General features: G+C 44.1%; 44 protein-coding genes. 9 read left to right on the top strand and 35 right to left on the bottom strand.

Translation table 11 applies throughout. The features are described 5' to 3' along the window. The first annotated feature begins 98 nt into the window (after positions 1–98). The 5 genes from pstS to LGT40_RS06990 all read left to right on the top strand — a co-directional run bounded on the left by pstS (position 99) and on the right by LGT40_RS06990 (position 4,418). A complete protein-coding gene (gene pstS, locus LGT40_RS07010; RefSeq protein WP_226343181.1) occupies positions 99–830 on the top strand; it encodes a phosphate ABC transporter substrate-binding protein PstS in 732 nt (243 codons plus the stop codon). Positions 831–959: 129 nt separating this feature from the next. Further along, entirely contained in the window at positions 960–1,937 is a 978-nt protein-coding gene (pstC, locus tag LGT40_RS07005) for a phosphate ABC transporter permease subunit PstC (protein ID WP_226073671.1), read from the top strand. After that, positions 1,934–2,839: a phosphate ABC transporter permease PstA gene (gene pstA / locus LGT40_RS07000; RefSeq protein ID WP_226073673.1), complete on the top strand. Its 906-nt coding sequence runs from the start codon at positions 1,934–1,936 to the stop codon at positions 2,837–2,839. Before pstC ends, pstA begins: the two co-directional genes overlap by 4 nt. 12 nt (positions 2,840–2,851) lie before the next feature. Further along, positions 2,852–3,679, top strand: a complete 828-nt coding sequence (pstB, locus tag LGT40_RS06995) for a phosphate ABC transporter ATP-binding protein PstB (protein WP_226073675.1) — start codon at positions 2,852–2,854, stop codon at positions 3,677–3,679. Between the two features lie 73 nt (positions 3,680–3,752). Continuing rightward, a complete protein-coding gene (locus LGT40_RS06990; protein WP_226073677.1) occupies positions 3,753–4,418 on the top strand; it encodes a hypothetical protein in 666 nt (221 codons plus the stop codon). Between the two features lies 1 nt (position 4,419). On the opposite strand, the gene LGT40_RS06985 is transcribed toward LGT40_RS06990, so the two are convergent. The 5 genes from LGT40_RS06985 to LGT40_RS06965 form a co-directional block, all read right to left on the bottom strand. After that, positions 4,420–4,719, bottom strand: coding sequence for a hypothetical protein (locus tag LGT40_RS06985; protein ID WP_226073679.1), 300 nt, complete (start codon positions 4,717–4,719; stop codon positions 4,420–4,422). A 448-nt stretch (positions 4,720–5,167) separates the two neighbouring features. After that, the gene (gene amt / locus LGT40_RS06980; RefSeq protein WP_226073681.1) at positions 5,168–6,421 is read right to left on the bottom strand and encodes an ammonium transporter; all 1,254 of its coding nucleotides are present in this window, start codon (positions 6,419–6,421) and stop codon (positions 5,168–5,170) included. 11 nt (positions 6,422–6,432) lie between these two features. After that, positions 6,433–6,771, bottom strand: a complete 339-nt coding sequence (locus LGT40_RS06975; RefSeq protein ID WP_226073683.1) for a P-II family nitrogen regulator — start codon at positions 6,769–6,771, stop codon at positions 6,433–6,435. A 253-nt stretch (positions 6,772–7,024) separates the two neighbouring features. Continuing rightward, positions 7,025–7,684: a two-component system response regulator NarL gene (narL, locus tag LGT40_RS06970; RefSeq protein WP_226073685.1), complete on the bottom strand. Its 660-nt coding sequence runs from the start codon at positions 7,682–7,684 to the stop codon at positions 7,025–7,027. Between the two features lie 4 nt (positions 7,685–7,688). Next, the gene (locus tag LGT40_RS06965; RefSeq protein ID WP_226343180.1) at positions 7,689–9,227 is read right to left on the bottom strand and encodes a histidine kinase; all 1,539 of its coding nucleotides are present in this window, start codon (positions 9,225–9,227) and stop codon (positions 7,689–7,691) included. A 136-nt stretch (positions 9,228–9,363) separates the two neighbouring features. On the opposite strand from LGT40_RS06965, the gene LGT40_RS06960 reads away from it, so the two are divergent. Beyond that, positions 9,364–10,782 carry a PAS domain-containing protein gene (locus tag LGT40_RS06960; protein WP_226073688.1) on the top strand — a complete coding sequence of 473 codons (1,419 nt, stop codon included), beginning with the start codon at positions 9,364–9,366 and terminating at the stop codon, positions 10,780–10,782. On the opposite strand, the gene LGT40_RS06955 is transcribed toward LGT40_RS06960, so the two are convergent. The 12 genes from LGT40_RS06955 to LGT40_RS06900 all read right to left on the bottom strand — a co-directional run bounded on the left by LGT40_RS06955 (position 10,783) and on the right by LGT40_RS06900 (position 24,312). After that, positions 10,783–11,823, bottom strand: coding sequence for a heme-dependent oxidative N-demethylase family protein (locus LGT40_RS06955; RefSeq protein WP_226073690.1), 1,041 nt, complete (start codon positions 11,821–11,823; stop codon positions 10,783–10,785). 11 nt (positions 11,824–11,834) lie between these two features. Next, on the bottom strand, positions 11,835–12,788 hold the full coding sequence (locus LGT40_RS06950; protein WP_226073699.1) for a PDR/VanB family oxidoreductase: 954 nt from the start codon (positions 12,786–12,788) through the stop codon (positions 11,835–11,837). Next, entirely contained in the window at positions 12,785–13,387 is a 603-nt protein-coding gene (locus tag LGT40_RS06945) for a dimethylamine monooxygenase subunit DmmA family protein (RefSeq protein WP_226073701.1), read from the bottom strand. Before LGT40_RS06945 ends, LGT40_RS06950 begins: the two co-directional genes overlap by 4 nt. A 27-nt stretch (positions 13,388–13,414) precedes the next feature. Beyond that, positions 13,415–14,524 (bottom strand): aminomethyl transferase family protein, encoded by a 1,110-nt coding sequence (locus LGT40_RS06940; RefSeq protein ID WP_226073703.1) that lies wholly within the window; start codon positions 14,522–14,524, stop codon positions 13,415–13,417. Between the two features lie 324 nt (positions 14,525–14,848). Then, positions 14,849–16,180, bottom strand: a complete 1,332-nt coding sequence (locus tag LGT40_RS06935) for an FMN-binding glutamate synthase family protein (protein WP_226073704.1) — start codon at positions 16,178–16,180, stop codon at positions 14,849–14,851. Positions 16,181–16,204: 24 nt separating this feature from the next. After that, positions 16,205–16,888, bottom strand: a complete 684-nt coding sequence (locus LGT40_RS06930; protein WP_226073706.1) for a GltB/FmdC/FwdC-like GXGXG domain-containing protein — start codon at positions 16,886–16,888, stop codon at positions 16,205–16,207. A 24-nt stretch (positions 16,889–16,912) separates the two neighbouring features. Continuing rightward, positions 16,913–17,818 carry a class II glutamine amidotransferase gene (locus tag LGT40_RS06925; protein WP_226073708.1) on the bottom strand — a complete coding sequence of 302 codons (906 nt, stop codon included), beginning with the start codon at positions 17,816–17,818 and terminating at the stop codon, positions 16,913–16,915. Between the two features lie 37 nt (positions 17,819–17,855). Then, positions 17,856–19,193 carry a type III glutamate--ammonia ligase gene (glnT, locus tag LGT40_RS06920; protein WP_226073710.1) on the bottom strand — a complete coding sequence of 446 codons (1,338 nt, stop codon included), beginning with the start codon at positions 19,191–19,193 and terminating at the stop codon, positions 17,856–17,858. 33 nt (positions 19,194–19,226) lie between these two features. Continuing rightward, a complete protein-coding gene (locus tag LGT40_RS06915; RefSeq protein WP_226073712.1) occupies positions 19,227–19,886 on the bottom strand; it encodes a sarcosine oxidase subunit gamma in 660 nt (219 codons plus the stop codon). Between the two features lie 12 nt (positions 19,887–19,898). Then, positions 19,899–22,793 carry an FAD-dependent oxidoreductase gene (locus LGT40_RS06910; protein WP_226073714.1) on the bottom strand — a complete coding sequence of 965 codons (2,895 nt, stop codon included), beginning with the start codon at positions 22,791–22,793 and terminating at the stop codon, positions 19,899–19,901. Further along, complete coding sequence (locus LGT40_RS06905; protein WP_226073717.1) at positions 22,790–23,056, bottom strand: sarcosine oxidase subunit delta; 267 nt, start codon at positions 23,054–23,056, stop codon at positions 22,790–22,792. Before LGT40_RS06905 ends, LGT40_RS06910 begins: the two co-directional genes overlap by 4 nt. Before the next feature lie 14 nt (positions 23,057–23,070). Beyond that, positions 23,071–24,312 carry an FAD-dependent oxidoreductase gene (locus LGT40_RS06900; RefSeq protein WP_226073719.1) on the bottom strand — a complete coding sequence of 414 codons (1,242 nt, stop codon included), beginning with the start codon at positions 24,310–24,312 and terminating at the stop codon, positions 23,071–23,073. Between the two features lie 235 nt (positions 24,313–24,547). Here LGT40_RS06900 and LGT40_RS06895 point away from each other — a divergent pair, with 235 nt between their 5' ends. After that, a complete protein-coding gene (locus tag LGT40_RS06895) occupies positions 24,548–25,183 on the top strand; it encodes a helix-turn-helix domain-containing protein (protein WP_226073720.1) in 636 nt (211 codons plus the stop codon). Between the two features lie 52 nt (positions 25,184–25,235). On the opposite strand, the gene oadA is transcribed toward LGT40_RS06895, so the two are convergent. Together oadA and LGT40_RS06885 are read right to left on the bottom strand one after the other, a co-directional pair. After that, entirely contained in the window at positions 25,236–27,026 is a 1,791-nt protein-coding gene (oadA, locus tag LGT40_RS06890) for a sodium-extruding oxaloacetate decarboxylase subunit alpha (RefSeq protein ID WP_226073722.1), read from the bottom strand. A gap of 23 nt (positions 27,027–27,049) precedes the next feature. After that, a complete protein-coding gene (locus LGT40_RS06885; RefSeq protein ID WP_226073724.1) occupies positions 27,050–28,465 on the bottom strand; it encodes an acetyl-CoA carboxylase biotin carboxylase subunit in 1,416 nt (471 codons plus the stop codon). Positions 28,466–28,584: 119 nt separating this feature from the next. On the opposite strand from LGT40_RS06885, the gene LGT40_RS06880 reads away from it, so the two are divergent. Then, on the top strand, positions 28,585–29,526 hold the full coding sequence (locus LGT40_RS06880) for a LysR family transcriptional regulator (protein WP_226073726.1): 942 nt from the start codon (positions 28,585–28,587) through the stop codon (positions 29,524–29,526). Positions 29,527–29,648: 122 nt separating this feature from the next. After that, positions 29,649–30,176, top strand: coding sequence for a cytochrome b (locus LGT40_RS06875; RefSeq protein ID WP_226073728.1), 528 nt, complete (start codon positions 29,649–29,651; stop codon positions 30,174–30,176). A gap of 73 nt (positions 30,177–30,249) precedes the next feature. On the opposite strand, the gene LGT40_RS06870 is transcribed toward LGT40_RS06875, so the two are convergent. From LGT40_RS06870 to LGT40_RS06795, 16 genes are all read right to left on the bottom strand, one after another. Next, positions 30,250–31,209: a DHH family phosphoesterase gene (locus tag LGT40_RS06870; protein WP_226073730.1), complete on the bottom strand. Its 960-nt coding sequence runs from the start codon at positions 31,207–31,209 to the stop codon at positions 30,250–30,252. 7 nt (positions 31,210–31,216) lie between these two features. After that, positions 31,217–31,819 (bottom strand): adenylyl-sulfate kinase, encoded by a 603-nt coding sequence (cysC, locus tag LGT40_RS06865; protein WP_226073732.1) that lies wholly within the window; start codon positions 31,817–31,819, stop codon positions 31,217–31,219. Positions 31,820–32,100: 281 nt separating this feature from the next. Then, positions 32,101–34,479: a tetratricopeptide repeat protein gene (locus LGT40_RS06860; protein ID WP_226073734.1), complete on the bottom strand. Its 2,379-nt coding sequence runs from the start codon at positions 34,477–34,479 to the stop codon at positions 32,101–32,103. A 15-nt stretch (positions 34,480–34,494) separates the two neighbouring features. Continuing rightward, positions 34,495–36,021, bottom strand: coding sequence for a VPLPA-CTERM-specific exosortase XrtD (gene xrtD, locus LGT40_RS06855; RefSeq protein ID WP_226073735.1), 1,527 nt, complete (start codon positions 36,019–36,021; stop codon positions 34,495–34,497). 40 nt (positions 36,022–36,061) lie between these two features. Further along, positions 36,062–37,168 (bottom strand): WecB/TagA/CpsF family glycosyltransferase, encoded by a 1,107-nt coding sequence (locus tag LGT40_RS06850; protein ID WP_226073737.1) that lies wholly within the window; start codon positions 37,166–37,168, stop codon positions 36,062–36,064. Further along, the gene (locus LGT40_RS06845) at positions 37,158–38,429 is read right to left on the bottom strand and encodes a glycosyltransferase family 4 protein (protein ID WP_226073739.1); all 1,272 of its coding nucleotides are present in this window, start codon (positions 38,427–38,429) and stop codon (positions 37,158–37,160) included. Before LGT40_RS06845 ends, LGT40_RS06850 begins: the two co-directional genes overlap by 11 nt. A 30-nt stretch (positions 38,430–38,459) precedes the next feature. Further along, positions 38,460–39,707, bottom strand: a complete 1,248-nt coding sequence (locus tag LGT40_RS06840) for a glycosyltransferase family 4 protein (RefSeq protein ID WP_226073741.1) — start codon at positions 39,705–39,707, stop codon at positions 38,460–38,462. Continuing rightward, positions 39,700–40,623, bottom strand: a complete 924-nt coding sequence (locus LGT40_RS06835) for a glycosyltransferase family 2 protein (protein ID WP_226073743.1) — start codon at positions 40,621–40,623, stop codon at positions 39,700–39,702. The genes LGT40_RS06840 and LGT40_RS06835 overlap by 8 nt, the downstream gene beginning before the upstream one ends. 30 nt (positions 40,624–40,653) lie before the next feature. Then, complete coding sequence (locus LGT40_RS06830; RefSeq protein WP_226073745.1) at positions 40,654–41,730, bottom strand: acyltransferase family protein; 1,077 nt, start codon at positions 41,728–41,730, stop codon at positions 40,654–40,656. A gap of 112 nt (positions 41,731–41,842) precedes the next feature. After that, complete coding sequence (locus LGT40_RS06825; protein WP_226073746.1) at positions 41,843–42,853, bottom strand: glycosyltransferase family 2 protein; 1,011 nt, start codon at positions 42,851–42,853, stop codon at positions 41,843–41,845. Continuing rightward, positions 42,846–43,364 carry a serine O-acetyltransferase gene (locus LGT40_RS06820; protein WP_226073748.1) on the bottom strand — a complete coding sequence of 173 codons (519 nt, stop codon included), beginning with the start codon at positions 43,362–43,364 and terminating at the stop codon, positions 42,846–42,848. The genes LGT40_RS06825 and LGT40_RS06820 overlap by 8 nt, the downstream gene beginning before the upstream one ends. Next, a complete protein-coding gene (locus tag LGT40_RS06815; RefSeq protein ID WP_264177839.1) occupies positions 43,361–44,221 on the bottom strand; it encodes a sulfotransferase domain-containing protein in 861 nt (286 codons plus the stop codon). Before LGT40_RS06815 ends, LGT40_RS06820 begins: the two co-directional genes overlap by 4 nt. Positions 44,222–44,240: 19 nt before the next feature. Next, complete coding sequence (locus LGT40_RS06810) at positions 44,241–45,215, bottom strand: glycosyltransferase family 2 protein (RefSeq protein WP_226073752.1); 975 nt, start codon at positions 45,213–45,215, stop codon at positions 44,241–44,243. Further along, complete coding sequence (locus LGT40_RS06805; protein WP_226073754.1) at positions 45,208–46,395, bottom strand: glycosyltransferase; 1,188 nt, start codon at positions 46,393–46,395, stop codon at positions 45,208–45,210. The genes LGT40_RS06810 and LGT40_RS06805 overlap by 8 nt, the downstream gene beginning before the upstream one ends. Then, the gene (locus LGT40_RS06800) at positions 46,396–47,421 is read right to left on the bottom strand and encodes a polysaccharide pyruvyl transferase family protein (RefSeq protein WP_226073756.1); all 1,026 of its coding nucleotides are present in this window, start codon (positions 47,419–47,421) and stop codon (positions 46,396–46,398) included. 8 nt (positions 47,422–47,429) lie between these two features. Next, a complete protein-coding gene (locus LGT40_RS06795) occupies positions 47,430–48,500 on the bottom strand; it encodes a glycosyltransferase family 4 protein (RefSeq protein WP_226343179.1) in 1,071 nt (356 codons plus the stop codon). Positions 48,501–48,607: the final 107 nt, after the last annotated feature.

The raw sequence follows: 48,607 nt of genomic DNA, 5'->3' as shown, positions 1-48,607 counted from the left end.
TCCATAATCCTCGCATGAGAAGACGAGTCGCAAGAAGCGATATGACGTTTTCAACCGTTTTTAAACCGTCCGTAGAAACGGGGTAGAACCCTGGTGAGATTGTTATCTCTTATAACCTCGATGGCGTAACAGAACTGAAATTACCTCGTGATGTTTACCCGGAAATCTTTTTGGGCAACATTACTAACTGGAACGACCCTAAAATTCAGGCCGCTAATCCAGGTGTGAAACTTCCGGATCAAAAGATTACTGTCGTTGTTCGTTCTGATTCAAGTGGTACCAGCTATGTGTTCACACACCACCTGGCAGCAATCAGTGACAACTTCAAAGAAACCGTTGGTGGCTCCAAAGCACCTAACTGGCCGAGTGCAGGCACAATCGTTAAAGCACCTAAAAATGATGGTGTTACCGCGACCATTAAACAAACACCTGGTGCAATTGGCTACATTGAATACGGTTTTGCCAAATTAACCAAAATGCCTACGGCTATCCTGGAAAACCAAAAAGGCAGCTTTGTTAAAGCAGGTGGCGAAACCGGTGCAGCCGCTTTAGCGAGTACGCCATTCCCGGAGAATAACCTGCCAGGTGGTGATGTGCCAGATTTACGTGCTTGGGCAACAGATCCTGCTGGTGAAAATGCCTACCCTATCGCAACGTTTACTTGGTTGTTGGTCTACAAAGAACAAGAAGACGACAAGGCAAAAGCATTACGTGACTTGATTGAATATATGGTAACAACAGGCCAGGAGTCAGCTGAGGAAATGGGTTATATCCCATTGCCTGAAAATGTTATTGAAAAAGTTCGTAACGCAGCACAAATGATTCAGTAACCCCGTTGGTTATCAGATAGAAATGATGCTGCAAGTGTTTTGAACACTTGCAGCATTTATCTGTTCAGGTACCGCTAAATATGAAGTTGGATCAGCTTACGACCATATTCTCACTTGATAGGAGCACGAATGGTTCACAATCCTTTTAAAGATGCAGCGAGTGGCAAAACCCTCTCTGCAGCGCCTACTCCCAGTGATTATTTAAAAGATTCTATATTTCGGTCTTTTGCTTATTTCTGCGCCCTATCAATTATTCTGTTAGTGGCCTATATCGTTTTCGAACTTGGCTCTCAGGCGCTTCCTGCTATCAAAGCCCATGGCCTGGGGTTTATCACCGGTACAACCTGGGATACCAACAAAGGTGAATTTGGTGTTTTACCAGAAATCTGGGGAACACTTTACAGTTCTCTGCTGGCACTGCTCATTGGGGGCGTTTTAGGAGTAGCTATCGCGATCTTCCTGACACAAGGGTTTGTGCACGCCAAAATTGAAGTCATTTTCAGAACTATTATTGAACTGTTAGCCGCTATCCCCTCCGTTGTTTACGGCTTGTGGGGTATTTACGTACTGATTCCATTGCTCCGTCCTGTCGCCCTCTGGCTACATGAAAATCTGGGATGGTTTCCATTATTCAGCACCGAATTGAGTGGTCCTGGCTTAGCCCCTGCTGCTTTAGTGCTGGCCATTATGATTCTTCCTACTGTAGCGGCAATATCAGCCGACGCTTTTCGTCGAATTCCATATAAAGTGAAAGAAGCCGCTTATGGTATGGGAGCAACCAAATGGGAAGTGATTCTTAAGGTTATGCTGCCCACCGCATCGTCTGGCATTCTTGCCGGTTTAGTGTTGGGCTTTGGTCGTGCCCTTGGGGAAACCATGGCTCTGGCTATGTTGATTGGTAATATGAATGACATCAGTATTTCACTGTTTGCCCCGGCCAATACACTTGCTTCATTACTGGCTTCAACATTCCCCGAAGCCGGCCAAATTGAAATTCAAGCATTGATGTATGCTTCGCTGGTACTACTGGTCATTACCTTCATCGTGAATGTCGCCGGTCTGGCTGTTCAGCAATACACCATGCGTAAATTTGAGGGTAAAAAATGAACCAAACTAACGAACAGGTTCAGGTGCTTCCTCCCAGATTAGAGTTACCTGGCCTTGAAAAAAATGTGTTTGAACTTCGTGCATTAAAAAACTTTTTCTTAACCGGGTTAGTTTGGGGATTGGCTATTTTAGCCAGCGTTCCACTGATTTCTGTTATTTACATGTTAATTGTCGAGGGTGGTTCTCGACTGGATTTAGAAGCTGTCACAGCGCTTCCACCAGCAGGTTTTGAAACGGGTGGCGGGTTTGGTAATGCCATCCTTGGTACGCTGACTATGGTGGGGATCGCCTCGGCGTTAAGCATTCCCATTGGCATCATGGCAGCTTTGTACTTGTCTATTCTCAACCCCAACAGCAAAATCGCAACGACCTCCAGATTTTTAGCCAAAGTGCTGACGGGATTTCCGTCGATTCTGGCCGGTGTATTTGTCTACGCTGTAATCGTTATCACCACAGGCACTTACTCTGCCTGGGCTGGTGGTGTTGCCTTAGCGGTATTAATGCTACCGACAGTCACACTGGCGGCTGAAGAAGCGATGAAACAGGTACCACAAAAGATGAAAGATGCAGCCTTTGGTATGGGGTGCACCCGTACACAGGTCATCTTTAAAGTCGTGTTACCCACCGCTTTGCCCGGAATTATGACCGGTGTCATTCTGGCGGTAGCGGGTGCCGCAGGTGAATCAGCCCCCTTGTTGTTCACCGCGCTATTCAGTAATTACTACATGTCTGAACTGGCTGAGCCAACCGCATCCTTATCTATCCTGATTTATAACTTTTCCGGTATGCCTTTTGAGAATCAGATTGAACTGGCTTGGACAGCTTCTCTGGTACTGGTCATGCTGGTACTTTTTTTCAATATCATGGCACGTGTCGTTGGCAGAACGAAATTTAGAGAATAATCGAGGAATATTATGAATATGCAATCTGAAATGGGTGAGTTTATTGCCAAAAAATATGAGCCGAAAGGTCCTGTAGTTTTAGACTGCCACGTCAAAAATATTTACTACGGGGATTTCAGAGCGGTTAGAGACACAACTATCCCGATTGAAAAAAACAAAGTTACCGGTTTTATCGGTCCTTCTGGCTGCGGTAAGAGTACTGTTCTCAGAAGCATGAACCGAATGAACGATCTGATTGAGTCTTTCCGTTTTGAAGGACACATTCAGTACCATAATCACGATATCTACAGTAAAAAGGTGGATGCGGTTATTGTGAGACGGTATATCGGTATGGTTTTCCAGCTTCCCAATCCCTTCTCGATGAGTATCTATGACAACGTAGCCTTTGGTTTGCGACTCAATGGTTTCAAAGGTGACGAAGAAGAAATGGTCGTTAAAGCCCTGAAAAGAGCCGCCATTTGGAACGATGTGAAAGATAAACTCAAAAACAGTGGTCTTTCATTATCAGGGGGTCAGCAGCAGCGTCTTTGTATTGCCAGAGCAATCGCCACTGAGCCTGATGTCTTGTTGATGGATGAACCCTGCTCTGCTTTGGATCCAATTGCCACACGTCAAATTGAAGAACTGATGGTGGAGTTAAAGCAACATTACAGTGTGGCGCTGGTCACGCATAACATGCAACAAGCTACTCGCGTAGCCGATGTTACAGCTTTCCTCGGGGTGGACATTTCTAATGGTGGACGTACCGGCTATCTGGTGGAAATGGATGACACAAAGAAAATTTTTGAAGATCCACAACAGTTACTCACCAAACAATATGTCCGGGGCGAGTTCAGTTAATTCTGGCTGATCGCTATTTTCACGGATAACGGATTTTTGCTGAACTATATGATGAACGATCAGGCTTGATTTGATGGACAATATTGCAAGGCTTGATATTGAAGCCATCAGATCGTGCCTGATTGATACACAGCATAATTTTAAAAAAATTAATGCCTCGCTCAAGGTGAAACGCACACCGCCAAGTGATACGGTGATCGATAATCTGGTTGCGGGTTATACCAAAATTGACGAGCATTTGCTCAATGGCACCGATTTATTTGCCTATGGTAATTCGGGTTTGCTGCTCGAACTCAACTATATCGTGCTCTATCAACATTCAACCAATTCAGCTATCGAAAAACACTCCCAGTTTGAAGCCACGCAGGCCCATTTCTATGACGTCAGGGATGGCGGGACTGGTCAATTAATGGACTGGCTGGCATTAAATCAAAACACCAATATCTGGAAACGCAGTGCCGGCTTATTCACTAACATTCTTAGTCAGCCCCAACTGTTCTTAGAAGGAAATCACCGCACGGGTTCATTGATAATGAGCTATATGCTGATGCGGGAGGGTTATTCACCTTTTGTTTTATCTTATGAAAATGCAAAACATTTTTTTGAACCGGCCGAGCTGACTAAAAAACGGCGTAAAAGATCGCTGGTCGATGACTTTATTTACCTGCCCAAACAGACCCGTAAATTTGCCAAACTGCTCAAAAATGAACAAAGCAAGAGACGGTTTTTATTGCGTTAACTCAGTGATAACCGCCAGTAGTATTTTTATCTCTTAATTCACCACGATTGGATTGCAGAATTTTTTGAAACTGTTCCGGGTCATTTTTGAGAATATCCATATATTCGGCCACCAGATTATGCCAATCAGCGCCTCCATAAAGTGAAAACTTTTCCAGTGACACCATCAATAATTTTGCTGCAACCCGTAGCTCTTTTTGCTCCGCATCACCATACCAGGCGGTCAAATCGGTATAGAGCGCTTCGATTTTTTCTAATGGCGTAAAATCTACAACCATATCCTGATCTGTCTTTTTACTCATATCGACTCTCATATACTGCGATGGGAATTAGCGAAGCTTTTTTCACTGAGAAAGTGTCTTCGGCATCAGACTGCATGAGGAATGACAGTCCTGAAATAGTTTATATTTATCGTACGCTTGAATGGCATTTGGTGAAATGTGGCTTGAAAATCTTCCTTTCAAAGACTGCTGATAATTCCACTCAGCCAGTACTAAGGCCAATAAATTCTGTTAATTCACTGATTGGGGACTAATCTACCATAAGCGGAAATCTCACCCGCTTGTCGTGGTATTGCCTGGCTTCAAATCATCTTCTAAAGAACCGAATCCTTTTGTGCCAATAGTGACATCCGGTACTGCATTTTTCAATCTCGAATTCCATTCAAAAAATATGCAATTGAGGGAATTAATGTAATAAAAAACGCCGGCTGACAAGCCGGCGTTTTTGTTTGACCAATTGAAAGTCCCGTTATTTATCTGAGGTAAACTCGGGATAGGCAGACATACCACATTCACTGATATCCATACCTTCCATTTCTTCCTCTTCATCCACCCGTAGCTTGGCAAATTTATTGATAATCGTCAGTACGATGTATGAAGCAATAAACATCCAGGCAAAGGTCACCACTGTACCGATCAGCTGTCCGGCAAAAGTGGCATCGGGATTACTGAACAGCACCGCGAAGATGCCCCAGATCCCGGCTGAACCATGAACTGAAATAGCGCCAACAGGATCATCAAGCTGCATTTTATCCAGAAAAAGAACTGAGAACACCAACACGATACCACCTACCGCACCGACAATCAGTGCCAGACCGGGACTTGGCATCAGCGGTTCGGCAGTAATCGCTACCAGACCAGCCAAAGCACCACTGATGGTCATGGTTAAGTCGGTTTTGCCGAACAGGAATCTTGCCAGCAATGAAGCTGCTACCATACCTGCAGCTGCCGCCATATTGGTGTTCACAAAGATTTTGGCAACCGCGTTCGCTTCTTCAATGTTGGCGATTTTTAATTCAGAACCACCATTAAAGCCGAACCAGCCAAACCACAGAATAAACATACCTAATGTGGCCATCGGTAAGTTGGCACCTGGAATCGCGTGTACTTCACCGTTTTTGCCGTATTTGCCTTTACGCGGCCCGATAATGATAACGGCTGCTAATGCAGCGGCTGCACCGGCCAGATGTACGACGACTGAACCGGCAAAATCCTGGAAGCCCAGTTGATCCAGGAAGCCACCACCCCATTTCCAGTAACCTTCTACCGGATAGATAAAGCCGACCATAAATACGGCAAACACCAGAAAAGGCCACAAACGCATACGTTCTGCTACGGCACCTGAAACAATTGACATGGTTGCTGCCGCAAATACGGCCTGAAAGATAAAATCAGCCATCGCCGAGTAATATGGCGCACCGTCACCACCCGCTAAGACCGATTCAACACTGTTGTCTTCACCGAGGAAGAAATCAATGCCCGGAATCCAGGAGTTGATGGGATCTGCCGGGTACATAATGTTGTAACCCACTACAAAATACACCAGACAGGCGATACCATATAACAACACATTTTTATTAAGGATTTCGACGGTATTTTTACTCCGTACCAAACCCGATTCCAACATGGCAAACCCTGCTGCCATTAACATAACAATCGCTGTACACATCAGAAAATAGAATGTGTCGAGCGCATAACTGACTTCTATTGCAAGCGTATCCATTCTGCTCTCCTTTAAATTGCGTCTTCGCCAGTCTCACCCGTTCTGATACGAACGATTGATTCCAGTGGTGAAACGAAAATTTTGCCATCGCCAATCTTGCCCGTATTGGCCGTGGTCGAAATGACATTGATCGTCTTTTCAACATCGTCATCACCCACCACTAATTCCAGTTTGATTTTGGGTTGAAAATTGACGGTATATTCAGCACCCCGATAGATTTCGCTGTGACCTTTTTGCCGGCCATAGCCTTTTACCTCGGTCACGGTGAGACCAGCCACGCCGATCTCATGAATGGCTTCTCGCACCAGCTCGAGAGCATGTGGGCGAATAATCGCCGTAATCATCTTCATTTCTCGCTCCTGTTAATTCCAATGAAATATTTTTTACCCCGGCGAAACAATGAAATTTCTGTGCCAAGAGAATTAACCTAATGAAAACAGTAGGTTAAAATTTTCAAACTGAGAAGCAGGTTAAATTTATGTTGATTGCTGCACTTTCTCGGATCAAATGCACCGATATAGTTCATTTAAACAACAAAAAAGGAATCAGATAGCAAAAGGTGAGCTACCGTGCGGTTAAAGAGCAGAGTGTTTGCTGAAAGATTTAGTGAGAATTATTTCGCTGAAATTTCCAAACCGCAGCTTCCAGCCGGCTGGTGAGGTTAAGTTTTCGCAGAAGGTTTTTAATATGCACTTTTACCGTGGAATCGGTAATACCCAACTCACGGGCAATGGTTTTATTATTCATACCTGCAGCGATGCAATCGAGAATCTGGTTTTCACGCTCGGTCAAAATAGCCGTATCGGGTGTATTTTTGCTCTCTGGAAATAAGGCCGCCCGAGTCAAAATGTCGGTCAATCGGTCTTGAATGATCGTGACCCCTTTGGTCGCTTTAAGCAGGCTTTCCCGTAATTGTTCGGGCTCCATATCCTTAAGCAGATAGCCATCCGCACCGGCCCGAAGCGCCTCCAGCAGGTCCTCCTCCGCATCCGAGACAGTCAACATGACACAACTGGCCTGTATCTCTGAGGCTTTGAGCCGGCGCAGTGTTTCCAAACCATCCATGCCTTTCATATGCAAATCGAGCAAGATTACATCGGGTAATAATTGATGCGCCATGGCAATGCCCTGCTCACCGGAATCGGCCTCGCCCACAACTTCAAAACCTGGATCGTCAGAAATCATCTGCCCTACACCTTTGCGGAACAGCGGATGATCGTCAATCAACAAAACACGAATTGTAGAGATATGCTTATCTTCCATCAGATTATTGTGCCAGTTTAGGTTTAAATAACAGTTGTACTCGCGTGCCACCCCAGCGTCGGCTCATCACTTCAATCCTGCCCCCCAGGTTTTGGGCGCGTTCTTTCATAATCGTCTGACCATGATGGTCATATGTCGATTCTCCAGAGCTGAAGCCAACTCCATCATCGTCCAACGTCAGTTCAATCTCTCCGTTGTCTCGCAATGTGAGCAAAATACTGACATTGTCTGCACCAGCATGACGCACGATATTAGAAAGCGCTTCTCTTAATACGTGCAACACATGAAACTCTTCATTCACCGTCAGACGGCAGTTTACCAGTCGATTATCCAGTTTTATCTGTAGTGATGAGCGCTGAATAAATTCATCAATCGTTGCTTGTATTGCATAACCCAGGCCACGTAGGTCCATATGCGCACGAAAGGTCGACAATAGTTCGCGTAATTCGCGATAGGCATTATCCAAACCTTCCCGCAGTTCTTTGATAACAGCTGCCTGTTTTTGTTGATCATCAGTAGATTGCAGGCGTGAAACCTGAATTTTCATAAAAGAAAGTGATTGAGCCAATGAGTCATGTAACTCGCGTGCTATGGCAGCACGCTCTTCCAGAATTGCCAGCCGACGGCCCTCAGCATCGTAATTCTGATAACGATAACTGATAGCTAACAAACCGGTTAAGGTTTCCAGCAAAGTTATTTCAGCCGCATCCAGTAATCTGGAAACCGGCATTTCCACCAGAAAAATACCCAGCTTGTCATGTTGTAAGGCAAATCCCAGCGCTGTGATATTTACCATTTCATTTTCCTGGTTCGTCACTTCTCCACTAAACATGCCGCCCGCCAGCAACGTTTCAAGATGTTCCTCACCAAGTGTGACCGGGGCATGATGTGAGAATAACACCTCTTCCGTTTTAACTACCGTGGTTTCGGTCATGATCAGCGCGACATTTTGCAGATCCAAGGCACGTTCCAATGAGTAAAGCATGCGCATTTGGCTGGCTTCATTGGGAATCTCCTGCTGTATCTGATTGACCCATTCCGCTAAAAAAGCCTGAGCCGTCATCAGTCGTTTTAATTGGGTGCCGGTCCGTCGCGCCCAGGCCATATCCGAATGGTAAACGCGTTGTTGTTTATGTAATTGTTGAATGGTGTTTTCCAAATGGCTGAACTCATCTGCAGTGGATAGTCCATTATCTGGCAAAGTCATAGGGAGCAAAGCCGGCAGCCGGTTCATAAACAGCTGGCGCAAACTGTTTATCAAACATGCAGTCAAAAAGATAAATACGCTAAACAAGATTACCTGCATGCTCATCAACCAATGCCCATGTTGGACATTTTGCTGCTGGATCGTGCTAATCAACTCACGAATATCTGGATATCTTTGTTGCGTCTGATGATCCCATAAGTCTTCATTTTCCTGTAATGTTGGTAACTCATAAGAGTCCAGCAACGCCGCGGTCTCTTCATCACTCTCTTTTTGCTGAATTTGCTCAAGCATGAGCTGATTATTTTTTAAGCTGGTGACTTGAACCACCGATAACATCAGAATGAACCAGCAGCTAAGCAACATTCCACTCAACAGAATTATCCAACGCTGATATAACGATCGTTGTGACCAGAGCTGGCAGAAACGTTGGAAATAGAAGTTATGTCGCAACATGCTTTAATGAGACACTATTATGAAAGATCGAATCGCTAAGCCACACAACTTGACGTTGATGATGATTTTCATCGGTTTTGGTTGCCTCAGTGCATTATTACTGTTGCTGATTGTCTGGCAGAGCAGTTTTATCATGGATTCAACTTTTCTCATTATATTCAGTGCTACATTCCTGCTCTGTCTGATGGTATTAATAAACAGTATTCAACCGTTTTTTGGCAAGCACATCCGCCAAAAAGCCACTGCCTCAAGTGCTGTCTCTCCACAATGGTCAGCTTATTTGCCCCCCACCATCACCAGCCCGGCGGCCATTGTTGATGGTTTTACCCTGAAATACGCTAATCCGGCGTTTTTACAACTGGTTGGCATGGCAGATATGCAGGACCTGGTGGTCGATATGCCTCTTAACAATCTGATTCACCCATCCCATCATGCGCAATTGAACCGTATATTAAACGATGATAGCAATGACGCCTTGCCGGTCAGTAATATCAGACTACTCTGTTTCGATGGCAGCACCTTACCGGTCGAACTTACAATAACCTCGCTGCAGCTTGTCGGACATCCGTTAGTTCAACAATTGCAAATCTCTCCAGATGATTTTCACGAGGCCATCAATAGTGTCAGTGAACAGCACCCAGCGACCTTATTGCTGGAACGCATAGAGCAGACTATTTTTCATTTAAATACCGAACTGCAATTAATACTGTTAACCCCTTTCTGGCTCAAGCTACTCGATTACACCATTGAAGAATCTCTGAATAAATCACTGATCGACTTCATCCACCCTGAAGATCAAGCTTTGGCTCAAGCCCGTCTCAACGGTTTAGCCGATGGCAAACGTCAGCGTACCCAGTTAAATATTCGTATGCTGACCAAAAACGGCTTATTGCAATGGGTAGATTTGCGCGCCAATACCACGTCATTACTACGCGGCGAACACAGCAGTATTCTCGGTACATTGACGGATATAAGCCGGCAAAAACAAACCGAAGCCGCCTTGCGTGCCAATGCCAGATCCACCACCGATATGATCATGAATACTATTTCGGTCATGGTATATCGTTGTAAAAATGACCGTTTCTGGAGCCTCGAATACGTCAGTAGTGGTTGTCATGAATTAATCGAGTATCAGCCATACGAAGTCGTTAACTCACAGCCGCACGGTTATATGAATCTGATGCATCCCGACGACAAACAACGCGCCTGGGATTATGTTCAACAGCAATTATTTCGCCAGCAATCGTTCCAGCTGATTTATCGGCTGGTCACCCGTTCAGGCAAAATCAAATGGGTATTTGAACAGGGAAAAGGCGTATTCTCCAATGCCAACGAACTACTGGCGCTGGAAGGTGTGGTCACCGAAATCCAGGCCAGCAGCGTTGAGCAACTGCAACAGGGATTGCAGCATATTGAATCACTCAATCAGGCTGAATAACTATTCAGGCTGCGTGCCTTTTGGCAATACTTCACCGTCATCCTGTGGCTTCAACCAGTTCAGCACATAAGGCAGATAGCTGTTTAAACCTTTGTATTCCGCCAAATCTGGATGCAAGCTGGTCAACACGCGATACAGCCGTTTAATCCACCGAGGATACTTTGCCAAATCTTCCAGACTGACCATGTAGGTGCGAATACTAAAAGCAATCGCATTACTGCGCGGCAGTCTGAATAAAGCCTGTAACTCGACCCGGAGATAGACTTTCTCAGCCACATTTTCGGCAGTAACAGACACATTGTCTGGTCCCCATAAATGCCATTTTTCGGATGATGTATCCAGCCGTGGATTAACGCACATACGCCAGTTAGTACGTCTGACCGGACTGCCATATTGCAGGTGAAGCAGATATTTCAGTGCCCGATCAAAAATCCCCATTTCCGGTGCATGTGGTACCGGAGCATGCCATTCCTTGAACGACATTCCGGCATCAAATGCCATTGACCAGTCCGCCTGCCCCGTCACAATACCCAGATCGGCAAACAGATCCTCATCACGCTGGTCCATAATCACCCAGTCACCCTGTACCTGACGGCTGATAAACTCAAACGGCTCCATCGGTAATGTACTGGTATCACCAAATACAAATTTTTGATCAATACCCAGCGGTTGGTTCACCCAATGCCAATTGTCGCCATCCTGTGTTAACTGAAACGATTCAGGATAGTCTTTCGCCAGATTGGTCATCACCAGCTCGACCATATCCCACTGCGCATCCATCATATGTGGCAGAGCGACATAACGACCATGATCATCTTCCAGAACAATCCGTCGTTCTTCACATTCAGTCAGATAATGTTCATCAATATCAATAGCATGCTCAAATACCGAGCCAGGCGGGCCGGCATCATGCGGTTCGATATTGACGCTGTACATATACTCGTCTTCATCGAATGGGAAAGGAAAACGTCTTACCGATTCGGGTGAATTGCTAAAGGTATAGTCGTCACGTAAGGTTTCTTGTTTAAATGCCATATTCATAGTGGTATTCCTCAAAGATTCACGACCATGCGCGAGCAATTTGCTCGGGATACACAGGGCATGATTTTGTTTGCACTGATTTTTTCCGCATCGGATAAATAGACATCGTGATGGATTAATTCCCCATCGCAGTCCACTACCTCTAATTCACAACGACCACATGCCCCGCCACGACATAAATACGGTGCATCAATACCCGCTTCTTCCAACGCTTCCAGCATGCTCATTTCACCGGGAACCATCACTTCGGTTTCTGACAAACTCAATGACACTACAAAGGGTTCACCAGTCGCCGGAGCCAGGAATTTTTCGCTATGTACCGCATTGTCCGGCCAGCCCATTTGCTTGGCCATCAGTACTAGGCTGTTTACCATCGTGTTGGGACCACAGACATAGATATGCGAGCCCAGTGGTTGCTGTATCAACAGCTCGGTAAAATTCATCCGACGGCCTTCATCGTCGACATAAAAATGCACTTTGTCGCCACAGAGTTTTTCCAACTGATCACGAAATGCCGCCTGATCGGCGCTGCGATAGGCATAGTGCAACTCATAGGGATAACCCAGTCGATTCAAATCACTGATTTGTGACATAAACGGGGTAATGCCAATACCACCGGCCACCAGAATATGTTTTTTGGCCAGTTTGTTAATGGCAAATAAATTGGTTGGCGGCGTGATTTGCAGTCGCGTTCCGGGTTTCACCTGTTCATGCATAAACACTGATCCACCGCGTGACTGCTCCTGTTTGCGTACCGCAATGGTATAACGCTCATTGTCACTGGTTGGGCCCATTAGCGAATAGGCATTCCGGTGAATACGTCCATCAATATCCATTGCCACCACGACATGACTGCCACCGGAGAAATACGGTAGTTTGCCGCCGTCTTCTAACTCAAAAGTAAACTGTTTGACCTGTTCGGTGATTTGTTCCACCGCAGTGACTTTTACATTTAACAGACTCATGGATAAATTTCCTCTGCTGCTGGAATTTCACCAGGTACTTCGGCATCAATCATAAAGCCCATGTAAGCGCCCATCAGACGAGAAAAATGTTCTCTGACAATCAGGTGACGACCACAGCCAGTGCAGACGTGAATATTGTGATGAACATTTTCATTGGTGGTTTTGCAATGAACGCAATACAAGCGTCTTCCCAGACTGCCACACAGCTCTTTGAACACGTTTTTATCATCCACTCCGGCATCGCGTAACACGGCCGCCACTTTCCAGATAAACCCTTCCGTTCCTGCCACATAAAACTGGGTGCCCATATAACAACTGTCGAGCGTGGCTTTCAGGGCGTTCAGTAATTCTGCTTGAGAATCTTTGATCGTCACTGGCTCATTGATGATTTTTTGTACCGTGGTGGCATATTTTTCCGCCTGTGGATCGGCTGCGAGATACAGTACCGATAATGGCTCACGAGGCAGTTTTTGTTGAAACAGTTTGAGTAAAGCTTTCCCCCCCTCACCTTCAGCAATCACCACATGATGCATCGCATGGTCTTGCCAGACTAATGTCCCATAGATGGGTTTACTCTTGATTGAATAGCCTTTTTCCATATTCAAACCTCCACATCAATGTTTTGTTTACTTAACAGGATGGGTGCGTAAACGCATGGGATCGTAGAAGGGTGTTTTCACTATGGTAGCGTTGATCGGTTGATCGGCAGCAATCACCACTTTGGTACCAATTTGGGAATAAGCTGGCTTGATATGTGCCAAAGCTAAGGATTGCATCAAATAACGACTAAAACTCGGACTGGTTATCACCCCAACCTCTTTGTTATCAATCAGAATTTTTGCCCCGGCTGGTACAGCTTGGTTGTAATCACAGCTCAGACCAACCTGCTTGACCCGTTCACGGCCTTTCAAGTGCAATACAGCCTGCTTACCTATATAGTCGCCTGGTTTATCGAGATCGACGCACCAGTCCATATTCACTTCCCACGGCGTGGTATCACCTTCCGGCATATCATGTGGAAAGAACAATAAAGCCGCCTCAACGCGGGTCAGATCCAACGAATCCCAAGAAGCCGGGATCACACCATACTGCTGACCTTTTTCCAGAATGCTGTCCCATAGATGAATGGCATCCACTGAAGCGCAATACACTTCATAACCTTGCTCACCTGAATAACCACCACGTGACAAGGTGACCTGACAACCGAATAGCGTGGTTTCAACATGTTTGAAATAGTCCAGTCCGGCCAAATCAAAATCCAGTTCAGGGTTTAACACCTCAATGGCTTTTGGCCCTTGTAATGACAGAATGTGTACATCCATATCCTGTTCGACTTGCACATCTTCCCCTTCTGCCAGCTTGGCCAGGGTTTGCTGAGTGATGCCGCCACCATGAGATAAACGGTATTTATCACTTGCATCGCAAATCACCATAATGTCATCAATCAGGGCACCGGCTTCATTCACTTCACCGGCCAGACGAGCACTGCCCGGCTCAAGTTTGGTCACATCAATCGTGACCAACTTATCCAACACTTTCAGTGCGGCAGGTCCTGTAACATTCACGATATTCAGACCAGACACATCATAGAGCCCTGCCCGTGTGCGCACTGCGACAACTTCATCATGCGGATCGGTGTGATAGGACCAGGGAATCGGCATGTCATTCCAGGTCTCACCATCCAGCGTTGAACCCAGTTCACGGTGACGCACATTGAGTATTGAATTTCTGCTCATCTGACTTTCCATCCTGCTGTTTAATGATGGTTAACAAAATTAACTGAAAGTCAGTATTGGCAACATTCTCAAGAGGGATTACTACCAAGGAGGTAGCTGTTTTACAGAAGTTTATTGGAGGTAAAAATGGGCTTGTTGAGAAATAAAAAGGGGGGGCAGAGACTGCCTTTAATTCACTAAACCTGAACAGAGGGGGGGTAAAAACTCTTCAGGTCCGACAAATCAAAGGCAGCATCCGCCCTTTTCGGTGCAGCTCTGAGCCCGTTTAAGCTTTATTTCATGCCACAGTTATGGCAATAGAAGATAAACCGGCTTCGTTCGCTGTTAATAATTGGTTGCGCCAGGGATCCAGTTGGTACCGGCTAATGGAACCCTTGCCATGGCAGCGGATTCAACGGTCAACGCCACCAGATCTTCCGGTTCCAGATGACGCATATCGTTTTTACCGCATGCGCGTGCCAGAGTTTGTGCTTCCATAGTCAGCACTCGCAGATAATTGGCTAAACGACGACCACCTTCTACAGGATCCAGACGTTTGCTGAGTTCAGGATCCTGAGTGGAAATACCCGCCGGATCTTTGCCTTCATGATAATCATCATAAAAACCGGCAGCTGAACCAATCGCTTTGAACTCTTCATCATATTTAGGATCGTTACACCCTAAAGCGATTAATGCAGCAGTACCAATCGCCACGGCATCGGCACCTAATGCCATGCATTTGGCCACATCAGCCCCGTTACGAATACCACCGGACACAATCAGTTGCACTTTGCGGTGCATGCCCATTTCCTGCAACGCCTGAACCGCTTGAGGAATCGCCGCCATGGTCGGAATACCGACATGTTCGATAAAGACTTCCTGTGTGGCTGCTGTCCCGCCCTGCATACCATCGACGACGATGACATCAGCACCGGCTTTTACCGCCAGCTTCACATCATAGTAAGTGCGGGTCGCGCCAACCTTGATATAAATAGGCACTTGCCAGTCGGTGATTTCACGCAGTTCCAGAATTTTGATAGCCAGATCGTCGGGTCCGGTCCAGTCTGGATGACGGCAGGCACTACGTTGGTCTACGCCCATTGGTAAGGTACGCATTTTGGCAACACGTTCAGTGATCTTCTGCCCCAGCAACATACCGCCGCCGCCTGGTTTAGCGCCCTGCCCTAACACCACTTCAATAGCATCCGCTTTACGTAAATCATCCGGATTCATTCCGTAACGTGATGGCAGATATTGATACACCAGTTTGGTCGATTGACCGCGTTCTTCCGGCGTCATACCGCCGTCACCTGTGGTGGTCGATGTGCCCACCGCAGAAGCGCCACGCCCCAACGCCTCTTTAGCGTTGGCCGACAAAGCACCAAAGCTCATGCCGGCAATGGTGATCGGCGTTTCGATGACGATCGGTTTTTTGGCAAAACGGGTGCCTAATGTCACCTGGGTATTACATTTTTCACGATAGCCTTCCAGCGGGTAACGCGACATACTCGCCCCCAGGAATAACAAGTCATCGAAATGCGGTAACTTGCGTTTGGCACCCCAACCACGAATATCGTAGATACCGGTATCGGCTGCCCGGCGAATTTCGGCCATAGTTGACCGATCAAAGGTTGCTGATTCACGGAGTTCGGTAAGGTATTTTGTTTTTTGACTCATAATGGATTCCTCTTAAAATCAGCTTTAATACGCCGCAGCGTTATCGACTTTAAAGTTATATAGCTGGCGTGCCGAACCATAACGTTTAAAAGCGTGAGGATCTTCATCCACCCCGGCACGCTTGAGTAATTGGCTCAGTTCCTCGATATGCTCGTCGCGCATTTCTTTGGCAATACAATCCGCTCCCAGCGACTTCACTTCGCCTTTTACATAGATGTGGACTTCATATAGCGAATCGCCCAGAGCATCACCAGCATCACCACACACCACCAGCGTACCGGCCTGTCCCATAAAGCAGCTCATATGACCGACATTCCCGGTCACCACAATGTCCGACCCTTTCATGGAAATACCACAGCGTGAACCGGCATCACCTTCAATGACCAGCAGCCCACCGATAGAAGTTGCCCCGGCTGAGGAAGAAGCATTGCCTTTCACCCGAACACTGCCTGACATCATATTTTCGGCCACACCCTGACCGGCACTGCCGTGAACCACGATATCGGCTTCTTTATTCATCCCACCACAGTAATAACCGGCATGACCTTTAATATCGACTTTGAGCTTTTGATCAAGCCCAACGGCCAGGTTGTGCTGTCCTTTGGGATTCAACACTTCCCATTCGGTTTCGGTGCACTCTTTAGCTTGATCGTGTAAGGCCTGGTTTAAGTCACGCACCGTCTGTGTTGCTAAATCAATTGTTTTCATTATGTTCCCCTTACTATTCGTCGATCACTTATCACCACGTTCCCAGACATAAATCGTCGCAGGTTCAGGTTCCCATACCTTGGCATTCTCAATACCCGGTAAAGTGGTCAGCGCTTGATATTCAGATGCCATGGCGACGTAATCATCGGTTTCAGCAATCACTGCCGGTTTGCAGGCGATGGGATCACGCAAAACCGCAAAGCCATTTTTCGTGCCGATTGTGAAAGTGTAAAAACCATCCAGCTCTTCCAGAGCATGCTCCAATGCCTGATTCAGACTGTCACCTTGTTGCAGGCGATAGGTCATATAGCCAGCCGCGACTTCGGTGTCATTCTCAGTATCAAAGTGAATGCCTTCGCGTTTTAACTCCGCACGCAGGCGATTGTGGTTAGATAACGAACCGTTATGCACCAGACACAAGTCCATTCCTGTTGAGAAAGGATGGCTACCGGCCATAGTGACAGCAGATTCTGTTGCCATACGGGTATGGCCGATAATGTGACTGCCTTTCATTTGACTCAGCTTGAACATCTCAACAATGTTTTCCGGCAGACCGACTTCTTTCAGAATCTCAATCGATTTACCGGCACTCATCACCTGGACGTCATGGGCATTTTCATGCAGATAGGCGATAGCATCATCAGCATCTGCTATAAGTTTAAATACCGCGACCTTACTGTTCTGAAACCAGTCGACTTTAGTCGAAAAAGCGGTTTCAAGACGTTTAGCCAGCCCGGCCCAATCATAGTTTTCATCTTCATGACGCAGCGTTAACTTGACCGAGTCATCGGCGACTTCGTCACCATAAATCGCAAAACCGGCACTATCAGGACCACGCTCGGTCATCGCAATCAGCATGGGCACAAACAATTGTCCCAACTGGCTTTCCAGTGACTCGTTTTTTAAATACAGGCCGACTATTCCACACATAATAATTACCTCTTCAATAACTGCTTAAATAAACGGATCAGAAAAACTCGGCGTAGCGTTTGCGTTCCCAATCAGATACATGACGTGAATATTCAATCCATTCCATGCGTTTTACTTTGATAAATTCATCGACGATTTCTGAGCCCATTTTTTCTCGCAGCACACTGTTGGCAGCCAAAGCATCCAAAGCTTCATTCAGGTTTTGCGGTAAAACGCCAATACCCTTCTCCGCCAGCTCAGCTGGGCTCAAATCGTATAAATTGATGTTGTGAGGCTCACCCGGATCCAGTTCACGTTCCACCCCATCCATACCGGCAGCAATCAACGCGGCATGCACCAGATAAGGGTTACAGCTGGAATCAGGCAAACGGAATTCCAGACGTCCATAAGGAATCCGCACCATCGCCGAGCGGTTGTTATCGCCATAACAGATATAGGCTGGCGCCCAGGTCGCACCGGAGGCCGCGCCGCCAACGACCAGTCGTTTGTAGGAATTCACAATCGGCGCAGAAAACGCACACAAAGAATCCGCGTGATGCAATAAACCACCGATAAAGTGATAGGCCATTTTTGAAAGACCCATGCCATTCACGTCGCTATCATCATTAAACAGATTTTTGCCATCTTTATCGGTAATCGACAGATGGAAATGCATGCCATTACCAGTCCGATCGGAAAACGGTTTTGGCATAAACGAGCAGACCATATCCATGCCATTGGCAATTTCACCTGCAGCCATCCGCACAAAGGTAAAACGGTCCGCCGAGGTCAGTGCATCACTGTAGGTATAGTTAATTTCAAACTGGCCATTGGCATCCTCATGATCGATTTGATAGACATCAAAATCGACCTGTTGCAGTGAATCCACCAGCGATTCCAGGAAATTACGTGAACGCGACAAGCCTTTATAGTCATAGCAAGGTTTATCCAGCAAATCACTTTCATCAACTGGCAACAAACTGCCATCCGGTCCCCGGTTAAACAAGGAAAACTCCGGTTCAAGCCCTGAATTCAGGGTCCAGCCGTTATCCGCCAGCTTGGTCAATTGGTTTTTTAACACGACCCGGCTGTCATACGGATGAGGTTGACCATTCACATGACCATCGCAGACAATACGTGCGTAACCGGGCTGCCAGGGCACAATCGATAGCGTACTTAAATCGCCACGGGCCAGAAAATCCGGTCCATGCGGTTCCATACCCAGTCCCCAGACCGCAAAGCCGGCAAAGCCTGCGCCTTTTTCGACGACATCCTGCAGACAGCTGGCCGGTACCGATTTGGTTTTGGCAACGCCGTGAATATCGACGAATTGGGCCAGCACATATTTGATGTTATTGGTTTCAAGAAACTGTTTTGCTTCAGCTAACGATTTCATAAGCCTTTCCTTAATGTTGAGATCTGCAATCGGTTAAATCTTTGGATAAAAGTGATGCAATCCCACGGCTCCGCCGCCTGCCTGTTCAATAATGTTCAGCAAGGTCTTCCACAGATAAGGTCCGTAAGTTCCATCACACCAGAGTCGATAGATGCGCTCTCCATTAAGCGTTTGGCTCAGCAACGTTGCTGACACCCCTGCAATGACTGTCATGACCAGGTGGTTTTCTGTTGCCAGTTCGGCCACCAGATCGATTTCACAAATTTCTGCAAATAATGGGTGGATATCATTTCCGGTCAGAATGAAAGCCGCATCGTTGCGACTGACTTTATGAACGCCCTTTGCAGATGAGAGCTCACTGACCGCTGGTTTAACATTTTGGGTTTGGTCTTCAATTAAAAATTCACTGTTGCCCAGCCGCATGACCAGACGTTCATCTGTCAATTGCCATTGATTGGCCGTTTCCGGCAGTGTTACCCCGAGTTGTTGCAGGTAATTGGCGGCTTGTGATCCTTTTATGCTGACGCGTTGAAAAGCACTGGTATCACAGATAGCCAGTTTATGCGCACGCTGGGATTCAATGGCTTTATCCGCAAAACGGACTGCGGTAAGCATGCCATTGACCACCTCCATTTGAGGAGCCTGGCTTAACTGAGCGAAGGCGATTGGGCTTTTTAAAAGGGTCGATTTCATCAGTAAGCTTTCCTATGCACTTTTGGCCAGTTCAGTGGGTGACTGAATCACGGTGGCAGCAATCAAATCCCCGGCATCATTACGGATGTCAAATCGACTGCCAGGCAGGTGTTTTTCCGGTGGTACAAAGGCGATACCGATCACTCTTTGCAAATAGGGGCTGAACGCGATGCTGGTTATGCGGCCTGCAATATCGCCGTTATCAATGACCAGATTGCATTCGTTGGGCAGTTCACCGACACAATTGCTGTCCAACACAAAGTTAACCAATGTCTTGTTAAGCGGTTTTTTGGCAATGATCTGCAGACTGCGCTGTCCGGTAAAAAACGTTTTATCCATTGCAATCAGCGGTTCAGCATGGGCTTCAAAGGGATTGGTCAAACCATCAGTGTCATGACCAATCAGATGATGTCCCATCTCCAGTCTTAATAAACGCTGGGCGTCGGTACCATAGGCTTGCAAACCAAACGGCTGACCCGCCTGCATCAGTTGGCTCCAGACAGATAAACCGGCGGCAGCTGGCAGATGAATTTCAAAAGCCTGTTCAGCCACAAAGGCCACACGCAGTAACAAACATTCAATATCTGCGATTTGTGTTTCCACCACACTGCCGGTTGGAAACGCCGTTGCAGCTAAATCCACGCTGGAGAACTGCGAAATAATCTCGGCAGCTGCCGGGCCAGCAATTGTCATCGCGGCCTTGGCACCGGTGAGATTAGCCAAAGACACCGATAAACCGCAGAGTTGCGCTTCACGTTGCAGTTGGCGATAAACCATCGCCGAATTGGTGGTACTGGTGGTGAGATAAAAACGATCTTCTTCCAGTCGGCAAGCCAGACCATCATCGACCATTACCCCCGCCTCATCGAGCAACATGGCAATACGATATTGGCCAACTTTCTGCCTGACGAATTTTCCGGTGTAAACCCGCTCAAGAAACGCCGCGGCATCCGGACCATAAACTTCAATCTTGCCCAGAGTGCTGTTATCAATGATCCCGGCTTTAGTTCGAACCGCCATGGCTTCCTGATGGGTTGCCTGCTGTGCAGTGAGATGACATCCCTCCGGCAGATAACAAGCTGGACGCATCCACAGTCCTGCCGCCGTCATTTGGCCACCATTTTCAATATGCCATTCATGCATCGCGGTATAACGATGTGGATGAAAACCACGACCGCCTAAATGACCTATCGGCGTGGGATGAAAAAAGGGTCTGGCCGTCGTGGTACCGATTTTCTCCACCGGTAAATCACGAATCCTCGCCAGAATACGAATGGCATTCATATTGGAATGCTTACCCTGACTTGGCCCCATACCAACGGTGGTGAAGCGTTTCATCAACTCAATGTTGTCAAAGCCTTCTTTGGCCGCATTGATAAAGTCTTTAACCTGAATGTCTTCATCAAAATCGACAAAGTTCTTGCCTTTTGGGTGATTAACCACCGGATAGGCATGGCTGGGCGACGTGCCTTGATGCTGTTTGACTTCAACCGTCGCAACCGATTTACCCAGATAATTCATCGCTTCAGCTGCAGCACGTTGTCCATCCAATGCGCGTTGGCTGAGTTCAAAAACACCATTGACCTTACCCGCCGCAAATACACCTTCCGGTAACTCGGCTGGCACAAATTGTTGCAAGCCACTATCAAAGCGCATTTTAGTGCCAGCCTGGTATAACAGGGCAGCAGCAGGCGCCCAACCGGCACTCATTGCCACGCCATCACATTTAAGGCGGATTTTGTTTTTGGTATCGGCTTCTGCCATCAACTCGTCGTAAGCACAGATCACCACTTCGGAGACGCCCAGCTTGTGCTTGGAAGCTATCACTTCATAGACACAGCTGGCTTTATGCACGGCGACCTGTTTATCTTTCAGCTCGTCAATCAGTGGCGAGCGACTGCCTTCACGGCGCATATCAATAACCGCCAGCACATCAACACCGGCAGACACTAAATCCAATGCTGTGCGATAACCATAATCATTCGCGGTTACCACTACACCTTTTTCAAAAGGCTTGACGGCATAACGATAAATCAGCCGCTGAGCCGCCGACCCCATCATCACCCCGGGTAAATCATTATTACGAAACACCGGCGGTTGTTCGAAGGCACCACTGGCCACAATCAACGCTTTGGCACGTACTTTCGTGATACCTGAAGTTTCAACGATTGGCACCAGATGATCAGCGTAATAACCCGCTGCATAGGCATTAGTTATCAAACGAATATTGTCATGCTGCTCAATGGCATTGAGTAGCTCTGCCAACTGTGATGAAGCCTGATCAGCCATATCGTAGGTCAGGCTGCCACCGGCTTTGGCATTCTCATCGACAATAATCACAGACAGGCCCTGCTCTGCCACACTGAGTGCAGCAGACAACCCGGAAATACCTGCTCCAATGATCAACACATCACAATGGGCATGCTGTTTGGGTTTTGGAATTCGCGGATAATTAAAGTTTACTTCACCCAGACCAGCTGCTTTACGGATCTTGTCTTCCCAGAATGGGAAAAAACGCCGAGGTGTATGGAACGCTTTGTAATAAAAACCCACTGGCAATAACGGCGAGATTTTATCGATAAACTGGCTTCTATCCTTCAATACGCCACCCGTCGTATTGACCGCGGTCAACGTCATATCGGCTTGAACCGGTAACACATCGGCACGGATATTGGTATCCAGGCCATCGGTCATCAAGGCGTTGACGTCGTGGTTTGCCAACGTGAGAATGCCGCGAGCTCGGTGATATTTAAAACTACGCCCTAGTACTCTGATGCCATTCGCCCAAAGTGCACTACTGATCGTGTCACCTTCAAACGCGGTGACTTTCTGGCCTTCATAAGTGAAACTGAATGGCTTATCACGATCAATCCATTCGGTCGGCTGATTAATTAATCTTGAGCTCATACGGCCACCTCCATTTTAGGCAACAGATAGGTGCGGCTGACTTTATCGGTAATTGTGTTACGTTCTGCTATAAACCAGGTTCCACTGGGCATGTGATACCACCATTCTTTTTTATAACCGGGCGCGCCACTGCGGTAATGCACGTAGGCTGCCCACTGTTGATCAGTGCAACTATCTGGATCAGGCATGGTGCGAAATTCACCGCCATAGCTGAATTCGCTCAGAGGTCTGATTCCATTAACAGGACATTGCAGTAATTTCATTGCGATACTCTCGTTTAATGGCCGACGGAAGCGGCACCTTTTTCACCGGTCAATTCATAGTCTTCAAAGCGCGACAAACGAAATGACTTGATTAAATCTGGCGCCATATCCCTGGCGATGGTCTCTGCCATGGTTTTGCCGCTGATGGGCGTGGCTTTGAATCCCCAGGTTCCCCAACCGGCATCCAGATAGAAACCTTCTATTGGCGTTTTACCCATAATCGGGGCAAAGTCCGGCGTTAAGTCAGCCATACCGGCCCATTGGCGTACCACTTTGACGTTGGAGAGAAACGGAAACATATCGGTGATATGTGAGGTCAGCCCTTCAACAAAATCCAGTGATGAACGGGTGGAATGCATTTCATAGGGATCCAGCGAAGACCCCATCACCAGCTCGCCACGGGAAGACTGACTGACATACACATGCAAGCTGCCAGAGACCAGAATGGTATCGAGCCAGGGTTTCATTGGCTCAGTGACACATGCTTGTAATGGATGAATCACGATAGGCGTTTGCAAATCCACCATCTGCGTAATACGCGGGGTAAATCCGGCAACCGCCGACAACACCTTATTGGTACTGATATAGCCATTATTGGTTTGCACACCGCACACTTTGCCGCCTTTGACGTCAATGCGAGTGACTTCGGTATTCTGGAAGATTTCCACACCAAACTGATCGGCTCCACGTGCATAGCCCCAGGCCACACCATCATGTCTGGCAACAGAGCCCGGTGCATGATAAAGCGCACCTATGATAGGTGCCTGGCCACTGCAGGAAATATCTAATTGCGGGCAGGCTTTAGAAATCTCATCCGGTCCAACCACATAACTTTCCACGCCAACATGTTTGTTGACTTCCGCCCGCCAGCGCATAGTGCGCATCGCAGATTCGGTATGGGCTAAGGTGAAATGCCCTCGGTTGGAATAAAACAGGTTCAGATCCAGCTCTTCCGACAGACCTTCATATATCTTGACGCTGGCATCGTAGAACTTAACGCCTTCAGGGGTCAGATAGTTGGAACGAATAATTGTGGTATTACGGCCGGTATTACCGCCGCCGATGTAGCCTTTTTCTAATACCGCTACATTGGTGATGCCGTAATCTTTAGCCAGGTAATACGCAGCAGCCAGGCCATGTCCACCACCGCCGATAATCACCACATCATAGGTTTTCTTTGGCTCTACGCAGTCACGGAAAAAGCGTGGTGCCGGGTGTTCCCGGCTGATTGCGTATTTCAACAAACGTAACGGCATGAATAATCCTCTTGCTGTTTTGCCATTCCATCTACTACCAAGGGAGTAGAGTCGCCTAACACCTTTTAAGTAAACTTTATTTCACACAGTGAAACTTTAGCTCTATTTACGCATTTGTGTTTTTGGCTGTCAATAGATTTGTTAAACTTTGTTTCATCATATGAATCAAATAGCGCGGATAAAAACAAAATTTCGTGTATGATCAACGCACTGTGTGGCGAACAAGGAAATCTATGTGAACGAGAAAAATGAATTAACAGGAATGGAGTCCGCGCCAAAACTGCTGGATAAGCATCTTGGCAACACACTGCGACATTTACGTCTGGAGAATGGACTCACCATTGCCGAAGTCGCCGAACGAGCTGCACTGAGCCGCGGCATGCTCAGTAAAATCGAAAATGGCTTGACCTCGCCCAGCCTGGAAAAGCTGGAACATCTGGCCAATGCTTTGGGAGTCACATTGTCGAAGCTGTTTCATGACTACGACACACCAAAAGGCGGCGCGCAATACGTCAAAAATGGCGAAGGCATGGAAGTAGTCAGGCGTGGTACCAAATGTGGACACACCTATCACCTGCTGGCTTATGATCAGGGTCCGAAGAAGCTGTTTGAACCCTTTTTGATCACATTGGAAGAGCAAGGAGAAATCTTCGCCCCCTTTGAACATCCTGGGACTGAATTCATTTATATGTTGGAAGGCCGGCTGGAATACACTGTAGGCGATGAGTTGTATGTGCTTGAACCTGGTGACTCACTCACCTTTAATGCTGAGCAACCACATCGACCAGAAAATATTCTGCAAATGCCGATTCGTTACCTGGCCATTATTTATTACGACAGCCTGGATAGTACGACGGATATTGAGTTATAAAAAAACCGGGGCACTTAAAAGTGTCCCGGTTTTTATTTTGTAGACTTAACGTTTAACCAATTTCAATTAATACTTCACCCGGAGTCACTCGATCCCCTTTACTGACATGGATCGCTTTGACTTCACCGTCGATATTGGCCAGCAGTTCCGATTCCATTTTCATCGCTTCAATGATCATCGTCGATTGGCCGGAGTTTACTTTATCGCCGACGTTGACCAGCACCTCTACCACATTACCCGGTAATGGCGTAGTGACATGACCTGGATCGCTGGCTTTCTTACGTCCTTGCTGCGCGCCTCCTGAAACAAATTCACTAATTGTTTCAAAGACAACTTCTTCCGGCATGCCATCGATAGACACATACATTTTGCGTTTGCCACCACCGACATCACCGACACCGGTGATTGCTACATCATAACTTTCACCATGCACATCGACTTTAAACTCAGTTGAAACAGTGCCTGGGGCCTTGCCTTTACTTTCAGGAATCAACGGCTCGGGTTGCAATGTGCCATCCAGACGTTGTTGAAGAAATTCACGACCAATGTCGGGGAACATGGCAAAGGTCAATACATCTTCTTCACAGGTAGCCAAATCACCCACTTTGGCACGAAGTTTATCCATTTCAGGTGCAATCGAATCCGCTGGACGCGATTCCATAACGGTTTCATTGCCAATCGCCTTACGTTGCAGTTCGGCATTAATTGGCGCAGGTGGTTGACCATAGCCGCCCAATAAATAACGTTTCACTTCGTTGGTAATTGTTTTATAACGCTCACCGCTTAATACGTTATATACCGCTTGAGTACCAACAATTTGTGAAGTCGGTGTCACCAATGGCGGAAAGCCCAAATCTTCACGAACCCGTGGGATTTCAGCAAACACCTCACGAATACGATCTAGAGCATTTTGCTCTTTCAGCTGATTGGCCAGATTGGACATCATACCGCCAGGAACCTGGTTGATTTGTACCGACACGTCTTCACGAGTGAACTCACTTTCAAACTGATGATATTTTTTTCGAACGTCGCGGAAATAATCAGCAATTTCTCCCAGTAAATTCAAATCCAGTCCAGTATCCCATTCGGTGCCCTTTAAGGCGGCCACCTGACTTTCAGTAGCAGGATGACTGGTTCCACCAGCAAAGGAGGAAATGGCGGTATCAATTCGATCAACACCGGCTTCAATGGCTTTTAACTGACAGAGTGGTGCCAAACCAGAAGTGGAATGACTGTGAATCACCAATGGCAGATCGACCGCAGATTTAATCGCTTTTACCAATTCATAAGTCGGATAAGGTGCCAGCAATCCGGCCATATCTTTGATAGCGATGGAATCCGCGCCCATATCGCGCAAAGTTTTGGCTTGCTGGACAAATAACTCAGGGGTATGCACCGGACTGGTAGTGTAGGCAATAGTGCCCTGAGCATGTTTTCCCGCATCTTTAACCGCTTTTAATGCGGTTTCCAGATTCCGCAAATCGTTCAGTGCATCAAATACCCGGAACACATCAATGCCGTTTTCGGCAGCTTTGGCGACAAAAGCCTGCACCACATCATCAGCATAGTGCCGGTAACCCAGCAGGTTTTGACCACGTAACAGCATTTGCAGACGGGTATTAGGTAACACTCCTTTTAATAAACGTAAGCGCTGCCAGGGATCTTCTTTCAGATAGCGCACGCAGGCATCAAATGTCGCCCCGCCCCATACTTCCAATGACCAATATCCCACTCGGTCCAGTTTTTCGCAGATCGGCAACATATCATCAGTACGCATCCGCGTAGCTATTAATGATTGGTGTGCGTCACGTAGCGTCACATCGGTAACTTGAATTTGTTTCATTACAATTCTCCGGCTAACTTGTTTTACCAGCCTGCATGCGCGGCGATGGCGGTCGCGAGCACCAATGCCAATGCGGTAGGATGACGTTTATCTGAATAGGTCAATAATTCGGGATGGGCAGCGACAAAACTGGTGTCGAATTTTCCAGCTCTGAAATCAGGATGTTTAAGGATCTGCTGATAATAACTGGCCGTGGTTTTGATACCATGCAAACGCATATCATCCAATGCACGTCGGCCACGATCTACCGCATCCTCCCAATCCAATGCCCAGACCACCAGCTTTAAACACATTGAGTCAAAATAAGGGGGAATTTCATAACCGGTATAAATGGCGGTATCCACACGAACACCCGGTCCGCCCGGGGCATAATAATGGGTAATACGACCAAAGCTCGGCAGGAAATCATTCTTGGGATCTTCAGCATTAATCCGGAATTGCAAAGCAAAACCGCGGTAATGAATATCTTCCTGACGATAACGTAGCGTTTCACCGGCTGCGATGCGTAGCTGTTCACGCACAATATCAATACCGGTAATTTGTTCGGTGATGGTATGTTCGACCTGAATCCGTGTATTCATTTCCATGAAATACACCTGATTACCGGTTAATAGAAACTCAACGGTGCCGGCATTTTCATAGCCTACGGCTTCGGTGGCTTTTACGGCGAGTCCACCGATATAGTTACGTTGTTCAGGGGTCAATTGGGGGCTGGGAGCGATTTCAATCAACTTCTGATTACGACGCTGAATAGAACAATCCCGTTCATACAAATGCACCACATTGCCATGACTGTCAGCCAGCACCTGAACTTCGATATGCCGTGGGTTAACAATACACTTCTCCATGAACACTTCGGCTGAACCAAACGCTTTGGTCGCTTCAGAAATGACACGGGGAAATTGTTGTTTCAATTCAGCAGGTGTATCGCAACGGCGAATGCCTCGACCGCCACCACCAGACGTGGCCTTGATCATAATCGGATAACCAATTTCTTCGGCCACCGCTAAGGCTTCTTCTACATTTTCGAGGTTGCCATCAGAACCAGGAGTAATCGGTACACCGGCTTCACGCATACTGTCGCGAGCAGCGGTTTTATCACCCATTTTTTCAATTACCGATGCCTTGGGACCGATAAAAATGATGCCGTTTTGTTCGCATAGACGGGCGAACCTGGCATTTTCAGAGAGAAAACCATAACCTGGATGAATCGCATCACAGCCTGTTTCGACCGCCAGATTGACCAGACGGACCGGATCAAGATAGCCTTCCAAAGGACTTTCACCTAACGAATATGATTCATCTGCACGTTTAACATGTAAAGCATAACGATCGGGTTCAGTATAAATAGCCACTGAACGAATGCCCATTTCTGAACAGGCCCGGACAATACGAACAGCAATTTCACCACGATTGGCGATCAAGATTTTTTTTAACATAGCTCAGCCTCGGCCAAATTTGTTTGCTAAGCGTAGAGCAAATTACTGATAAATAAAAATCAATAAAATATAATTCACCGATAAGTAAAAACTTATCAACCCTAAATAGGTGCAGAATCATGGCACTCAGCCTACAACAATTACTAACCCGTTTATCATTCCGGCAGATGCAGGTATTTCAGGCGGTTTATCAACATAAAGGTTACCGCAAAGCTGCGGAATATCTTGGCCTGACACAACCTGCTGTCAGCTCACAAATGCGTCATTTGGAAAACGCGCTTGAACAACCATTATTTGAATATATCGGTCGCCAACTTTATTGCACACAGGCGGGTGAACGTGTCGCCAGCTTTATTGAAGCCATGTTTGAACAAATGAGTGAATTGCAGACCGAATTAAACTTATTAAAAGAAGAGCTATCCGGTGATCTGCAGCTCAGTGTGGTGAGTTCAGCCCAATCCGTTGTGCCCTATTTACTCAGTAGTTTTCTGGACGAGTTTCCAGCTGTGAATGTGCATATTGATGTGGTGAACCGGGCACAGGCGTTGGAAAGATTGAAATTAAACATTGATGATCTGGTGATTATGGCCATGGTCCCTGAAGGTCGCTCGCTGTCTACTCTGCCCTTTCTGGATAACCAGCTTATTCCCGTTTTGCCGGCACAACATCCATTGAATGCTCAGCCTGTTATCTCGGCAAAACAGTTTTTTGCCGAACCCATGCTCATCCGGGAAAATGGCTCAGGTACCCGGTATGCAGTAGAACATCATTGTCAGCAGCATCGCTTGCAGCTAAAGCCAATTATGGAGATGAGTTCGAATGAAAGCATTAAACATGCGGTGATTGCAGGGCTCGGAGTAGGTATTTTGCCCAAGCTCAGTGTTATGGCAGAACTTCAGACCGGGATATTGAAAACATTGGAATTACAGGACTTTCCGATTCGTCGTTCCTGGTGTCTGGTGCACCCCATGGGGAAATACCCTTCCCGTGTCGCGCAGGCTTTTATTGATCATGTCTATGAGCGACTCGAACAAATTCATGCGCATTTTAAAAACGCATAACAACGACTGTCAGCGTTAATTTCATTCTCTTAATAAACACTTAAAGTTGGCATTTTTATACTGTTCAAGCGAGATAATCTCTCGTCAATATAAAAAATAAATGGCAAACACAGGAGAGTGAAATGTTACATGACAATCGAGAACGCTATGGCACCATCACGCGTTTATTCCATTGGATCATCGCAGTATTGGTTTTACAGCAGTTTTTTAAATTTGCTGATCGTATTAACGACGGGGAGCATTGGTTAGGCGATACCTTCGGCCCCTGGCATGTTTCAATGGGTGCTCTGATTTTAATCCTGGCGGTGACCAGATTATTATGGACCTTAAAACAAAAAGACCAGCGCCCGGTAAATCCCGGAGTAGATGGAATGCTTGCCAAAATTGCCCATCGATTGATGTATCTGTCAATGCTCGTCATGCCCTTCCTTGGCGCATTGTATATTCACGGTAAAGGCTACCCTGTCAAAGTATTTGGTTATGAGCTGATCGGCAAACCTGCTGGTGAAGTCTCCTGGGCGCTAGCATTGGGTGAATGGCACTCGCCTTTTGCCTTCTTGCTTGTCTTTTTAGTCTTGGCACATCTCGCGGGTGCCTTATATCACCACTTTATTCGAAAAGATGATGTATTAAAAAGAATGGCTGGGTAAACCCACTACCAACTATTAAAAAAGCCTTGCGAATTGAATGTCGCAAGGCTTTTTTATGTCCGATTTAACTCTGTTAAGCGTATTGATTTTCCATTACCTCGATCAATTGATCTAATTGGGACTTAGGCAGCGAATTAATTCCTGCTGCAGCTTTGCGTCCTCCACCAGTGGGAAATTGCCCAGCAACCTTATCAGCACCACTTCGATTTGAATTGGGCGCTCGCAGACTCACCAGATAATGCTCGGCATCTTTTACGGTAACAATTGCATGCGCACGATCAGGAAATTGATTGGCTAACTCATTTCCTAAAACACCGCTGACCCGCCGCGCCCATTTTTCATCCGGTAAACAGATAACAGCTAACTTTTGAGTTTGATATTTTGGCTCGATGGTTAACCCTGCACGCATATCTTCATTGTAACCGGTAGAGAGTTTTTCGTAAGCCGCCCGGTTTTCGTGAATAAAATCAAAGGGAGATGAATAAGCCACACATTGCTTGAATAACTCGGCGGGATGAAACAACAAATCTTCGGTATTTGCACCATAACCATTGTAATTGAGATAAATACCTAATGAACTCAATTCTTCTCGTTGCAAAGCACTTAAACCCGCTTTATCAGCCAGCCCATCAGCGACAGTCGTTAAATTATCGCCATATGCGGCGGTAATAGCCCAATGATGAAATTGCCCTTTCAGATACTTATCAATAATGAGAGAGGTGCAGGTGGTAGCAGCCATATCGATATGTGCTGACAAAGCTTTATGCTGGGGTATTTCACCTGGTTGATGGTGATCGGCATAGAAAACTTCAGCCCCGGAATCCAGCAGTCGCAGTAAATCTTTGGTATTTTTCTCCATTGAGATGTCCAGCACTGTCAGCTTGTCGCCCGCTGTAGCCTGTACATTTTTTAATAAATTAATTTCTCGCTTAATACCGGTGACTAACTCTGACGCCCTCGGCTCAGCCAAACGCAGTTGAACCAAAGCACAAATGCCATCAGCATCACCATTAAATATGTCAATAAACCGCATGTTCCGCCTAAGTGTGAATAATGTTATGGATACGTAAATACTCGATGACCTGTGCAACACACTCAGAAATATCACATTCGGCGGTATTCAAAGTCACTTCAGCAGCCTCTGGCGCTTCGTACTCAGAATCAATACCAGTAAAATTCTTTATTTCCCCACGACGGGCTTTTTGATACAAGCCTTTGGGGTCTCGCTGTTCACAGACACTGAGCGGCGTATCCATAAACACTTCTACAAATTCATCGGCTTCTACCAAGTCCCTGACTAAACGGCGATCTGAGCGAAATGGAGAGATAAATGCAGTCAGTACAATTAACCCGGCATCAGCAAATAATTTAGCCATTTCCCCGATACGACGGATATTTTCTACCCTATCTTCATCAGAAAATCCCAGATCTTTGTTCAAACCATGCCGGACATTATCGCCATCCAATAGATAGGTATGATGTCCCAATTCAAATAACGCTTGTTCAACTGCACCGGCAATCGTAGATTTTCCTGAAGCACTTAAGCCGGTAAACCATAAAATGGCAGAACGCTGTTTTTTCTGCAGGCTGCGATCCGTTTTGCTGACTTTATGTAAATGCCAAACGATATTCTCCCTTTCCACAGGTGTCACTCCTCAAGTTAGCTTTTGTAAGATTTTGCTGAGAGCAATGTGGAAACGACAATGTGTTCCTACACTTCAGGCTTTGCTAATACTCTAAATAGGCCTATCGCCCATTTATTCATACTCCTTTAACTTATAGTCAATAGAAATTAAATCGTTAAGCAACGAAACTAAACAATCTATTAGCTAAAAAGTTAAAGGAGCAAACTTATGAATAATGAAACTCGCCATTAAATTCCACTGTTCAATGGATTATTAAAATTCATAAAGTTTCATGATCATTACAAATTACTTAATTGTTCACCAATTTTTCCGATCAACGCTTCATCATTGTCCTCGGTTGCCATCTGTTGTGCCCGTTCTAGTGAACGGCGTGCTTCCTCAGGCATTTCCAAAGCAAGATATAGGCGACCTAAATGATAATGAAATAGTGCTATGGACTCACCACTTGAAGCTGCTCTTTCTAATGCTGGTCGAGCTTCTTCGTAATTGCCCAACTTGTAATTTACCCAGCCAAAGGTATCAGCAAAGTAAGGTTGGTCCGAATCCCGGAACCGGCTTGATAACACAAGGGCGCGCTGCAAATTCTCCGGTGACTCAAATTGCTCAGAAAGCAAACTGGATAAGTTATTCGCAGCCACATCGATTGAAGGATCGCGGGCGATAACTTCTTCATATAGTTGACGTGCTTTTTCAAACTCTTTTTTAGACTCATGCGTCGACGCTAATTGCATCGCTAACTGATTATTTTCGGGTGCTTTTGACAGCCCTTTTTCAAACGCTGCAATCGCCGCATCAGGTTCTTTATTCAGGTAATGCAGATTGGCTTTCAGACTATATCCCTCAGTCCAATCTTCATTTTTAGCCAATGCACTGTCAATGGTGGCAATCGCATCCGGTAGATTGCCATCCATGCGGTAGTAATCTGCCAGAACAATGTAGCCATTGGTTAATTCAGGGTGCTCAGCAATATGTTTATTGAGAAAAGCGACGATCTCTTCTTTTTGCTCTTGCTGATACCGAATAGCCATTATTTGTTGTAACGCTCGGGTTAAACTCGGTTCCAGCTTCAAAGCCGCTTCATATTCAGCAATAGCCAGCGTATTATCATTCAAGCCCTGATACATCTGAGCTGTCAACAAATGTGTTAATGCAGATGTATCTGTCAGGCCGTCAATAGCTTGTTGGGTTCCCGCCCAGTCACGCTTTAAAATACGTACCTGTGCCAATGCCTGTAACAGATTTTCATTGTTGGCATTTCCTTCTAACGCTCTGACTAACACTTGCTCTGTGCGGTCTAAATCATTACCCCGCATTAATACACTGGCAACAGACAACGCTGCTTGTGGATTGGCTGGATTCACCGATAACGCCTGACGAAAGCTGTTTTCTGCTAACTCGGATGAACCGGTTAATGCATAAGCTTGCGCTAGCAGAACCATTGCCTCATCCAGCTCAGCATTATTACGGATTAATACCCGTAAATTACTTATAGCCGGATCAAGCTGTTCATTTTTTAACTGTAACTTCGCTTTTAACAACAAGGCTTGTTCATGTTCAGATGAGATTGCCAATACCTCATTGACCATGTTTTCAGCTTCTTCAAATTTACCTTCCTGAGCTTTTATACCGGCAATGGTCGCTCTGGCGCGTAAACCAATTTCACTGTCAGGTTCAGCAGCAATAATGGATTCTAACTCAGAGACCATCAAATCCTGCTTGCCTTGAATGCTCAGCATCTCAATTTTGGCAAATCGTAATTCCTGGTTATCGGGTTTCGCCTCAATAAACTCATCCAGTTTAGCCATGGCCAAATCTGGATTGCGACTATTTATCAATGAAACTAATAACATGATGGTTTCGGCATCTTCCGGATTTTGTGCTACGTAATCCTCGAGTACCTTTTGGGATTCTTCAGGACGATTTAAAGTATCGTTTAATAACTTGGCTAAAGAAACGGCTACCCAACTTTCGTTTGGATATTCGGGTAATAATTCGCGATATAACTTTTCCATTGCCGCATAATCATCCATCTCTTGAAAAATGCTTAGCTTAATCATTTTCAATGGCATGGCATCGGGATAAATCGCTAAAGCTTCATCTGCAGCTGTCAGAGCTTTGTTAGTTTGACCACTGTTTTTAAACAACATGACTCGTGCAGTTAAAGCTTCCATATTCTTAGAATCAACCGCTAACACGCGATTAATTTCGACCTCTGCCATGCCAAAGTTTTCTTGCTTGATAAGGGTTGTTGCTTTAAGCAAGATAGCTTCTGTATTGTCTGGCTCAAGCGACAATGCTTTTTCGGCCTTTTTCATCGCCTCATCAAGCTGGCCGGATACAACATGCAACTGACCAAGTTTAACGATAGCAGGAACATGATTGGGATCGAGAGACTCGACCGTCACCAGATTGGAATACATACCTTTCCACTTCTGGTTTTTTTCATCGATTAACGCTAATTGATAATAACCCTCCGCCTCCAGCGGATTGATTTGCAGAGCATTTCTGAATTCCAGTCGAGCTTTGTCAAACTCTCCCTGCTCCATCAATTCTTTGCCACTTTCAATAAACCTTTGTGACGAATCTTCAGCTGAACCACATCCTGAAATCATCCCAGTTAATAAGGCAGCTAAGACTGTACGTTTAAAATTTTTCATATCCATATTCCTAACTCAATCTGCTATATAACGATTTAATGCTGGCGACGTATGTTGCATCAGTGACTGGATCCTTTCATCAGCATTTTGATGGGTTTCACCAGGAAGTATTGGCGTCACATAACGAACCAGAGCACCATCTGTTCTATTTTCTAACAAAGCATCTTTGAATAAGTACCACTTATTCAGATATTCATTTGCTATCTGTCGGTCACGTCCCTGGAACCAGTAATACACCAACTGCTCTTGATCACCATTTTTAATAATGACGCGATTAATCGGTTTACCATTTACCTCGGTACGATTGAACTCAGCAATTTCCCAACCACCGCCAGGAATACATACCCGAGGGGAATGAGGAGATACCCCCTTACGTTGAGACTCATAATACGCAACATATATATTCACAATATTACGGTCTATACCTGTAAAGTTTGCAAATAAATAGTCTGTCATTCCTAACTTATCTACGACCCTGTCATCGAGCTTATCATGCTGACCAATCCAATCCGGGAATTGCATGGGGAAACTAATAAGATCTTCATGTTCTGGTACCGTTTCAACTCGATTATCTACAAATTTAGTCGAAAACAGTGCAATTAGAAGGATGATAATGAAAACAAAATAGGGAGCATACGAGCTGGACTTAGCAGATGGACTGAACATGTTGTTAGCTGGGGTATGTTCCACAACGCCAAATAGCTGTGATAATGATTTCTGACTTGGGGCAATTTTTTCAAGCAAAACTACTAATAAGAACAGCATAGCGGCACACGCCATGAAGATGATCCACCCCTCGAAATCATGCAGAAAGCCTTCTGCCATTGAGATACCCCAATTGTCCACCATCACACCGATTGCGCCGATACGGAAACTATTCATAAAGATAGTGATTGGGATAGTCATCAAAAAGACAATTGCACGTTTCCAGAATGCCGCTTGATAAAAATACGCCGCGATAAACCCTAGACTCATTAAGGGAAACAGGTAACGTAAACCACTACAGGCTTCTACAACCTGAAGCTGATACACACCCAGATCAATGATGTTTCCTTCAAGGAAAACGGGTATCTGGAACAAACGAATAACTTGAACCCCCAACCAAGAAGAAAACAGCTGGAGTTTGGCGGTCAGGACGACCTCAACGACATAGGGCAATGGTATCGCAAATAATAATAGAAGAATTGGAGCTAACGTATACTTAGTTGCTCGGCCCACGTAAATCATCGACAAACCAAGCAGCATCAATACAAACGAATACTGAATAAGCAAATAAAGTGCACTAATCTCGCCGACGATGAAGATAACAACGGCAATAAAGCTTATGAAGACACCGGTCCATAATGGTGGACCTTTAGTCGCGTTTATCAGATTGCGTTTTTCCCAGAGAATAAATATTGTCACCAAAGGAATAAGGAAGCCATGGCTATATTCTTCCTGGTTACTCCAACGGGAAACAGCTTCTGCCAAACCCGCCCAATACGCAAAAATGGCAATTGCGAGCGTCAGGATAAACATCCCTGTCATCTTAATATTTAACAACCTCGACCCCCATTAAATACCCTGCAAACACTCATTCAAGTCAGATTAACTTGAATCTATTTAAAACGCTACTCATCCGTAGCAAAGTTATAATTTTGGCAGGAAAATCTTTTAATAACATTACATTCTGCTTTAAATGCAGTTGTCCCTGGAAAGTCAAAAGTCGGGCAATTATATCCATGGCTAAATAATCTAATTTTGTCCCATCAATAACGACATCTTTATTACTTGATAATGCCTGTTCAAGTGCATTTTCAAAATCATGCACCTGTTCGGTTGATATAACGCCTTTAAGTGAAACTATGAATTTCTCCTGCGCCGGTAATGTATCAGCTAAAACCTCACCATTACTAGTATCTAATTTGCTCATCAATCTTTTTGAATAAACGCAGAGGGGTAAAGTTTGGGTGGCCAGCATCTTCAGAAAGTGCAGCCCATCTCCTAAATAACGCTTATAGAGCTTAGGTTCCTGTTTAACTCGCCATAACCATTCAAGCCCGTAATTTTGCCATTTTTCTGGAGCACGATGGACACTCCCAGCCACAAAATTAATCACTGCGCCTAAATGACTTATAACTGGTGCATTTAGCTTTTCGCGGTTATGCATAATCCAGCGCTGACCTTTTTTTGCTCCCAAGGCCACCAGGATAAAGTCCGGTTCACAGGCATTAATACGTTCAATAATTCGATCGCTGCTCATCTCGTCGATTGATACAAATCCCGGATCATAATACCCACAGCTTTCCATACCCGGGCTGGTTAGATTCAACTCATGATGTGCCTTCTCTGCGACCCCCGCCTCACCACCGAAAAAAAATACTCGAATTTTTCTTTCCCGGGATTGTTTCGATAGAAAGGCGAACAAATCCGAACCCGCAACACGTTCGTGTATTGGTAAACCAAGTAGCTTTGCAACCCATATCAATGGCATTCCATCAGCCACAACCAAATCACTATAGATCACTGAGTCATAAAACTCCGGATCATCCTGAGACATGACAGTAAAATTCAAATTAGGGGTAGAGAGAAAACATTTATGTTGATTATGGATCGCATCGGAAATGACTATTGCTGCTTGCTCAAGCGACACGGAATGAAAAGGTAAGCCCATTAGTGCATATTGCTTTGGTTTATTTTCATTTAGCATGTTTATCCAATATCACCTGTTGATAGATATCAATAACCTGTTTTATTTTGGCTTGCCAACTAAATATTTCTACTGCGCGCTGGTATCCAGCGTCACCGCATTGTTTTCTGAAAGTGTTGTCCTGGGCCATTTTTTCCATTGCAGTTATTAATTCCGATAAAAGTTGTTGCCTATTTGCAGGATTGAGTAATATGCCGGTTGCAGGGGTAATATAATCTGCTGGACCGCCCCAATTCACTGCGATTACCGGCTTTTTCATTGCCATGGCTTCAAGTATTACGGCTCCGCCACATTCTCTTACACTTGGCAAAACCAGCACGTCAGTTTCTGCAAGCAATTTTCGTATTTCTTCATGGGTTAGCCAACCAAGAAACTTGATTACTTGCTGTTTAACCAGATGATCTGCAGCTTTTATAAGCTTTTCTTTTTCATCACCGCCCCCCACGATAAACAATTTACAATTGATTTCTTTTCTCAAGTGTATAAGTGCCTCGATTAGAATATCTACACACTTCCAATCTACCAAGCGTCCCACATAGACAAAATGAATCTTATGTTGGGTATGCCTCTCAGCCTCATCAGGGGCTGTCCATAAGGAAAGATCAACACCATTTTCGACTAGTGCTTCGATTCGACCAAATTTGAAGAATGGTAAAGCTTTTTTTGTACGGTGATTGGCCACCAATAGTAAATTTGCAAATAATTTGCCAGGTATAACTATATTTACAATGTGAGAGACCATTCGCAGTGGAAAATAAAATATTTTTTCGCTCAAGGTTTTCATATGGCTAAAACCTTGAGGAAAATCCATCCCGCCGTTCATCGGCCCGATAATTACCGGGCACCCCAAACCAAACAATGCTGAAGGTCTTTTGGGTGAGACGGGGGCGGGTTCATGCACAATATTAATGTGATGAGCTTTAACGGCTTTTTTGGCTAATTTCCATTGATAATACTGTGTTAAACATTGCATTAAAAAATGGGTTGAAATTGCCCTGACCCTGGGTGGAAGTTTAAGTCCCCAATTATGTAATTTACTGAATAGTTTCGTTTCCGGAATAAAAATTACATGTTGAATATCATCGCCAAGTAACTCGGTCAGCCGTTCTTTAACCCGTTCGTGCGTTATTAGCCAAGTGGCTATATTTTCTTGTCTCAAAAAGCGAAAATAATGTAGGGGCAATATAGACTCACCACCAAATTGGTCAGTGGCATTTTCGCTTACAATCAACACTCGTATAGCATGAAATTCAGCATCCATATTGCTATTCCAGAATAGTTTAAATGATGATTAGCTCACAGCCTCTTCAAATAAGCTGAGCAGCTTAGATACATTCGCATCCAACAGAAACTCATCATTGACTCTCTGCTTTCCTCCCAACACCAGACGTTGCTGAATAGCGGGAGAAGTCATAATTTGCACGATTGCCTTTGATAACTCAGCAGCATTGCCAGGCATTACCACTAAACCTGAAGTATTATTGATGACCAGTTCCGGTATACCAGAAATTTTTGTTGAAATTACTGGAACCCCGCATAACATAGCCTCCATTAATACGACCGGTATACCATCCATATCTCCGTGACTATCTTGTTTACAGGGTAATACAAATATATCCAAGTCAGTAATGAATGAGGCGACTTTATCATGTGGCAATGCCCCCACAAACTCCACTGCATTTTCAGGTAACGCCAAATGACCTAATTGAAGCTTTAATTCATTTTCTAATGGACCGCTACCAGCTATCTTTACAGAAATCTCATGGCCCTGTTTAAGTAAAATCGATGTGGCTTCCAGTAAAGTATCAATGCCTTTTTTTTCAACCAGTCGCCCAACTGTGCCGATAGTAAAAAACGAGTTTGATTTAGCTGCCTTCGGTGGTGGTTGCCAATTTTGATCAACCCCGCAACGGACTATTTTGATCTTCGAGGGTTCTGCCTTCAGATTCTCTAAGAAACGCTGATTAAATTCAGAAATAGTGGCAAAAAAAACCGAACGTGAAACCTTTTGTTTTAGTAACCAGCCTCGTTCAAACAAATCGTTTGCATGCGCTTGTACACTAAAACTAATACCCGCCATAGGCGCTGCATACATCGCAATATCGGTTGGGATATGCGCAAAATGAACATGTAAGTGCTGAACCTTGGCTTGTTTTAGTTGTTTGGCCAGCGTAGCGGCGTAAAAATACCGATACACCAAGCCAAAAGCTGAGCGAGAGATTACGCCCTGGCGAAAAATATCACCAATTAATCTGATTGCTGCCTTTAGATAACCCAGCGAATGACGAAACAGCATAGCTAAGTTATCGAGGACGACTTGCCACTTTGACGTTTCATACAGATGAAAAACCGCTTTTTTTAATTCTGTCAGCGAAGACTCAGAAGCAATATGAACAGGCCGATGCACTGAAAAAGCTTTAACCTCCACCCCCAACTTGCCGAGCTCTAATATCTCGTTATAGACAAAGGTGGCGGATAATGCCGGGATCTCAGGTGCTAAGTAGGCAATTTTGATTGAAGCCCCAGCCTTATCAGGCATATTGTTGTTCCCATACCTTTGCCTGTTGTGCATTCAATTCGGCTGTCGCTTTTGCTTTACCTTTTAATAAACATTGCCATTGATATTTATTAATAAACTTAACAAGCGCTTTATCTTCAAAGCGAGGTTTACGTTGCAACATGCTTTTCACATAGCCCCACCACATGGCAGCACCACCAAGAAAATATGGGGGATGCAACATGCGAAACACTGAAGATGCTGTCATGTAAGTCAAACCAGTCCCCATAAAATACTGCCCAAAGCCATGACGCATACGGCCTGTAAAGATACCCTGCTGACTGGATCCCATGGGGCGTAAATGGATAAAGCGTAAATCCGGCTCATCCCAGCTCACAGCAATCCAACCCATCTGACGGCATTTATGGCAATCAATTCCATCCCACATCACCTGGCGAACAAACCCACCAATCGCTTCAAAACAGGTACGACGATAAAACTTGGTCATCCCTACCGACATTTCATCACCACATTTTTCACTGATTAGTTCACCCGTTTTTTTATCCCTAAAATATGCCTTACCACTGCAAGTCCCTATTCGCGGATTTTGCTGCATACGTTCGATTAAAATTTCAAAGTATTTAGGTGGCAAGTCCAAATCCAAATCAAATTTACAGACATAATCAAACTGGGATACATCCACCTGATCATAGCCATGATAAAACGCTTCGATCACCCCAGGGCCAACACTACGATGTCCACGGTTTTCACGTGTGATGATTTTGATAAACGGATAGCGTTCTGCATATTCAGCCAAAATATTTGGCGTTTGATCAGTAGATCCATCATCAACGATTACCCACAAATCTGGCTGCACCGTTTGATTCACAACACTGTCAAGCGTAATTCGCATATAGGCAGCTTCATTTCGACAGGGAGAAACTAATAAATAACTCATTGATAGTCCCGAGTATATGATTTAAGAATGTTAATATATTATTTTTTTCCGTTTTTTGTTGGTTACTTTTTTTGCAAAATTAATCCAATATTTTTCGTAATGAAATGTTGAATAGTGCGCAAGCACAAATAATACAACAAACAGGATAGGCCGCTTTGCATAACGCTCAAAAGTATCACCACTACCAAACCATGTATTAACTAGCAAAGGATGAATCACATATAATGCAAATGATATACTTGCTAAATAAGTTAGAATTTTTAGACTCAACAACTCCGTAAGAACGTTTTCTTTTGCATAAATAGTCGAAGCAACAAGAGTAGCCGCGAGGTAGGGTCTAAAATAATTCACAGGACCGCCATCAGGATGGCATGATATTAAAAACAATACTAATACGTATGAAGGGTTTATTGAGCGGAATATTTTAGGTAAAACTTTACCCAGCTTGTCGTTATAAGCTAAAGCAATGATAACTCCAACTAATATTTCATCAATCCTGTAGTATGTATTTATAGCAACGTATACACCATCATTGATTCTGTACCAAGTGAAGAAAAAGCATAAAAAAGCCGCTATATATAGCGCTTTAGTTCTAAATATAAGAAATAACGTTGCTATCCCTACATAAAATTGAATTTCAACACACAAACTCCAAAAATGAGAAGTACCATGCACAAGAGTCATAGGCGGATAATTTGCCACAAACAATATATGACTTATAAACCGTTCATAATCAATATTTAAAATCAAAAATGCAATCACTAAATATAACCAAGCTAGTGGCAATATTCTAAAAAATCTTCTGATTATGAAATCATACACGTTAGGCCGATGAATAAGAAAATTTGCTATTAAAAAACCAGATAATGTAAAAAACAAACTCATTCCCATTACGCCGGCTGTAAAGTTTAATTGCAGTGGCTTTGGTCCTAAAGGAAGTAAATGGGCACTAAGAACTAATAGTATACTGATACCCCTCCACCCATCTAAAACATCAAAATAATTAGATTTAATCGCTTCTCTTTTACTGGAAAACTTGAATAAAAAATCATTGAAACGCTTCAATAATAAATTTTTATAACAAATTAAATGATTTTCTTTCTTCACTAAAGCCACCCAGCTATACACAACATTACTATATCTTACCTATATCGATGTACACCGGAGTATATCCTTATACACAAAAACTACCTGTCTAACCTAACATAAAATCCTTAATTTATTTATATTCAATTAAGTGACTGCGAATACCACGTAAACTATTTACCTTAAACTCCACCATCCCCATTAATTGGGGCCATTTGCCAAAAACATTTGACACAGAATATAAGATGGATTGTTTTAAACTTTGAAATCGATGCTGATATCGAAGTATCAATCTGGCAATTTGCAGGGGATACACTAGAAAAAGGACTGATAACTCGGGCTGCCAGAGACTCAGACCTATAAAGAACATCGGCAATAAAAGTGCCCAGAACAAAATACTTTTGCACTCTGATCGACGAAAATTTTCAGTAGATTGGCCATGTATAGCATAAGCCTCCGCGAAAGCATGTCCCGCCCTTTGATTGCGTTTCCACCACTGCCCTATTCGCGTCATTGCGGCATCGTGCAGGGTCATTTCAACATTTAAACGCATAATTTTCCAGCCCAATTGGCGCATCCGCAAACACATTTCGGGCTCTTCACCAGCAATAAGACTCTCACGATATCCATCCACCGCCTGTAATGCTGTTAACCTGAATAATGCATCACCACCGCAAGCCTTTGCTTCACCGACAGGCGTATCCCACTCAATATCACACAAAAGATTATAAATGCTTGCGTCAGGATATCTCTCACGACGTCGTCCACAGACTGCTGCAAAATCAGGATGATTTTGTAAAAAATCCATTGCGTTAACTAACCAACCGGGTTGAACTTCACAATCACCATCAACAAACTGCACGTAATCGAGGGCAGGATAATTTGCTACCAACTTAGTCAAACCCGCATTACGAGCTCTGGCTGCAGTGAATGGTTGAGATAAATCCAATGAAACAACTTCAACATCTAATGATAAGGCCAGCTCGACACTGCCATCGGTCGAACCAGAATCAACATATACGATGTGTTTGATACCTTTGCGTAAAGAAGTGAGACACTGTTTCAAGCGTTCTCCCTCATTGCGTCCTATAACGACAGCGCCGAGCTGAGAGATAATATGATCATCAAAAACTTGCTCAGACAATTTCTACATCCTCGGCAGTGGTACCAATAATTTTGGCTGGAATCCCTGCAACTATGGCATAAGCAGGAACATTTTTAACCACGACTGCATTAGCACCGATGAGAGCATGTTCGCCAATCGTAATATCGCCAATTATTTTTGCCCCTGCGCCAATATCCACATGTCCTTCAATAGTAGGTGCTTTATTGCTTTTACGGCTTACCCCTATTGTCACTTGCTGGTGTATTAAGCAATTCACTCCAATTTTTGCTTGTGGATGTATCACTATCCCATTTGGATGAGGAATAGACAGTCCCCCTCCAATAGCAGCATTAATTGGAATATCCGCCCCTGTAATGACCGTCCAAAAACGGTAAAAAATTACGGCTAGCTTTTTATTCAATTTCGCTTGTAAGCTTTTTTTACCTGAATATTTCTGATAACGACGGATACTCCTTAACAATTGTCTTGCAGGTGACCAAAAGGTCTTTATGCGCTCCCGCTCCCAGTCGGCGATTTCAGATGAAATCATGAACGCATACCCATCGTCGATTTATCGGAAGTTAATCGAACATCGATCGTTTGAGCTTTTTCTTTATAATTCTGCAACGTGAGTTCTACGTTAAGCATACTGCCTAATACTGCCAAATCTTCGTTAAAAATTTGTGTCAATTTTTGCTTATGGTGCTCATCAATTTCGGGGCGCATTTGTAATGTCAGCCGATTTTTGACTTTATCGCGAAAACTTTGAGGAATAAAAGTACGCCGGAGCCACGCCAGGATAGGATTATCGACGATTAGTTTATAACCATTAAATCGACGAACCCGCTGGCTTGATACATTTTGTTCAGGCAGATCGTCATACCAAATGACGGGTTTGCTATAGCCCAAAAAAGTAGCCACTTTTTCAAGTTCATATTGGGGCCTGACTCGCAAGGCTTCGGAAAAAACAATATGAATGTTTTCAGCTCCATACTGCTTAATATAAGGAGAAATTTGCATCGAATATCGACTATAGTTGATAAGCTCATCAAATTGTTCAATCGCCTGATTGATATCTGTTTTAATGACATTTTGTGACCATTGATGCATGTAATGGGAAATCAAGCGATCAATTGGATGCCTCACCACATAAATCAATTTTAATGAAGGCAAGTAGGACCGCATCCTTTCAAGCGTCTGTGGATAATCTGGCAGTTTTGTGTAATGTGTACTGGACTCACCACAAATGTCATCAATCTCAGCTTTTGAAAAAAGATCAGAATACCAATCAAGTCCCAGATTATAGATGTCATCATCGCTAAAGAAGTTAGGTTCTTTAGGCGTTGACATAAAAAATCCTGGCTGTAATGCCAATTGTTCATGCAAGGTACTTGTGGCACTTTTCATAGCACCGATAATAATAAAGTCAGGTTTTGGCATAAAAGTCAGGATGTATATAGGGTTTGTTAGGGGTGAAAAAATTAATCCAAATATCGCGCCATTGCTTTTCAGCAATATTGGATTTATAGCGTTTTGAAAACATCGATCTCACTAATGCGATCACAGAGCCCAGCGACCAAAGTATATTAGCGGCGAATAAACCACCATAGCCATAGAGCAAATAAAAGTATCGAGTGCGTGACTCGTAAAAATACCTTGGGAGACGTTTACGGAGTTTTGCTTGAGACTTTAAGGGTGAACTCCCCCCCCTAAGATGCACAACATGAGCATGAGGAATATTCAATATTTTCCAATCCGCCTTCACGGCCCGATAACTGAACTCGACATCTTCAAAATACATAAAAAATTCTTCATCCAATAATCCAATCTGCTCAAGAACCTCAGCTTTAATTAGTACACAAGCAAAACTTGTCCATTCATAAAAATCAGGTTGTTCAACAATGGGTTGAGGAACCACATATTTCGAAAATAATTTTGTTATGACACTGGTACTTGCCGATGTAATGAGCTCACTCATAGGGGTGTGAAAACGAAAACAACTTTCCTGAGGTGTTGCATCCTCCCATTCCAATCTAGGGCTGACCATACCAACTTTTGGATCTTTATTTGCACCATCCGTAAGTAACTTGATAGCGCCAGAACGAACAACTGTATCGCTATTCAATAAAAGATATTGCTTCGATTTTATAGAATTAATACCTATATTATTACCGCCAGAAAACCCCGTATTTTGTCCTGCATCAATCAGTCTAACCCAATTGGCAGCTCGATTTTGTTGAACCCAATGACTCAGTATATCCAACGACCCATCTCCTGAATCATTATCAACAACTATAACTTGCATGGTTTCAGGATTGATTTCAGTCTCAAGTGACTTCAATACAGCTGTCACTAAGTCTGGTGTTTTGTAATTTATGATGATGATGGCTAAATCAAACATGATGACTTACCATCTCACGACATTGTTCAATTCGATTTCGAAAAGTATTCTCAAAAGTGTGTAATCTAGCAAATTCAACTGCTTTGATTGATTTTTCTTTGAGCTCGTTCCTGTCTAAATCAATTTGAATCAATTTATTTGCTAAAGCTTCAATATTTCCTAAGGGTACTTGCCATCCAATGTCAGCAATTTTTAAAATACCGCTATGTGCTTTGTTGTCATACCCAAGTATGGGAACGCCACAAGAATAAGTTTCGAGGTATGTACACGACGGATCACTTTGTTTATGACAACATATAAATACGTCAACATTTTCTTGAATGAAAGGGACCAGTACTGTCTGATAGTCAACTGCCCCATGAAATTCCACTAAGGTGTCAAGTTGGGGGTCTTTCAAAGCATCAAGCACATACTGATTCAAATCACCATCACCAAAGATATCTAAATGAAAGGCAATATTTTTGTTCGCTAGAACTCTTGCTAGCTCAATTAAATCATCAGCACCTTTCATTGCTGAGATTCGCCCCGAAAATGCTAAACGGATTGGTTTATTCTTAGTTAAATAAGTTAGCCTTTTTTCCAATTCTTTAGATTGGATTAGCATATCTTCTGTATTTCTGGAATCAAAATATAAAAGTGCTCTACTTTTCTCTTTGTACTTTTCCCCATAAGCCTCAAATGCTGGCATTCCATTAGCCTGCAAGCCACTAGCAGAAGTAATGGCAGCTATCCTCTGAAATTCTATTAGAAATAACCAAATTGATGTTTTAATTTTTTTCAGTAATGAATTGTTTGACAAAAAATTGATTTGGTAACGAGTTTCTAATATATATTCAATGTAATAAATACATGTTAAGTTTTGCTTACGACATAAATTTGATAAAACGAAATTTCTATATTCATCAGCAGAAGCAAGAATCACATCCGCTTCAAGTAAATGCTTTACATTTAACTTTTGTTCGTTAGCTAGAAAAATAAAACTTATAAGAGTGGAGTTTTCGACAAATTCAATCAGGCCAAATTTCGGAATGGGTGCTTTGCTTTTACGAAGACAAACACTAAATGGCCCGCCCCAAAGGTCTTTATAAATAACCAGTCCATCATAAAACTTTCTGTCAAAGAAAATCTTATCTTGAATTTGCCAATAACCAACTGAAGGGAAGAGTCTAAGTGATTTCATTTATTTCAACATCTTGGCTATGTTCTTAGCTCTATTTTCTTGCAAGAACTTAAAGGTGAGCATAGCCTCGTTAATATTAGTTGAAATAGACTTATCTTCGGTCAATTTCTCAAACGTTTCCATTAAACTTGAAATATCTACAATGTTAATATCTTGATTGAACAAACCCATTTCTATGGATTCCATAAAATCTGCTGCTTTGTCGGCATAACCTAACATGATAGACGGAATTGCGTTAGCCATTGCCAATATTACAGCATGTAATCGAGTACCAATAAAATAACTAATACCATCCAATGCTGATAAATAAGATTGAGTATCATCGTAGACATGTATGGTGTTGACCGTTTCCAGATTCGTCATATTTTTTAATTGTTCTGTGATTTGCGAATCATCAGGGTTAATAACAAAAAATGTTATTTGCCATCCTTCTACCGATTTAGTTCTTATGAACTCTCCAAGCACCTCCAATCCGCTCTCTGGGATCAAACCTTTAGTTGCACCAACATTGATTCCTATTGTTTTTTTCAAATTTGGCTTGTTAGTTATTTTCGTCGCCCACTGGCACGCGGTGTCGCCCACAATTTCAGAGTCAATATTGATAAGTGATAATGATTTTTTCGAACGCGCACCCCTTACCCCAATATAACTACAATTTGTAAGCAAAGCTTGCCAAGAGAATAACCAGTCAGGAATATTACTTTGGTCTATTGCTCCAACCCCCGTACCAAATACAAACTGGTGCTTCGTTGACTCACTTAAACGCATAAAATCATTGCGGAAACCGTTTGAGCCATCAACTTTATTTGCACCTATTAAGGTTCCGCCACCGAGAATCACGCTTTTTTTATTTTTATTTTTAATAAAATTGTTTAAAGCTTTAAACCTATATTTTTTATAAGCTATCAAGTCAATGTCTACAAATAAACGTTGAGCTGCTGCCCAAATAGCTTCATCACCGAGATTTTGATAGCCAATAAAACCATAAAACACGTTTGCATTAGCCCTTATTAATAAACTCTTCATTCATGTCCTCATAGATTAATAGCATTTTCAAACTCAATGACAGCATTTTCCCAAGAATAAAGTTTAGCTGTTTCAATCGCTCGAATGGACATATTTAACCATTCATGCTCAGTTAAATTACTAATCGACAGTATTGCATCAGCTGTTTTTGAAGCAGAATAATCATCCAATAAAACACCATTTTCAGAATTTATGATTGAAGTGGCTGCACCTGCAGGAGTACCAATTACTGGAGTTCCACAAGCCATTGCTTCAAGAATTGGAAGGCCAAATCCCTCTTTAATACTCGAAAAAAGCCAAGCATCACATTGGGAATAAATATCTTTTATTTTTGATTGTTCAGGATTCAAATGAAATTCCACAAATTCTGGAAGAGGTATTTCCTCACTAGCTAATTGCGAACCAAAAACCAACACTCTCAAATCCGGACACTTTTGCTTAACAGCTATGATTGCCTCGATAGCAATTTGGCAGCCTTTATATCGTCTGGGAGAATACATAAAACCGACGGTCATCTGAGTTTGCTTCATCCGAGCTACAGAAAAGAATTGGTTAGTATCAACACCATTCAATACCAACGCATCAATTTCGCAACCTTCATAGTCTCGGAGGCAGTCTGCAATCCAAGGTGAGACTACTATTCGCTTAAAAGGTAATTGAAATGTTGCTTTCACTCTATCTACTGGTAGCCAGGGATGAAGCTCGTAATGTTGAATAAAATAATATTTAATCCCTTTTGAATCGGGCATTTTTGCGACCCATTCAGCGGTATTCCAAAAGGTAGCAATAACAATATCGGCATCTGGAATTTCCTCAGCTATCACACCAGAGTGAAAAGACAGACTCTTCACCTTAGCCAAACCATGATCGAAATAAGGGCAACGTGGCTTATTAATTTCACTTTTCCAAAGAAATAAATTAATCAACTTTTTTATTTTTTTCTTAATCGTTAATTTAAGAGGTTTTGGATATAAAATAGTTACATTATGTCCCCGTTCAGATAATAATTTAGAGTAAATCCCAACGACACGCACTCCGCCAGTCAGATTCAAAGCTGGTAGTACAAATGAAATCTTCATATCTTTAAACAAATAATCATAAGGTTTCTCCAAACAACCAAATTAAATGGCGCCATTTTAATTGCTTTAATGGAAGTAATAATTGCCTTTTTTTTGTTGTTTTTTTT

Origin of the sequence: Methylophaga pinxianii (assembly GCF_020447225.1) — a bacterium.
GTDB classification, from domain to species: domain Bacteria; phylum Pseudomonadota; class Gammaproteobacteria; order Nitrosococcales; family Methylophagaceae; genus Methylophaga; species Methylophaga pinxianii.
This window is presented reverse-complemented; position numbering and strand designations above follow the sequence as displayed.

Bases quoted from the DNA above. Each gene is read 5' to 3' on its own strand.
- pstC (WP_226073671.1), top strand. From the start codon at position 960: ATGGTTCACAATCCTTTTAAAGATGCAGCGAGTGGCAAAACCCTCTCT.
- pstA (WP_226073673.1), top strand. From the start codon at position 1,934: ATGAACCAAACTAACGAACAGGTTCAGGTGCTTCCTCCCAGATTAGAG.
- pstB (WP_226073675.1), top strand. From the start codon at position 2,852: ATGAATATGCAATCTGAAATGGGTGAGTTTATTGCCAAAAAATATGAG.
- LGT40_RS06990 (WP_226073677.1), top strand. From the start codon at position 3,753: ATGGACAATATTGCAAGGCTTGATATTGAAGCCATCAGATCGTGCCTG.
- LGT40_RS06985 (WP_226073679.1), bottom strand. From the start codon at position 4,719: ATGAGTAAAAAGACAGATCAGGATATGGTTGTAGATTTTACGCCATTA.
- amt (WP_226073681.1), bottom strand. From the start codon at position 6,421: ATGGATACGCTTGCAATAGAAGTCAGTTATGCGCTCGACACATTCTAT.
- LGT40_RS06975 (WP_226073683.1), bottom strand. From the start codon at position 6,771: ATGAAGATGATTACGGCGATTATTCGCCCACATGCTCTCGAGCTGGTG.
- narL (WP_226073685.1), bottom strand. From the start codon at position 7,684: ATGGAAGATAAGCATATCTCTACAATTCGTGTTTTGTTGATTGACGAT.
- LGT40_RS06965 (WP_226343180.1), bottom strand. From the start codon at position 9,227: ATGTTATCGGTGGTTCAAGTCACCAGCTTAAAAAATAATCAGCTCATG.
- LGT40_RS06960 (WP_226073688.1), top strand. From the start codon at position 9,364: ATGAAAGATCGAATCGCTAAGCCACACAACTTGACGTTGATGATGATT.
- LGT40_RS06955 (WP_226073690.1), bottom strand. From the start codon at position 11,823: ATGAATATGGCATTTAAACAAGAAACCTTACGTGACGACTATACCTTT.
- LGT40_RS06950 (WP_226073699.1), bottom strand. From the start codon at position 12,788: ATGAGTCTGTTAAATGTAAAAGTCACTGCGGTGGAACAAATCACCGAA.
- LGT40_RS06945 (WP_226073701.1), bottom strand. From the start codon at position 13,387: ATGGAAAAAGGCTATTCAATCAAGAGTAAACCCATCTATGGGACATTA.
- LGT40_RS06940 (WP_226073703.1), bottom strand. From the start codon at position 14,524: ATGAGCAGAAATTCAATACTCAATGTGCGTCACCGTGAACTGGGTTCA.
- LGT40_RS06935 (WP_226073704.1), bottom strand. From the start codon at position 16,180: ATGAGTCAAAAAACAAAATACCTTACCGAACTCCGTGAATCAGCAACC.
- LGT40_RS06930 (WP_226073706.1), bottom strand. From the start codon at position 16,888: ATGAAAACAATTGATTTAGCAACACAGACGGTGCGTGACTTAAACCAG.
- LGT40_RS06925 (WP_226073708.1), bottom strand. From the start codon at position 17,818: ATGTGTGGAATAGTCGGCCTGTATTTAAAAAACGAGTCACTGGAAAGC.
- glnT (WP_226073710.1), bottom strand. From the start codon at position 19,193: ATGAAATCGTTAGCTGAAGCAAAACAGTTTCTTGAAACCAATAACATC.
- LGT40_RS06915 (WP_226073712.1), bottom strand. From the start codon at position 19,886: ATGAAATCGACCCTTTTAAAAAGCCCAATCGCCTTCGCTCAGTTAAGC.
- LGT40_RS06910 (WP_226073714.1), bottom strand. From the start codon at position 22,793: ATGAGCTCAAGATTAATTAATCAGCCGACCGAATGGATTGATCGTGAT.
- LGT40_RS06905 (WP_226073717.1), bottom strand. From the start codon at position 23,056: ATGAAATTACTGCAATGTCCTGTTAATGGAATCAGACCTCTGAGCGAA.
- LGT40_RS06900 (WP_226073719.1), bottom strand. From the start codon at position 24,312: ATGCCGTTACGTTTGTTGAAATACGCAATCAGCCGGGAACACCCGGCA.
- oadA (WP_226073722.1), bottom strand. From the start codon at position 27,026: ATGAAACAAATTCAAGTTACCGATGTGACGCTACGTGACGCACACCAA.
- LGT40_RS06885 (WP_226073724.1), bottom strand. From the start codon at position 28,465: ATGTTAAAAAAAATCTTGATCGCCAATCGTGGTGAAATTGCTGTTCGT.
- LGT40_RS06880 (WP_226073726.1), top strand. From the start codon at position 28,585: ATGGCACTCAGCCTACAACAATTACTAACCCGTTTATCATTCCGGCAG.
- LGT40_RS06875 (WP_226073728.1), top strand. From the start codon at position 29,649: ATGTTACATGACAATCGAGAACGCTATGGCACCATCACGCGTTTATTC.
- LGT40_RS06870 (WP_226073730.1), bottom strand. From the start codon at position 31,209: ATGCGGTTTATTGACATATTTAATGGTGATGCTGATGGCATTTGTGCT.
- LGT40_RS06860 (WP_226073734.1), bottom strand. From the start codon at position 34,479: ATGAAAAATTTTAAACGTACAGTCTTAGCTGCCTTATTAACTGGGATG.
- LGT40_RS06850 (WP_226073737.1), bottom strand. From the start codon at position 37,168: ATGCTAAATGAAAATAAACCAAAGCAATATGCACTAATGGGCTTACCT.
- LGT40_RS06845 (WP_226073739.1), bottom strand. From the start codon at position 38,429: ATGGATGCTGAATTTCATGCTATACGAGTGTTGATTGTAAGCGAAAAT.
- LGT40_RS06840 (WP_226073741.1), bottom strand. From the start codon at position 39,707: ATGCCTGATAAGGCTGGGGCTTCAATCAAAATTGCCTACTTAGCACCT.
- LGT40_RS06835 (WP_226073743.1), bottom strand. From the start codon at position 40,623: ATGAGTTATTTATTAGTTTCTCCCTGTCGAAATGAAGCTGCCTATATG.
- LGT40_RS06820 (WP_226073748.1), bottom strand. From the start codon at position 43,364: ATGATTTCATCTGAAATCGCCGACTGGGAGCGGGAGCGCATAAAGACC.
- LGT40_RS06815 (WP_264177839.1), bottom strand. From the start codon at position 44,221: ATGAAAAGTGCCACAAGTACCTTGCATGAACAATTGGCATTACAGCCA.
- LGT40_RS06810 (WP_226073752.1), bottom strand. From the start codon at position 45,215: ATGTTTGATTTAGCCATCATCATCATAAATTACAAAACACCAGACTTA.
- LGT40_RS06805 (WP_226073754.1), bottom strand. From the start codon at position 46,395: ATGAAATCACTTAGACTCTTCCCTTCAGTTGGTTATTGGCAAATTCAA.
- LGT40_RS06800 (WP_226073756.1), bottom strand. From the start codon at position 47,421: ATGAAGAGTTTATTAATAAGGGCTAATGCAAACGTGTTTTATGGTTTT.
- LGT40_RS06795 (WP_226343179.1), bottom strand. From the start codon at position 48,500: ATGAAGATTTCATTTGTACTACCAGCTTTGAATCTGACTGGCGGAGTG.